The following is a 57,671-nucleotide window of genomic DNA, read 5'->3' on the forward strand; positions in this document are numbered from 1 at the left end:
GCTCGCGTTCGTGCTGGCGCCGATCGTGGTGCCGCGCATGATCCTGGCGGTGGGCGTGTTCTATTTCTTCGCGAAGATCGGTCTGGTGGGTTCGTCGCTGGGACTGGTGCTGGCGCACACGGTGGTGGCGGTGCCGTATGTCGTAATCACGATGATGGCGGTCCTGCGCAACTACGACACGCGTCTCGATCTGGCTGCGCAAAGCATGGGCGCACGCACGTTCACGACCCTCAGACGCGTAACGTTCCCGATCCTGAGCGCGGGCATGCTGTCCTCGTTCCTGTTCGCGTTCGCGACCTCGTTCGATGAGTTGACCATCGCGCTGTTCTCCTCGGGCGGATTGAGCACGACGTTGCCCAAGCAGTTCTGGGACGAGACCACGATGCAGATCTCGCCGGTCATCGCTGCTGTGTCCACGCTGCTGTTCGTATTCATCTCGATTCTGATCTCGCTGGCGGACCGTCTGCGGCGCAGGAGTCTTGCGTAGACCTACGGCCATGCATCTGAACGTAAGGGACCGCGCCACCGCTGCAGCCGGCGCAAATGCCGAGGACGCGGAAGTCTGGCGCTGGTTCTCGCTGCTCATGCAGGACCGGCGCGTGCGCTGGTGCCAGGCGGATGACCGGTGGTTCGTCAGCGTCGACAACCGCCACGTGGCGACCGAATCGTCCTTCGACGAAGCCATCCGACGCGCGAAAGAACGCGTCGAACAGCAAGGCGCCCTGAAGCGGCGTCTTCGCTGAACTCGACGTTCACCAAAAACGAACGCGTCGACTCGATTAAAACCCGCATCCTCAAGACCTCGTTGCCTCTTCCGGCACGAGGTCCTTTTTCATTTGCCCGCAGTTTTTTCTTGCCGAGTCGCAGCGACTTCGCGTAAACCCGCTTTGCAACACCTTTTTGACAGTCCTATATTAAATGTCACCATTAACTATCTCAATGCGATAAGACATGAGCGAAGACGTCGTGTTCTCGAACCACGGCCGCGTGGCGGTCATTACGCTGAATCGTCCTGAACGCCTGAATGCGTGGACCACGCCGATGCGCAACAAGATCATCGAGGCGCTGGACCGCTACAACGCCGACGACGCAGTCGCGGCGATCATCATGACGGGGGCGGGCAATCGCGCGTTCTCGGCGGGACAGGATCTGTCGGAAGCGCATGACTTCGACGGCGAACGCGCGGTCGCATGGGTCAAGGAATGGCAGATCTATTACGCGGCGTTGCGCAACCTCTCCAAGCCGCTGGTGATGGCGCTCAACGGCACGGCGGCGGGCTCCGCGTTCCAGGTCGCGCTGCTCGGCGACATCCGCGTGGGCCATCCGGGCGTGCGCATGGGTCAGCCGGAAATCAACGCGGGCATCGCCAGCACGACCGGCCCGTGGATCATGAACTCGATGCTCGGCATGTCGCGCACCATCGAGCTGACGCTGACCGGACGTCTGATGGACGCGGACGAATGCCATCGCATCGGGTTGATTCATCACCTCGTCGATGAAAGCAAGGTCTTCGAAAAGGCGCTTGAGATTGCAACCGATCTGGCCGCGAAGCCGTCCGTCGCCATGCGCCTGGACAAGCAGCGCTTCCGCGAGATGACCGAGCCGGGCTTCGTGGATTGCATCGAGGCGGGCATGCGCATTCAGCGCGAAGCGTACGACTCCGGTGAACCCGCACGCATGATGGAAGCGTTTTTCAAAAAGCGCGCGAAGTAAGCACTCTTCATCCACCTACCCGGTGCGGGAGACCTGAATCATGACCCAAGACTTCAACCCGGCGCGACGCCGGATTCTTCACGGCGCGGGCGCGCTGGCCGTCGCCGGCGCAATGCCATTGGTGGCGCGTGCGCAGAGCAAGCAGATCGTCGTCTCGGACCCGGGCGGTCCTTACACGACGGCGTATCGCGAGGCCTTCTACGATCCCTTCGAGAAAGCGACGGGCATCAAGGTGGTAAGCGTGGCGCGCGAATCGCAACCGGTCGCGCAGTTCGCGGCGATGGTGCAGACGAAGAACTACGTGTGGGACGTGACCACGCTGACGCTGTCCGCCGACATTCCCTACCTCGAATCGAAAGGCTTGCTCGAACCCATCGGCCTGAAGGCGGGCGACTATCCCGACATCATGCCGGAGGCGATCACGCCGAACTGGCTGGGCGTGGACGTGTATTCGACGGTGCTCGCCTATCGCACGGACAAGTTCAAGGACAACGGGCCGAAGTCGTGGGCCGACTTCTGGGACGTGAAGAAGTTTCCGGGCCGTCGCTGCCTGCGCCGCAGTCCGCTCGACACGCTCGAACAGGCGCTGCTCGCCGATGGCGTGCCGCTCGACAAGCTCTATCCGCTCGACGTGGACCGCGCGTTCAAGAGCCTCGACAAGATCAAGCCGCACATCAACATCTGGTGGACCTCGGGCGCACAGGCGATGCAAGCCATTCAGAGCGGCGACGTCGACATGATCTCGACCTGGAACGGCCGTGCGCAGGCAGCGAAGGACGGTGGCGCGCCGGTGCAGATCGTGTGGAACCAGGGCTTGTATTCGATCGAAGGCTGGGGCATTCCGAAGGGCACGCCGCGCGCGGACGCCGCGAAGCAGTTCGTCAAGTTCTGCGCCGACGCGAAACGTCAGGCGCTGCTCACGCGCACGCTGGCCTACGGTCCGACCAACAAGAAGTCGTTCGAGAGCATCACGAAGGAGCGCGCCACGCTGCTGCCGACGGCCCCGGACAACATCAAGGACATGAAGCTGCCGAGTCCGCAATGGTGGGAAGAGAATCGCCAGAAGGTCACCGAGCGCTTCAATTCGTGGATCATCGCCTGAGGACGACATCATGAGCTCGAAACTCGAGGCGATCGGCATCGCCAAGCGCTATGGCGATGCGGTTGCGCTGGAACCGACGGATCTCGCCGTGCAGACGGGCGAATTCCTGACGCTGCTCGGTCCCTCGGGTTCGGGCAAGACCACGTTGTTGCAGATGATCTCCGGGCTGGTTGCGCCGAGCGCGGGGCGCATCGAGATCGATGGCCGCGACGTCACGCATGTGGAGCCGGGCAAGCGCGGCATTGGCATGGTGTTCCAGAGCTATGCGCTGTTTCCGCACATGAGCGTGTGGGACAACGTGGCCTATGGCCTGCGCATGCGTCGCAAGTCGCGCGATGAAGTGCGTGCAGCGGTGGACGATGCCCTCGCGATGGTGCGCATGAGCGAGTACGCGAAGCGCTTCCCGAAGGAACTCTCGGGCGGGCAGCAGCAGCGCATCGCGCTGGCACGCTGCTTCGCTTACCGGCCCTCGGTGATTCTGCTCGACGAGCCGCTCGGCGCGCTCGACAAGAAGCTGCGCGAGCATATGCAGTCCGAGATCCGTCGCTTGCACAAGGAACTGGGCGCGACCTTTGTCTATGTCACGCACGACCAGGACGAAGCATTGACCCTGTCCGACCGTATCTGCCTGATGAACCAGGCGCGCATCGAACAGGTGGGCACGCCGGCGGATCTCTACGACCGGCCCGCCACGCGTTTCGCGGCCGGCTTCATCGGTCATTCGAACCTGCTCGAAGGCGAACTCGATGCCACCCGTGGCGCCAGCGGCGAACCCATCCTGCTGGCGGCGGGCGGGCGCATTCCGTTGCCGCTGGGCGCATCGATCGCGCCTGCCGCGCGTCATACGTTGCTGGTGCGGCCCGAGGCGCCGCGTCTCGTTGAACCACAGGGCGGCTACGTTGACGGCACCATTGCCGATGTCGTGTTCTTCGGCAGCGACACGCGCGTGCAGCTCTCAATGAACGACGGCAGCGAACTCACCGTGCGTTGCGAGCGCAGCCTGTCGCCGCGTATCGGCGACAAGGTGGGGCTGACGTGGGACCCGTATCGCACCACCTTGCTGCACGCCTGAGGAATCGTCATGACGCTTGCACTACACGCCCAGCGCGAGCATGAAGGCGCGCGCCGCGGCTGGTCCGTCGCGCTGGCGCGTTGCGCCCGCTTCCTGCCGGTCGTGCCTACGCTGCTGTTCCTGCTGGTGTTCTTCATCGTGCCGGTGGGCGAGATCCTGCAAGGCGGTCTCGTCAGCGCCGACGGCCAGTTCGGCTTCGCGCAGTTCGAGCGTATCGCGCGCACGCCAGTCTATGCAAAGGTGCTGTGGATCACCTTCGCGATCTCGTTCCTGACTGCCGCGCTTTCCATCCTGCTCGGCTATCCCGTTGCATACATGCTGAGCCGCCTGTCCGAACGCGTGCGCGAACGCTGGCTACTGTGGATCATGCTGCCGTTCTGGACGAGCTATCTCGTCAAGACCTATGCGTGGATGCTGCTGCTTTCGAAGACCGGCGTGCTGTCGACCATCGCGCTTGCGCTTGGACTCGTGCGTGAAACCACGGGGACGATTCCATCGCTGACGGGCGTACTCATCGGCATGGTGCATTCGATGCTCCCGCTCGCCGTGATGACGATGCTGCCGGTGATGCGCGGCATCGACGACCGTCTTGCGCAAGCGGCCGAAACGCTCGGCGCGGAACGCAGCACCAGTTTCTTCACGGTGTTCCTGCCGCTGTCTTCGCCGGGCGTGGCGGCAGCGGGCCTGCTGGTGTTCATCTCCAGTCTCGGCTTCTTCATCGTGCCCGCGCTGCTCGGCTCGCCGAAGGAAACGATGATCGCGCAACTCGTGATCTCCTCGGTCCTCGAACTGTTCGACATGCGCTTCGCAGGCGCGCTGTCCACGGTGTTGCTCATCTGCTCCATCTTCATCTTCTTCGTCTACGACCGCATGGTGGGCCTGACCTCGCTGACCGGCGAGACCAGCGAGAAGACGCGCGGTTCGCGTGCGGCGGGCCTCAGGCTGGCGCTGCTGATGACGGCGGGCCGCGTCTGCGCGCCGTTCATGATGCGACGCCGTGCGCATGCCGAGCCGGTGGCGCGCGCCGCCAGTCCGCTCGGGCTGTACACGTGCATCATCATGGCGCTGCTGGTCCTGCCGGTACTCTCGGTGATTCCGTACGCGTTTACGAAGAGCGACTACATCGGCTTTCCGCCGAAGCTCTTCAGCTTGAAGTGGTTCGGCGCCTTCATGGACTCGCTGGTGTGGCAGAGCGCGGTGATCCGGTCCTTCGAAGTGGGCTTCGGCACGGCGGTGCTCTCGCTGCTGCTCGGCTTCGGCGCGACGCTTGCCATGACGCGCATGCCGCGTCGCGCCAGCAAGCCCTTGTTCGCGCTGCTGGTGGCGCCGCTGATCGTGCCGCGTATCGTCGTGGCGGTCGGGCTGCTGTATCTGTTCGGCCGCTTCGGCCTGACGGGCACGAATCTGGGCCTCGTCATCGGTCACACGGTGCTGGCGATTCCCTATGTGGTCGTCACGCTCGCTGCGGGCTTCCAGCGTTTCGACTGGCGTCTGGACGATGCCGCGCGCGTCATGGGCGCTTCGCCGCTGCGGCGCATCACGTCGATTGTCCTGCCCCTGCTGATGGCCAGCGTGACGGCAGCGTTCCTGTTTGCGTTCCTCGTCTCCTTCGACGATCTGACCATCGCCATCTTCGTGAGCGGCGGCATCAACTCGACCCTGCCGAAACAAATGTGGGACGACATCCAGCTGGCGATCACGCCGACGCTCGCCGCCGCATCCACCACGCTCATCATCCTGATCGCGCTCGTCGTCGCGGTTTCCTCCTGGCTCAAGCGCCGTGCGCGCTGAACCCCGGGCTCTCAAATCGGTTGAACCATGCATCGCTACCCGGAATACTTTGCCCATCGCCACGCGGAAGATGAACTCGACTGCGTTCCCCTGCTCGCGGCAGGACTGCGCCGCGACCCCGCGCGCATCGTCGCGGACTTCGACGGTCACGCCATCACCTGCGGCGACGTCGCGCGTCGCGTCGCGCAATTGCAGCGCTGGTTCGCACAGGAAGGCCTCGTGCCCGGCGACCGCGTCGCCGTCATGCTGGGCAACAGCGCGGAACACGTTCACCTCATCCATGCGCTGGTGCTGAGCGGCCTGGTATGGGTGCCGGTGAACACGAAGCTGCGCGCGGCGGGCCTCGAATACCTGTTGCGCCACGCCGAGCCGAAGCGCTTCATCATCGAAGACGAATTCGATGCAGTGACGGCCAACATCGATTGCGGCGAGTCGCAGCGCGTGCGTCTGCCCGCCTTCGATCCGCGCGATGACGCGACTGCCTTCACGACGCCGGCCATCGGCATTCACGATCCGCTGTGCGTCATCTATACGTCGGGCACGACGGGCGCGCCGAAGGGCGTCGTCTTCACGCAGCGGATGATGCGTATTGCGAGCGAGGCGGCATTGCGCGTCGCGGACGTCCGCGAGGGCGACCGGCTGTTCCTGTGGGAGCCGCTGTGCCATATCGGCGGCGCGCAGATGCTGCTGCTGCCGTTCCTCGAAGCGGTCACGCTGCATGCGGTGCCGCGCTTCTCGGCTTCGCAGTTCTGGTCGCAGGTGGAACGCGCGGGCGCGACGCAACTGCATTATCTCGGCGGCGTGCTCGACATCCTGATGCAACTGCCGCTCGATGCCCAGCCCGATTCGCATACGCTACGTGTCGCCTGGGGCGCGGGCGTGAGCGCCGCGGCGTGGGAACCGATTGAGGACCGCCTCAAGGTGCGGCTGCGCGAGTGCTACGGCATGACGGAGTGTTCGAGTTTCGCCACCGCCAATGCCACGGGCAAGCCGGGCTCGATCGGCCGCGCGTTGCCGTGGATCGAGATCGAACTGCTGGATGAACACGCGCAGCCGGTGAAAGAAGGCGAAGCGGGCGAGATCGTGTTGTCGAGCAAGGTGGAGGGCGCGTTCCTGCCGACCTATCTCAAGAATCCCGAAGCGACGGCTTCCGCGTTGCGCAACGGCAAGCTGCATACCGGCGACCGCGCGCGCCGCGACGCCGACGGCGATCTCTACTTCATCGGCCGGCAGACGGACAGCATGCGGGTGCGTGGCGAGAATGTGTCGGCATGGGAGATCGAACGGATCTTCGCGGCGCATCCGGCCGTGCGCCTGAGTGCCGCGATTGGCGTGGCGTCGCCGATCGGCGAGCAGGACATCCTGCTCAACGTGCAGTTCAAGGATGCGCCGGTGGAGTGGGAAAGCATGCACGCGTGGGCGCGAGAGCGTCTGGCGAGCTTCCAGTTGCCGCGCTATTACCGGGCGGTGGAAGGCTTCGAACTGACGGCGAGCGAGCGGATCAAGAAGCATCTTCTGCCGCACAGTACCAACGATGCATGGGACCGGCTCGAGAAGGCGCAGGCGTGATGACGCCATGAATATCGCCTAAAGATAGCGTGTTAGGGCTATGCGATAATTCGCCCACAATCGAAAACGATGAGCCACGTGATGATCGAAGAGCCCAAAGTGCCGCGCAAGCGCAAGAGCCCCGCAGCGAAGGCGCGCGGCGAGGCGGCGGATCCGAGCGCGTCTTCGCTGTATGTGCAGTCGGTCGAGAAGGCGATGAAAGTGCTCACCGCTTTCGACGGCAGCAAGCGCCAGCTCTCGCTCTCCGAAATCGCCGCGCTGACCGGCTTCGACATGAGCGCAACGCAGCGCTTTGCCTATACGCTCGCGGCGCTCGGCTATCTTTTCAAGGACCCCGACAGCCGCAAGTACGAACTGTCGCCGCGGCTGCTGGACTTCACGTATCACTATCTGACGTCGAACGACCTGGTCAGCCGCGCCACGCCTTATCTCCAGCAACTCGGCTCGGAGACCGAAGAGGCGACCAATCTCACCGTGCTCGACGATACCGACATCGTCTTCGTCCTGCGTATCGTGAGCCGCAACGTGTTCAACGCGCATGTGATCGTCGGCTCGCGTCTGCCGGCCTACTGCACGGCGCCCGGACTCGCGATTCTCGCTACGCTGGCCGACGGCGAACTTGACGATATCCTCGCGCGCACAAACCTTGTTCCCTATACGGGATCGACCGTCTATCAGCCGCGCAAGATCAAGGAGCGGATCGCGCAGATCCGCAAGCAAGGCTATGCGCATACGGAAGACGAGTACTTCGTCAGCGATATCTCCACGGCAGCGGCCATCACGAATGCGCATGGACGCGGCATCGGCGCGGTGAACATCGCGGTGGCCCGTTCGCGCTGGCACGCGGACCGCGACGAAAAGCGCTTCGCCGATCTCGTGATCTCCACCGCGTCGGCCATCTCGGCGCGGCGGCGGATCGAATAAGCGGGCGGGTCAAGCAGCACGCTCGCGCAATGGAGAAGCTGCATCGCTGAACCCGCCGATGCGCTGCGCGAGCAACGCAACGGCGCCGTCGAGCGAGGCGGCCATGCCTGTCGCCGCTGGCGTGCCTCTCATGTTTGTACGCGTGCAGCCCGCGCGAATCGCCTCCAGACGTTCGAGAATGCTTTCGATGCCGCCTTGATCCTGCATGGCTTGATGTTGCCGCAGCAAGGTGCGTACGTTGTGAACGCAGCACGACAGCGCGCCGGCAACGAGGTCATCATGGGTTGCCCACACAAACACGCGACGCGGCCGCAATGCCAGCCGGAATGCTTGCCAATGGCTGTCCAGTGAACGCACCGCCGCATCGGCTTGTGCGTTATCCGCGCTGCGTACGCCGGCGATCATCGCGTCGATGACTTCGACGAAGCGCGCCTCGATGTGCCGGCTCGTTTCGAGCGGCTTGATCGTGAACGCGGCCACCAGCGACGCAAGACAGCCGATCGCCACTTCGCCGATACGCAGTTCGACAAGCGGTTGCACCGCATGACCGAGCATGCCGTACACGAGACTCACCAGCACGGTGATGCAGAACACGCCCGGCCCATAGGCGCTCAGGATGAAATACGCCCAGCCGAAGACGCACAGCAGCATCGCGCAGGCAATCGCGACCGGCTCGCTGTGCAGCGAAGTCACGAGCAGCGCGCCCACGATTGCGCCGGCCAGCGTCCCAACAATCCGTTGCATCGCGCGATGCACGGCATCGCCGCGCGAACGTGTGCCGAGCAACACGACGAAGGTGGTGATGACGGCCCAGAACCATCGTTCGGACGAGAGCCAATGACCGGCGAACAGCGCCATCGACGCTGCTGCCGCCATGCGCGCGGCGGGCCACCATGAAAGGCTTGCAAGTCCTCTTTGTTGCGAAGCGCTGGCAGCGCGAACACGCTTCGTTGCCCATTGCCTCGACTCCACCATCCGTTCCAGCGCCGCAATGGCGCTGCGTAACCGCGCTTCGCGATCCACCCGTGCGGGTTCATCGAACACATATTGATTCGCGGCCACTTCCAGCGCGATGAGCGCGTCACGAACATCGTCCGAATGGGCGGGTTCGAGCAGTGCGACGCGGTCTTCCAACGAGATCGCGGCTTCGTTCAGCGCAGTGAGCGCCGTATGCAAGGAGGCCGCGCGGGGCGCATTGCCGGGCAGCCTTCGCGCGCGCACGGTCACCGTCCGCACTGCGAGCCGCAGCGCCGCGTCATGACGCGGCGGAATGATCCAGCGCGCGACGAACACGGCATCGGCGAGCGCGGGCCACGCGGACAGTGCGCTCGCCAGCGCGAAGGAAGCCAGCGCGACGACATAGAGCAATAGCAGGGATGCCAGCCAGCCTCGCAGCGTGCCGTCGCGCAGAAACAAAGGCGCGACCATCACGAAGAGGATGCCGAGCCCCGCGACGGTCGGCGGCGCATCGAGCCGCGCGGCCAGTGGAAGGCAGATTGCCGCGGTGAGAAACGTAGCGAGCATCGCGCGCAGCGCCGTGACGAAGCGCGCGAGTCCGGGGTCCGCGACGAGCAGGCGATCGGCCGCTCGCGTGAAAAGCATTGCAATCATCGGGCGACATCCAGGCGGTGACGGACGCGGCTTGTGGCCGGAGTCCATCGAGGGAAGTTGCCGTGCACGCCATTCACGCGGGATCGCCGGCGAATGGAAGGTACGGGTTTTCCCGGATCTTAGCGTGTCAAAAAACCCATGGCGATGAAGTCCATGCGCGCCCCTTCAATTGGCCTTCAGTGCCCGGACAGGGTTAACGCCCGGATTTAACGAGCTATTACCTCGGTCTGCGCATCGGTCGCTAAATTCACGATGAACGCTGCAGCGCGGCGGCTCGCAGCGATGTTCAGCAAAGGAGGATCGATGGCCAAACTGATTCATACCATGATTCGCGTGAAGGACCTGGACCGGTCGCTCGGGTTCTACGCGTCCGCGCTCGGCCTGACGCCGAGTCACCGGCTCGATTTCGATGACTTCTCGCTCGTCTATCTGCGCAACGACGAAACCGATGCCGAGATCGAATTGACCTGGAACAAGGGACGCGATATTCCCTATACCCATGGAGACGGCTATGGACATTTCGCGGTCGTCGTCGATGACGTTCATGCCGAGCGTGAACGCCTGGTCGGCCTCGGCATGACGCCCAAGGACGTAAAGGAATTCAAGGACGGCACGGGCGAACTGATTGCGCGCTTCTTCTTCATCGAAGACCCGGATGGGTACAAGATCGAAGTGCTGGAGAAGCATGGACATTACCGCTAGCGCGTCCCGCAGCACCCGACCGTCACGCAGATGACGCACCGGCAATCCGAAAGCAAGACCCGCACGACCATAAGCTGTTGCAGCACCCCACAAGGAGACAGACATGCGAGACACGATCATCCCGATCGTCGCGCCACGGCGCGCGCACGACGACGGACATCCACACGGACACGCCGGGCTTGACGCCGCTCCACCCCGGATCGCGCTGACGCGGCGCGAGTTTCTGCGCGGCACCGGCGTGCTGGTGGGCACGATCGCCGCCTCGTCCATCTTTGCGAGCCTCGCGCCGAGCCGCGTCTGGGCCCTCGAAATGCAAGGGCTCAGTACGCATCAGGGCGAAGTGCTGCTGCAGGTTACCCGGCAAATCTATCCGCATGCCACGCTTGATGACGCCGTGTATGCGCTCGTCGTGAAAGACCTCGACGCGAAGGCGAAAGCCGATCCCGCCGTGCGCCAGCAACTCGCCGACGGCGTCGCGCAACTCGACGCCCAAGCCGGTTCTGACTGGACCAGGCGCGGCCCCGCCGACAAGGCGCACGACATCGCCGCGCTGGCCGGCACGCCGTTCTTCAACACGGTGCGCAGCACGGCGGTGGTGTCCCTATACAGCAACGCGATGGCTTACCAGCACTTCGGCTATGGCGCGGCACAAGGCGATGGCGGTTATCTCAATCAGGGCTTCAACAACCTTTCATGGCTGCCCGATCCGCCCGCGGCCGACAGCGGCCCGATCCCGAAAGACGGCTGACCCAGTCGGTTTGCATTCGGTCGATGGGATAACGGAGACAGACATGTACACAGAGAACAAGGTGCAGTTCAAGCATAACGACGACCACGTCGTGGTGGTCATCGGCTCGGGCGCTGGCGGCGGCACGCTGGCGAACGAACTCGCGCAGAAGGGTATCGACGTGGTGGTGCTGGAGGCGGGCGCGCTGCACACGCAAGGCGACTTCTCCACTGAAGAATGGAACGCGTTCAAGCAGCTCTCGTGGCTCGACAACCGCACGACCTCCGGCTCGTGGCGCGTCGCGAAGGACTTCCCGAACCTGCCCGCGTGGATCTGCAAGACGGTCGGCGGCACGACGGTTCACTGGGCGGGCGCGAGCCTGCGCATCCAGCCTTATGAGTTCAAGGCGAAGACCACGTATGGCGACATGAAGGACGCCAACCTGCTCGACTGGCCGGTGACGCGCGCGGACCTCGATCCGTACTACAGCCGCGCCGAAAAGAAGATGGGCGTGACGCGCACCAATGGCTTGCCCGGCCTGCCCGGCAACAACAACTTCAAGGTGATGTCCGCCGGGGCCATGAAGGTCGGCTACAAGGAATGCAACACCGGTCACATGGCGATCAACAGCACCGTGCGCGACGACCGCACGCACTGCTTCCAGCGCGGCTTCTGTTTCCAGGGATGCCGCATGGGCGCGAAGTGGTCGACGCTGTACACCGAAATTCCGCATGCGCAGTTGACCGGCCATATGGAGTTGCGGCCGCAAGCGCATGTGGTGAAGATCGAGCACGATTCACGCGGCAAGGTATCGGGCGTCGTGTACTACGACAAGGACGGCAAGATCCAGCGGCAGAAGGCGCGTGCCGTGGCAGTAGCGGGCAATGCGATAGAAACGCCGCGCCTGTTGCTGAACTCGCAGTCGAGCAAGTTCCCGGATGGCCTCGCGAACGGCTCCGGTCAGGTGGGCCGGAACTACATGCGGCACACTACCGGCTCGGTGTACGGCGTGTTCGACGACAAGGTCGAGATGTACAAGGGCACGACGATGGCGGGCATCATCGAGGACGAGGCGAAGTTCGACCCGAAGCGCGGCTTCGCGGGCGGCTATCACATGGAGACGATCTCGCTCGGTCTGCCGTTCTATGCGGCGTTTCTCGATCCGGGCGCATGGGGGCCGAACTTCACGGAGGCCATGGACCGCTATCAGTACACGGCGGGCATGTGGATCGTCGGCGAGGACATGCCGCGCGAGTCGAACCGCATCACGCTCAACAACGACGTGAAGGACCAGTACGGCATGCCGGTGCCGAACGTCCACTTCGACGACCATCCGAACGACGAAGCCATGCGCGAGCACGCGTTCAAGCAGGGCAGTGCCGTGTACGAAGCGGCGGGCGCGAAGGCGACGTATATCGTGCCGCCGTATCCTTCGACGCACAATCTCGGCACCGCGCGCATGAGCGCGAAGGCCGACGACGGCGTCTGCAACGCGCACGGCCAGGCCCACGAGGTGTCGAACCTGTTCATCTCCGATGGCAGCCAGTTCACGACGGGCGCGGCGGAAAACCCGACGCTCACCATCGTCACGCTGGCGATCCGTCAGGCCGACTTCATTGCGGGCCAGATGAAGCAGCGCAGGGTTTGACGCCATTGCCGGCGTGAGGGTGGAGGGGTAGCTTGAGCCATGGCCGTCGTGCGAGCGCGCGGCGGCCGCTTATTGGGGGATGACGTCATGTGCAGGGTGTATATCAACGCCGATCCGATCCTCTATGAATCGCGCACGCGCTCATTGCGCATTCATGGCGTGATTACCACGGTGAGGCTCGAAAACCTGTTCTGGGATGTGCTGCAGGAAATCGCCGGGCGCGAGAACCTGACGACCAGCCAGTTTGCCGTCAAGCTCTACGATGAACTGATCGCGCTGCGCGGCGAGGTGCCGACCAACTTCGCATCGTTCCTGCGGGTGTGCTGTCTGCGTTATCTGTCGATGCGCGAGGCGAAGCAGCCCCTGGAAAGCGAGGCGGCGTCAGTGGCGCTGAGGGTGTTGAAGACGGGGTGAGGACGATAGGCCGGTATCGCGTGACACCGGCCCTCACCTGATTTACCCCAACGCGATACGCGCTTCATCGAGAGGCCGCAGCTTGCCCGGATGCGCGACGCGGCACAGCGCTTCCACAAAGAAGAAATCACCGAACATGGTCGCGCCATCGACGCCAATGTTATGCGGCTTCGAATAGCACGAGTTATGCAATAGCCCGTGCTCCCCTTCCTTCGTGAACTCGTCGCGGCACAGCGCTTCCAGCATCGCGACGCCATGACGCTGCCACTTCGCGGCGGTCTGCGCATCGGGATGCAGACGCGCCAGCTCCAGCAGCGCCGACGCCACGATTGCGGCAGCTGCCGTGTCCTTGATCTCGGCGTCGCGGCCGGTAGCGTCGAAGTCCCAGGGCGGCACCTGACGTCCTTCGAGGCGGCGCAGATAGTATTCGGCGAGCCGTTCCGCGAGATCGAGATACGTGCGCTTGCCGGTCTCGCGTGCCGAGTTCACATAGCCATAGATCGCCCATGCCTGGCCGCGGCTCCACGCGGATTCATCGAACGCGCCCTGGAAGGTGTAGCCGCGCACGCGCGCGCCGCTTGCCACGTCGTATTCGACTGCGTGATACGTCGAGTCGTCGTCGCGCACGAAGGCGCGCGCGGTCATCTCGGCGTGGGCGTCGGCGGCGTGGCGGTAGCTACCGTCGTCGGCGTGATTCGCGGCCCAATAGAGCAGCGAGAGATTCGCCATCGTGTCGATGGCGGATGCGCTGCGGCCGCGCGGATCGGAGAGCGGTCCCCATGACGCGAGATAGGCGCCGTCGCGCGTCGTGACGAGCCGCGCGCGCAGCTTGTCGGCCGCTTCCAGTGCGATGTTCGCAAACCATTCGTCACCGGTGATGTGATGCGCCGGCACGGCACTGCTGTCGAAGATGAAGCCGATGTCATGCGTGTTCGGATCCTCCGCGCGCTGTTCGACCAGCCGCATGCGGGCACGCGCCCACTCCATGAAGCGCGTCTCGCCGGTATGCAGATACGAGGTCAGCAACAGCCCGATCCAGAAGCCGCAGAACCAGTTGCCGTGGCTCCAGGCGTCGCCGTCATAACCGGCCGACAGCGAGGCGGGCAGCCGCACCCATTGACCATCGGGACCGGTGACTTGCGGAAATTCGACGCCGAAGGTCAGCTCGTCGGCGGCGACCTTTCGCGCGGTCTTATCGAGCGTTTCGCGGAACAGCCTGATCTGTTCGTCGGAAAGCGCCAGCGGGTTGTTTGCGTTCGACACGGTGTCTCCTTGAGTTCGTCATGCGCAGGACGATTCTAAGAAGCGCCCGCGTGGCGGCGTTAGGATGAAACGCGTGAACAGTTGGACATTCCCACGTTGTGCGTGGTCCTTCGCATCAGATGTGCAGCTTCTCGAGACTGCGCCGATAGTCGATCGGCGAACGGCCCGTGTGCTTGCGAAAGCAGCGGCTGAAATAGGCGGGATCGTCGAAGGACAGCATGGCCGCGATCTCGGCAATGTTCACCTCCGAGTGCAGCAGCAGACGCTTCGCCTCCAGCATCACGCGTTCGCGTATCAGCTTGGGCGCCGTGCTGCCGAGTGCCTGACGCGTCGCTTCGTTGAGCGCGCGTTCCGTCACGTTGAGCAGGCGCGCATAGTCTGCCGCTTCATTGACCGAGCGAAAGTGCTTCTCAAGCAGGCTTTTGAAACGGCGCGACAGCAGCACGCTGCGCGAGGCGGCGGCGTCGCGCATCGCGGCGGCGTCGCACATGCGCGCCACCTTGATGAGAAACACATGCAGCCAGGCCCAGATCGCATCCGTGTAACCGATCTGCTCGTCCTGATACTCCTGGCGGATGCCTTCCATCACACGGCTCAGGTCGCGCACCTGGGCATCGCTCAGATGAAGACACGCGTCAAGCTGTTCGAAGTTATAGACCGGCACTTCGGTTTCGGTGTGACGGTTCTGCACCCGGAACGCAAAGAACTCGGATGAGAAACTGATGCAGTAACCCAGCGTGTCGGCGGACAGATCGAGATCGTGAATCTGTCCCGGCGTCATGAAGTAGAGCGTGTTCGGGCGGACGTCGTAACGCACCGAGTCGATCACATGCGAGCCGCTGCCCGCAAGAACCCACATCACATGATAGAAGTCATGCCGATGCGGATACACCAGCGTCGATTTCAGCGCTTCGATGGGTGCGAGATGAAAGTCCGGCGTCTTCACGTGGGCGCCGTATTCGTAGTCCTCGATCCGGATGACCGGGACATGACAACAACAAGCGGTATCCAACTGTCTCCTCCGGTTGGCGGCGCTTGTGGTGCGCGCCTGCCAGCAAGCCCGGCACGTCCGGGTCCCTGGGCGAGTTTAGCCGCGCAGGGTCCCGCACGTTACTGGCATTTACACCATGCGGCGCGCGGACTCATGCCGCGACGTGGCGCGCCATCATCTCCTCGTCGAAACGCAGTTCCTTCAGGGCCGACAGCCCGCTCAACACCACGCGCCCCTGCTGATTGCGCACAGTGGTATCCATGACGAGAATGCGCTTGGCGGGCTTCTTTTCGACGACGCAAACGTTGATCGTCACCGTATCGCCGATATACACCGGCCCAAGGAACCGCAGTTCCTGCCCGACATACGCGAAGCCCGGACCGGTGAGCTGCGTGTGCGCCGCCGAGACCAGCGCGGCCGTCAGCAGCCCGTGGACCACCCGGCGTCCGAAGGGCGAGCAGCCGGCGAAGGCATCGCTCATGTGCAGCGGGTTCAGGTCGCCCGAGAGATGGCCGAAGGCGTTCACTTCGGCTTCGGTGACCGTATGCTCGACCACCTGTGTACGGCCAATTTCGGCATCGTCGAAGCGCAGCAGCGCCGGCCAGTTGTTCGGTTGTGCGCTCATGCTTCTCTCCTCGATGTCAATGCAATGCCGCCTTCGACATAAGCGTCGATCTCTTGCGGCGTGTAGCCCAGTTCCGCAAGCACCTCGCGGGTATGTTGTCCCTGCTTCGGCGGATGTCGGCGCAGCGCCGGCGCCGCGCCGTCGTAGCGCACCGGATGCGCCAGCACGCGGACCGGTCCTGCTTCCTCATGGTCGAAAGACAGGATCATCTGGTTGTGCGCGACTTGCGCGTCGTGCTCGACCTGTTCGTAGTCGTTGACCGGCGCGAACCAGATGTCGTGTTTCTCGAAGGTCTGCATCCATTCGGCCGTGGTGCGGGTCTTCAAGGTGTCGTACACGAGGCGATTGATCTCCTCGCGCCGAATCACGTTGTCTTTCGGATGCTTGAACTCTGCAAGCGCGGGACACGACAGCGCACCCGCAAGCTTCTGCGTCGGCGTGAGCGACATGGCGATGTAGCCATCGCTCGTTTGATACACCCCATACGGCGCAGGATGGAACCGGCTGCCGGTGGGCGGATGCGTGCGCGCCCAGAGCGGCCCTTTGTTCATGTAGTACGTGAACGGTTCGATCTGAAGATCGAGCGCGGCGTTGAGCAGATTGCTCTCGACGCGCGTGCCCACACCCGTGCGCTCGCGCGCCTGCAACGCAGCCACGACGCCAAACGCGGCCAACGCGGCGGCGTGCTGATCGACGATGGCGGAGCCGACCGGCGTAGGCGGCGATTCGGCATCGCCCGACAGCATGGTGAGGCCGCTCATCGCCTGCAACAGCAGATCCTGGCCCGGCCGCTTCAGATAGGGGCCGGACGAACCATAGCCGGTGCAGGAGCAGTAGACCAGACGCGGGTTCACTTCATGCACCTGCGCATAACCGAAGCCCATCTTGTCGAGCACGCCGGGCCGGTAGTTCTCGATCAGCACGTCGGCTTCGCGAATCAGCTTCCACACGATCTCGCGCGCGGCTTCCTCGCGCAGATCGAGCGAGATGCTGCGCTGATTGCGGTTGCCGAGCAGAAAGAACACGCTCACGCCTTCGACGAACGCATCCGCGCCGGTCCAGCTCCGTTCGAACGCGCCGCCGGGCGGCTCGATCTTGATGACGTCCGCGCCGACATCGGCGAGCATCTGCACGGCGGCCGGGCCTTGCAGAAAGTGCGTGAAGCTCAATACCTTGATGCCTTCCAGCATAAACACTCCCCTCGGTTTCGCGCGCGTTCAGGCAAGCAAGGTGCGCGCGATGATCATGCGTTGGATTTCCGATGTGCCTTCCACGATCTCGAGCACCTTGGCATCGCCGAACGCGCGGGCGACCGGAAACTCCGCCATCACGCCGTAGCCACCGTGGATCTGCAACGCCTGGTGCGCGGCCTGCATCGCGCGTTCGCTGGCGAAGAGCTTGGCTTGCGACGCCTGCGTGTCGAACGGCGCGCCCGCATCCTTGAGCGCGGCGGCGTCGTAGAGCATGAGACGGGCGGCATGCGCGTCGGTGGCCATGTCGGCGATCTTGAATTGCAGACCCTGAAACTCGGCGATGGCGCGTCCGAATGCACGGCGCTCCTTCATATAGGCGATGGAGCGGTCGAGCGAACCTTGGAGGATGCCCAGCGCGAGTGCCCCGATGAGGATGCGGCCTGTGCTGATCTGTGCGAGAGTCTGGCGCAGGCCCGCGCCGCGTTCGCCGAGCAGATGATCGGCGGGAATGGCGCAGCGCTCGAAGAACAATTCGTGCGTGATCGACGCGCGCCAGCCGATCTTGCGCAACTTGCGTCCACGGTGATAACCCGGCGTCTCCTGGGGCACGATGAAGCTGGAGATTTCCTTGCGGCCATCGGGACGGGTGCCGGTCACGGCGGCAATCACCGTGGGTCCGCCGATCTCCGTGCCGGAATTGCTGATGAAGGTCTTGGCGCCGTCGATGATCCAGTGTTCGCCATCGAAGACCGCGCGCGTGCTGATGTTCGCCGCATCCGATCCCGCATCCGGCTCCGAGAGCCCGATGGAGCCGATCTGCGCGCCATCGAGAATGGGCTGCAAAAAGCGGGCTTTCTGTTCGGGCGTGCCATAGTTGTTGAGCAGGCTGGCGACCGTCGAGTTGGCCATCAGCGCGTTGGCGACCGCGCAATCCACGCGCGCGAGTTCTTCCAGCACGATCACGAACGACAGCCAGTCGCCGCCGCCGCCGCCGAATGCTTCAGGATAGGGCAGGCCGGTAAAGCCGAGTTCGCCGGCCTGACGCCAGAGCGCGTAGGGAAAAGCCTCCTGTTCCCAGAGCGTCTCCGATTGCGGCGCGATTTCCTTCTCGGCGAAGCGTCGTACCGCTTCGCGGATCATCGCGTGCTGCTCGCCGAGCCAGTGAGGTTGCTTGAGCGTGTTTGTCATGACGTCACCGTTGCGGCGGACTTGCGCGCCATGAAGTGCCGCAAGCCTGCGCGCGCGCCTTCGCTCGCAAAGTTGACCGCATAGTGCGCGGCTTCGAAATCCAGTCCTGCCGAAAGCGGCAATTCGCCAGCGCGGTTCAATGCGCGCTTGGCCATCTCGACCGCGAAGGGATCGAAGGCCGCGAGCGTGGTGGCGAGTTGCTGCACTTCGTCGAACAGCGCTTCGGGAGCGGCGAGCGCATGAATGAAGCCGAACGCCTCGCACGCTTGCGCCGAAAAGCGCTTGCCGCTCATGACGAAACGCTTGGCGCACGCCAGCCCCATCTTCGCGACGGCGAGCTGCGTGCCGCCCCAGCCGGGCATTGTGTTCAGCGTGATCTCCGGGAACGCGAAGCTCGCATTTGTTGAAGCCACGATGAAGTCGCACGCCAGCGCCAGCTCGAAGCCGCCGCCGAGCGCATACCCGTTGACCATCGCGATGGTCGGCTTGGCGGACTCGTGCAGGCGCAGCATGGCGCGCTGGCCGGCCAGCATGTCGCGATACGCGGCCGGGCTGTCCATCTCAACAAGCCGTTCGATGTCGTTGCCCGCCGCGAAGGCTTTCGCCCCGCTGCCGGTGATGGCGATCACGCGGGTGGCTTCGTCGGCGAGGGCGTCGTCGAGTTCGGCATCGAGCGACGCGAGCATCTCGGGCGTGAAGGCATTGAGCTTGTCAGGGCGATTGAGCGTCAGGACACGCAGTGCGCCATGCTGCGCTGCAAGAACGGGAGGCGGAGCTTTGTGCATGGCGTTACAGCACTTTCAGATAGGTCTTTCCCGAGGCGACCACCACGCCGTCCTGACGCGTGACGTCGGCGGTGAAGATGCACACGTTGCGCTCCTCGTCCTTCTCTTCGAGCGTGAGGCGCGCGGTCACCGTGTCGCCGATGAACACCGGCGCATTGAAGGTGATGTCATAGCGATACGACACCGCGCCCGGGCTGGGCGCTTTCTGGGCCATGAGGCCCATCACGGTGGAGAGAAAGCCCACCGACAGACAACCCTGCGCGATCCGCTTCTCAAAGCGCGTGCCCTTCGCGTATTCCTCGTTCAGATGCACGGCATAGAAATCGCCGACGATGCCGGCAAAGCCATAGATGTCGTACTCGGAGACGGTCTTGGCGAAGTCGGCGGTGTCGCCGATCGCATAGCAATCCATATGGGGGCGTTTGGCCATGTCGATGGGTCTTCTTGAATGGTTGGCTGAACGCGGCGTCGTGCGTTGCGTTACGGTGCCGTCAGCGTGGAAGTCACTTTAAAGAGGCGCCTCATTCAACGGGTAGGACGGTTCACGCGATCTTTTGGACTTTTTTGCAGCACGCCGCGCGAACGGCCGGGGGACCGTTAAAAAGTCCAAGAAATCCGAAGACTGGTCCTAACGCACCCTTGCGGCGATCACAAATACTTGCGTCAACCCGCCAGCCTGTTCGCACTTTGGGAAATCCAAGGGCGATGCGAGGCACACGCAAGGCGGTGCCCATATCGAGCAAGGAGACAACATGAGTTCGCTTTTCAAGGCGCAGGGCATGCTGCGCGCAGCGATGAGCGCGGCGTGTGCCGCACTGTGCGTGGCGGCATCGTCCGGTGCGATGGCGCAGGACAAGGTCGTGATGAAGCTCGGTCATACGCTGGCCCCCGACAATCACTATCAGCTCACGGCGCAGGTGTTCGCGAAGGAAGTCGCGGCGCGCACGCATGGTCATGTGGAAGTCCAGTTGTTTCCGCAATCGCAGCTGGGCGGCGAAGTGCAGATGACGCAGGCCTTGCGCACCGGCACGCAGGATCTGATGATCTCGGCGCAGGCGCCGATCGACAACACGATCAAGCAATGGCAGATCTTCGACATGCCGTATCTCTTCTCCAGCATGGACGAAGCGAACAACGTGCTGCAAGGACCGGTCGGTCGCAAGTACCTGGACATGATGAAGCCGGTGAACATGGTCGGTCTCACGTGGCTTGCGGTGGGCGAGCGCAATCTCTTCACGACCAAGCGGCCCGTGACGTCGCTTGCGGACATGAAGGACCTCAAGGTGCGGGTGATGCAGAGCCCGGGGTATATCGCCGGTTACAAGGCGCTGGGCGCGAATCCGACGCCGCTTGCGTATAACCAGTTGTTTCTCGCACTGTCGCAAGGGCTCGTGGATGGCGCGGATACCTCGCCGGAGCAGTTCGTGCAGGACAAGTTCTCCGATGTCGCCAAGCACTTTTACGTGACGCATGTGAACTATCTGCCGGTGGTGCTGGCAATGAGCAAGGCATCGTGGGACAAGCTTTCGCCCGCTGATCAGAAGGCGTTCCAGGAATCGGCGAAAGTGGCCGCCGACTTCGACCTGAAGGAATACAAGCGCGAATACGATGCCGCCATTGCCACGATGAAGGCCAAGGGCATCCAGGTGACGGTCGTCGATACGGCGCCGTGGCAGCAAGCCACCAAGGCCGCGCGCGAGGAACTGGTCGCGAAGATTCCGGACGGCCCCGCGCTCTATCAGGAAATCAACGCGGCCAAGCAGGCTTCGGCGGTTGCATCGAAATGAAGGATGCGAACGGCGGCCGTGGTTCCAACCCGGCATCGGAGGTGACACCCATGGAGAAGCTCGCGCGCGGCCTGATGTGGATCGACGACATCGTGCTGAAGATCAATCTGTTCGTCTGTAGCTGCCTGCTGCTCGGGGCGGTGATCGTGGCCGGTCTCGGCGTGATCTTCCGCTTCGTGCTGCACGATTCCCTGTCATGGTCGGATGAGGTCTCGGCTTATCTGTTCGTGTGGCTCACGTGTCTGGGCGCGGCGGCCGGTGTGAAGCTGCGCGCGCATCCGGAAGTGCGCGTGCTGGCCGACCGCGTTCCGGCCGTCGTTGCGCCTTTGCTCAAGGACTTCACGGATTGCGCGATCCTCGCGCTCGGCGCGGTGTTCGTGCTGTACGGCACCGACATGCTCGAACTGATGGGCACCGAAACCGCCACGTCCATTCCGATTTCAATGGTCTATCCGTATCTCTCGATTCCGCTGTGCGGTGCGTTGCTCGCGTTTCATTCGCTCGTGCGCATCGTGGTTTCGCATCTGGCGCCGCAGGCGCAGTCCGATGCGACGCTGGTCGAGGGCGTGTCCGATCATCTCTAGACCTCGAGGATAACCATCATGTGGGCAATCGCTTTTGGAGCAGGGCTGCTCGGGCTGGGCGTGCCGGTGGCCATCTGCATCGGCATCGCGGCGACGATCGCGCTTTCGGTGAATGGAACGCCGTTGCTGGTGATACCGCAGCAATTGTTTTCCAACCTCAATAACGTCGGGCTGCTGGCTATTCCGTTCTTCATGCTCACGGGCGCGATCATGGATTCGGGCGGCGTGTCGAAGCGCATCATCGAGTTCTCGCAGGCGCTCGTGGGGTTCATGCGCGGCGGCATCGGACAGGTGACCATTGTCGCCAGCATGTTCTTCGCGGATCTGTCCGGATCGGCTACCGCGGATACGGCGGCTATTGGTTCGGTGATGATTCCGGGGATGGTGAAGAAGGGCTATAACCGCGCGTTCGCGGTGGCGTTGCAGTCGGCGGCGGGATCGCTCGGGCTGTTGTCGCCCGTGTCGATGAGCATGCTCGTCTATGCCTACACGGCGAATGTCTCGGTGGGCACGATGTTCATCGCGGGCATCATTCCGATGCTGCTCGTGGTCGCGTCGTTCATGATCGTCAATTACGTGACGGCAGTGAGGAATGACTACAGTGCGGTGGAGCCGTTCGATGCGCGCAAGCTCTGGACGACGTTCCGCGAGGCGTTCTGGGCGCTGCTCACGCCGGTCATCATTTTGGGCGGGATTCTTGGCGGGATCTTTACGCCCGTCGAAGCAGGCGTGGTGGCGGCGGTCTATGTGACGCTGGTGAGCGCTTTCGTGTTTCGCACGCTCAAGCTGTCGCACTTCAAGGACATCCTCGTAAGGACGTCAGTGAATACGACGCGGGTGTCGTTCCTGCTGGGGCTGGCGTTCGTGCTCGGACGCTATCTCATCGAGGCGCAGATTCCGCTGCATGTCGCGAACAGCTTTCTCGCGGTGACGACCAGTGCGATCGTGCTGCTTATCCTGATCAATCTGTTCCTGATCGCGGCGCATACGGTGCTGGAGACGATATCGAGTATTGCTGTGGTGATCCCGGTGTTTCTGCCGCTCGTCGTGCAGATGCATATCGATCCGATCGTGTTCGGCGTCATCGTGCTGATCAACTCGGCTATCGGCATCAACCTGCCGCCGATCGGCTTCTGTCTGTTCACGGCGGCTTCGATTGGCGGCGTGTCGGTCGAGAAGGCGACCAAGGCTATCCTGCCCTTTATTCTTGCGCTGGTCATCGACTTGCTGTTGATCATCTTCTTTCCGCATATTCCGCAGTTCCTGCCGCATCTGGTGGGGGCGAAGTAAGCGGGAAATGGCGGCGCGGGGCATGGGCATGTCCCGCTGCTCGCTGTCTTCAGGCGGCGAACGCACCTTCAAGTTGCGCGCCGTTCGACTCGACATATCTACGCGCCCAAAGCACGGCTTCATACTCCGCAGCCAGACTGGTCTCCATGATTGACGGGCTGATCTTCACCACTCTGGGGACCATGCCTCCGGCTCTGTGGTCTCTCTTTCGAGAAAAGCGCACGATACATCGCCATCCGTAGTCATCATCCCGGGTGGCGATGCATTCGACAAAGTAGTCGCCAGCCTTATACATTGTCTCGTCCTCAACGCGTCATGACCTTGCGCGCGTTTCAATCAATCCACATTTGGCGGCCGTTGGATACCTTAGCAGGAAGAAGGCGATCCCGAAGCGGCAGGCGACGTCCGCATGGCGTGCCCGGCTATCGGGGCCAGCGATTGAGGCGCCCTGACTTCCACGACTATCGCAACGTCCGGAATGCACCGCTTGATGACTGCTGCAAAGGCCGGTTCTGGCATGGGTGAACTGCTAAGCTAGATTGTCGGAAAGCGGATTAAAGCGCCTATAGGCGTGGCTGTTTCGAACCACGCCGTCGGCTCCGGTGCGTACGCCCAATACGTGAGGACTGGCTGACATGGTCGACGGCTTCGATAGGGACGCAGAGCCGGATGCAGGTCCCGAACAGATCAGGCTTTGCGACACCGATAGCGCCAAGGGTATTTTCGAGTCGCTGCCGGTGCCGTTGCTGATCTTGCTTCCGGATAAAGACTTCACGGTAGCAGCGGCGAGCGAAGGCTATCTCAGCGAAACGCGGAGTCACCGCGACGACGTCGTCGGTCAATCGATTCTGGATGTCTACCCGCACAGTGCGTTTCCCTTCAACTCGGCAGAGACGGCAGATCTTCATGCGGCCTTGACCTCGATGGCGACATGGAAGTCAGCCAGCGACAAGGCTGATCAACGCTTCAAGATCTCAGCGCGAGAAGGTGAAGCAGCCTCGAGATGGCGAGCCGTACAAAGGCCGGTCTTGACCGACGAAGGTAAACTTCTCTGTATCGTGCACTGGCTCGAGAAATTATCCAGCGCGCAACGGCTCTCTCTCGACGCGGCCCGCGAGCCGAACTACAGACGCATCGTTGACTCACTTCCGCAATGCATATGGACTGCCCGTCCGGACGGATACATCAACTACTACAATGCGCGGTTCCGCGAGTTCATGGGAGCAGAGCCGGAAGCGGCGAAAGACGGACTGTGGATCAACTTCGTTCATCCCGACGACGTAAGCCGTGCCAAGCGCGAGTGGCAGGAAAGCCTGCAAAGAGGCACGCCACACGAGTCGACCTTCCGAGTGCGCTACCACACCGGTGACTACCAATGGACGCTTGTCCGCGCGATGCCGGTTCGGCAAGGGGCCGACATCGTCGAGTGGGTGGGCAGCAACACCGACATCGACGCACGCATGCTCGCCGAGGTGGAAGCGCACGTGTCGAACCGACGCAAGGATGAGTTCCTTGCCATGCTTGCACACGAACTGCGCAATCCGCTCGTGCCGATCAGGGCCGGCGCGGAGATGATGGCCCGACTCGGCAAGGACGATGAACGCCTCTCCCACGTCGGCGACATGATCCGTCGCCAGGTGGCGCATGTCTCGACACTCATCGACGACTTGCTGGAAGCCTCGCGCGTCAACCAGAACCGCGTTTCGCTCGAAACCGATGTCGTCGATTTGAAACGAGTCGTGCATGAGTCATCCGAGCAGGTGCGCCCGCTTGTCGAAGCGCACAAGCATCAATTGACCGTCCATCTGCCGATGGAGCCCGTCTGCGTGTGCGGCGATCACAATCGTCTCGTCCAGGTATTCAGCAATCTGCTCACGAACGCCGGGAAATACACGCCGGATGGCGGAAGCATCTCGGTCTCGGCAGTGCGGGAGAACGGCAAGGCAGTGCTCAAGGTCAAGGACAATGGCAACGGCATGGAGCCGGATCTGCTGAGACGCGCATTCGATCTCTTCGAGCAGGGTACGCGAAGCGCCGCGCGCACCGAAGGCGGGTTGGGACTGGGGCTCGCGCTGGTGAAGGGACTCGTCGAGCGCCAGCATGGCACGGTGACGGCGGCGAGCGAAGGGCAGGGCAAGGGCAGCGAAATCACCGTGCGGCTTCCGCTCGTCGCTGCCCGGGCCGACCGGATGACACCCTCCGCGCCGCCTGAGCCGACGCACGACGTCCATCGACATCGCATTCTGCTGGTTGAGGACAATGTCGACGTTGCAGATTCGGTCGGCATGGTGCTGGAGATTCTCGGGCACGACGTCTCCATCGAGCACAACTCTCACGGTGCGATCGAGCGTGCCAGACGGGAGTCGTTTGACCGCTGCGTGCTCGGACTGCCTGATATGGATGGCTATCATCTCGCGCGCGAACTGCGCGCGCTTCCGGGCACGCGGAACGCCGTGTTCATCGCGCACACCGGTTATGGGCAGCAGGACGATAAAAGACTGTCGGCCGAGGCAGGCTTCAAACATCATCTTGTCAAGCCGGCAGCGATTCCCGACCTCGAACGCGTGCTCGCGGATGAGGCGGTCACCTAGCGCGTGCTGCGTGTCGCTGCGCTCGTGGTCAACCAATGAGCACGAGCGAGCTTCACTCAGGCCGTCGAGGATGATTGAGGAAGAATCGAATCATCTCGGCACTGGCGTCAGGACCGGACGGATCCGTGTAGCTGCCGCTCGACGAGCCCCCGGCCCAGGCATGCGGCGCCCCGTGAATCACCCATAGTTCGGCATCGGCCCCCGTTGGTGACGTCATGATCCGGACCGTGTGTTTTCTCGCGCGGCTGTCATTGCGCGACGCTCCATCGGTGATGACTTCGCTTGCCGAGAAATCGCGTACCAGTTCGTTGGCGTTGGCGAGATGCACGGTTCCATCGGCATCGCCGTGAAAGACAATCAGCGGCCGTGGATGACTGTCCGCTCGTGCGCTTCTGCGTGCATTGGACCGGGGCTGTCCACCGCGCATCGCCGCCAAGGCCGACGGCAAGTCGTGCGCGCAACCCACCGGCAGACCCGAGTGAACGCCCGCTGCCGCGTACAGGTCAGGATAGGTCTGCGCGAGCACCGCCGCCATCGCGCCACCGGCAGACAGGCCTGCCACAAAGACCCGTGTCGGGTCGATGCTGTGATTCGCCATGATCTCGCGCGTGATGCCCGCAATCAGTGACGGCTCTCCCTGATCGCGCTGCTGATCGGAGGGCTTGAACCAGTTCCAGCATTTCGATGCGTTCGCGCTTTGCGGCTGAACCGGATAAGCGACGATGAAGCCATGCGTGTCGGCAAGCGCGTTCATCCGGGTGCCGGCTGCGAAGTCGTCGGCATCCTGGGTGCAGCCGTGCAGCATGATGACCAGCGGTAAGGGTTCGCTGCGAGGTAATACGGGCACGTAGATTTTGTAATCACGTTGACCGGCGGCGCTGACATAACGCCGCGTGCTGAGCTGCCCTTGCTGTTCGGTTTGCTCGTTGCCGGCGCGGCGCCGGGGCTGCAAGAGGTCGGCGAAACCCGTCGTGTCAGCCTTGTCACGAGCGTCTGTCACGTCGGTCTTTGCGCCATGCATGGCGCGCTTGACGACCTCCGCGGCCGCCGCGGGATCATTGCGGCGAAAGAGGGCAAAGGCCTCTTTCATCGAGTCCAGAAATCCGTCGTTGAGTTTCATTTTTTCTTCCATAAGCGGGAAACACGAGAGCATCAGCGGATGCGATCCGACAATGCCGCCTTGACCGCAGGTGACGCATGAAGCGCGCCGCGAACCAGGATGGAGTCGATCGCGGCCAGCGCGAGTTCAGGCGAGACATCGGAGGCGATGCTCGCGAGGCCCAGCACCTGAATCCTCAATCGCTGATTGGCAGCGCACGCTGCTTCGAGGTCTTGCCTCGAAAAATGCTGCAGACCCAGGACGAGTTCACGGCGCGTCACGGTGTCCTTCACGGCCGGGGCGTGGACAGCGAGCTGGTTGCGGATGGCCGTGCGGATCAGATCCGTACGGTTCGAATAAAAGCCTTCTTCGACCAGCAGATCGATCTGTCCCAGGTCGACCGGGCCGAGATTGATCGTGATTTTTTCGGTTTCGCTGCCGCGCGAGCGTTCCAGCGTCTCTTTGGTCATCTTGAAAAGTTCTCCGGTTTCCATCCATGTGGATGGTATTGGGCTGGTTTCAAGAGGGCCTACGGAGAATTTTGAGGTGCAAGGCGACTGTCATCAGTCCGCCAAGATTCCGGCAATATTTACCTTATCTCCCCGTAATATTAAATAATTCCAGAAAACATTCTTCAGGACCTGAATTACCCGCCGTTAAGAAACTGGCCTAGCGTTCCAAGCCGGTGCACGGCGTCGCAAGGCGGTCACGAATCCCCGAGTTCTCCCTTTGCGACGCCGTTGCAAGCCAGGCCCAGACATCTCGCATCTCGTGTTGTACCGCTGAGCTTTGAATCGACGCGTTGTACCGGTCAGGAGCCATCGTCCCGAAGGTCTTTGAAGAAGGCCTGCGGTTCATGTCCGTCTCCTTGCCTTCGATGACCGCCTCGATCCCCCACGACATCCTCGCCGTCCCCGCAACGGGCGACACGCCGCCCGTCGCCGCCGTGCCCGTGCGCCTCGTCTCCACCAACGGCACACCCAAGCCGCCGTTTCCGCTGCCCGCCCCCACGCCGACTCAGGACGCGGGCCAGGGCGTGCGCTTCGACTTCAACGACGGCTGTCGCGTGACGCTGCCGGAAGGCGAATGGCATGTGGTCCTGCGCGACACGGAAACCGGCAACGTGCTGTTCGAGACGGACATCGGCGCGGGTGCGGTGACGAGCGGCAAGAAATATTTCGTGCCCTTCGAACTGGAAGTGCAGAAGCGCGGCAAGGAGGCGGACGCGGCCATCCTGCATCGCTACGACGCGAAGGACCGTGAGGTGCTGATCCAGTTTCCGGTCGGCACACTCGGCGACCTGATGGGCTGGTTTCCCTACGCGGTCAAGTTCCAGCGCAAGCACGGCTGCCGCCTGACCTGCGCGATGTCCGCGCTGATCGCGCCGCTGTTTCGCCGCGCCTACCCTGAAATCGAATTCATCACGCCGGAAGAAGTGGATACGGCGCGCTACTACGCGACCTACAACATCGGCCTGTTCTTCGACGACGAAGCGCACACGCATCAGCCGGTCGACTTCCGGCATGTCGGCTTGCATCGCACGGCGGGTCACATCCTCGGTGTCGATCCCGAAGAGATGCGCCCCGAGATGGTCCTCGCCGACGATTCGCGGCCGATTGAAGAGCGTTATGTCTGCATCGCGGTGCAAAGCTCGACCCAGTGCAAGTACTGGAATCACCCGACCGGCTGGCGCGAGATCGTCACGTTCCTGAAGGAAGCGGGTTATCGCGTGATCTGCATCGACCAGAAGGCGACGCACGGCTCGGGACTCGTCTGGAACCACATCCCGCACGGCGCGGAGGACCAGACCGGCGACCGGTCGCTGGAAGAGCGCGCACGCTGGCTGAAGCATGCGGACTTCTTCGTCGGCTTGTCGAGCGGACTGGCGTGGCTCGCGTGGGCCTGCGGCATTCCGGTCGCGATGATTAGCGGCTTCACCCACGAGAACAACGAATTTGCCACGCCTTTCCGCGTGATCAATTACCACGCCTGCAACGGCTGCTGGAACGACGTACGCCAACGCTTCGACCACCAGGATTTCTTCTGGTGTCCGCGCCACAAGGACACGCCGCGCCAGTTCGAATGCACGCGCCTCATCACACCCGAACAGGTCCGACGCACGCTGCGCCGCATCCCGGGCTTCGGCGCGGGCCTCGAGCCTGTCGCGCTGCAAGCCTGATCGCGTCCACCGGTCACGCCCAAGCACACATCGATTTTTTGTCGCGCGCCCCGCTCACGTGGGCGCGCGTCACGCACATACCAATACGAATAAATGAAGCCGCTTACTTATCGCCGTAAATTCTGCCTGCACATGTTCGGCAACCGTGGACAGCGCGCCTCGCGCCTGCTCGCGGGTCTCTTCTCGCTGCTGGGCTTGCAGGCGCTCGTCGCCGCGCCGGCCCACGCCGTGCCCGTCACGCCGCAACCGACCGATTACACGGCGACCGTTTCCAGCGGCTCGACGGTCTCCGGCGAGTCGGTGACATCCGGTTTGCAGACGGTTGCCGCGGGTGGCCGCACGTCGAGCGTGACGGTCAGCGACGGCGGCGAGCAACACCTCGCCTCGGGCGGCACGTCGATGCAGACGACGGTCAACGCAGCCGGCTTGCAGAGCGTCGCGGGCACGGCCACGTCGACGACCATCAACGCCGATGGCACGCAGAACGTGACGGGCGGCACGGCGAGTGCATCGACCGTGTACGGCACGCAGAACGTGAGCGCGGGTGTCGCCAGCGGATCGACGATCCAGAGCGGCGGCACGCAAAACGTGCTGAGCGGCGGTGTCGCGTCGAGTACCTCGGTGCTCAACGGCGGCACGCAGGACGTCAAATCCGGTGGCACGGCCAGGAGCGTGACGGTATCCGCGGGCGGCAGCGCCGTGTTCGAAGCAGGCGCGACGGCGAGCGGCATCGTGTTGTCGTCGGGTTCGGTGATCTCGGCGACGACTTCTGGCTCGATCACCGGCACCGACGCCGGCAACCGCGCCTTCAACGTGACGGGCGGTAACGCCAACGGTTTCGTGCTCAACTCCGGCAGCCAGCTCGACGTGCTCGCCATGCAGCATTCCACGGGTACCGTGGTCAGCGCGGGCGGCGTGGAGAACGTGTCCTCCGGCGGCTTCAGCACGGCCACGAGCGTCCAGGGCGGCACGCAGAACGTCAGCGGCGGCGTGGCAACCTCGTCGCTCATTACGAGCGGCGGCACGCAGAACGTCGATGGCGGCCTCGCCACCAGCACGACCATCACGAGCGGCGGCACGCAAACCATCATCGATGGCGGTTACGCCAACATCGCGACCGTCACCTCGGGCGGCACTCAGGTCGTGTCGGCAGGCGGCAGCGCGATTGCGGCGACCATCGGCTATGGCGGCAACCAGATCGTCGCGGGCGGCGCGGCCGACGGCACCATCGTCAACTCCGGCGGCGGCGTGACGGTGTCGGCGGGCGGCATGTTGTCGGGCGCGCAGATCAACAGCGGCGCGAGCGCGAGCGTGCTCGCGGGCGGCAGCGCAAACGGTTCGATGCTGAGCGGCACCGTCTCCTACTTTGCAACACAGTCCGTGGCAGGCGTCGAGAGCGGCACGACGGTCGGCTTTGCGGCGCAGGACACGGTGCTCTCGGGCGGCGTCGCCGATGCCACGCTGGTCAGCGGCACCTACGCCACGCAGACCGTCAACTCGGGCGGCGCGACCCACAATGCGGTGGTTTCCGACGGCGGCCGGATCGACGTGAACTCGGGCGCCAGCGCGACATCGGGCACCATCAACGCAGGCGGCACATTCGAAGTGGAATCGGGCGCCACGGCCGTAGGCATCGTGCAGAACTCGGGCGGCGGCCTGGTCGCGACGACGTCCTCGACCGTGCTCTCCGGCACCAACACGCGCACGGACGGCACGGGCTTCTCGATCGCCGACAACCTCGCGACGCACACGCAGATCACCGACACGGGTCATCTCACCGTGCTGGCGGGCGGTTCGGCACACGACACCGTGTACTCGGCGGGCGGCATCTTCCAGGTCGATGCGACCGGCAAGGCCGATACGGTCGTGCAGGGCGCAGGCGGCCAGATCGTCACGAATACGTCGGCGACCATCACGGGTGCGCAGACGGCGGACGGCCGGGCGTTCTACGTGCAGAGCAACGTTGCTTCGGGCGTGATGCTCGATGGCAGCGCGGCCAAGCTCACGGTCAACGAAGGCGGCTTCGCGAACGACACGCTGCTTTCGGCCGGCACGTTGCAGGTGGATGCGGGCGGCTCGGCGAATCTCGTGAACCAGAGCGCGGGCGCGGGCCTCATCACCAACACCTCGGCGACGATCTCGAACGGATCGAACACGCACGGCAACTTCAGCGTGGCGAACAACGTCGCGACGAATCTGGTGATCGAGTACACCGGCGATCTCACCGTGCTCGGGGACGGTTCCGCCGTCTCGACGACGGTCGGCTCGGGCGGTCGCGTGACGGTCAACAGCGGCGGCATCGCCACCTCCACGACGGTCGCGAACAACGGCACCTTCGCCGTAGATGCGGGTGGCAACGCGCAAACCGTGACGATGGACCCGGGCGGCGCGCTCATCACCAACACCTCGGCGACGATCACCGACGCGCACAACTCGATCGGCGAGTTCGTCGTCAGCAACAACTACGCATCGAACGTGATCGCCGAGAACGGCGGCCAGTTCACCGTGCTCTCCGGCGGTCTCGCGAGCGCGACGACCGTCAACAGCGGCGGCAGCCTGACCGTCTCGGGCGGCACGGCGCAGGGCGCGACGATCAACAGTTGGGGTAACGCTGTCGTGAGCGGCGGCACGCTCAACAATGCGACCGTCAACACCTCGGCCATGCTCACGACGTCGGGCGGCATCACCAACGACACGATCGTCACGGCGGGCGGCGACGTCTACGTGCGCGGCGGCGTCACCAACAACACGCAGTTGCAGAGCGGCGCATACGAGAGCGTGAACGGCGGCCAGTCGGTGGGCACGACTGTCGGCGCGGGCGCGACGCAGGAAGTGTGGGGCGGCCAGACGAGCGGCACGGTGCTTCAAGGCGGCGCGCAGACGATCTACGGCGGCACGACCTTCGACACGCAGTTCAACAACGGCACGCTGACCGTGTCGGGCGGTACGGCAAGCGGCACGGTGGCGGCGAATGGCACGGTCGTCAACGTGGTCGGCGGCGCGACGGCAGGCACGCAACTTCAAGCAGGCGCGAGTCAGGTCGTCACGAGCGGCCGTGCGAGCGGCACGGTCATCTCCGCGGGCGCGACCCAGACCATCGCCATCTCGGGCTATGCGTCGGGCACGCAGATCCAGGGCGGCGTCGAAGACGTGAGCGGATCGAGCGTGGCGGCGACGGTGTCGGCGGGCGGCAGTCAGGCGGTTCATGGCAGCGGCGCCCGCACGACGTCGGCGACGGTGCTGACAGGCGGCACGATCACGCTGACCAACAGCGCATCGGCGAATGGCGCGCAGGTGGACGGCGGCGCGCTGAACGTGTCGGCGGGCACTTCGGCGACGCGCACCGAAGTCTCGGCAGGCGGCACGCTTGCCGTGCTGAGCGGCGGCTCGGCGAGCTACAGCACAGTCGGCGTGAGTGGCACGCAAACCATCGCGAGCGGCGGCGTGACTTCGCAGGACACGATTTCCGGCGGCACCCAGACGATCTCGGGCGGCGGCACGGCGAACGGCGCGACCGTTCTCGCGGGCGGCACGCAAACCGTTGCGACGAACGCGATCGCCAGCGGCACCATCGTTTCTTCGGGCGGTACGCAGAACGTGAGCGGCGGCGTCGCGCAAGGCACCTCGGTCGCGGGCGGCACGCAGGTGCTTTCCAGCGGCGGCACGGCCACCAGCACGACGATCACTTCCGGCACGCAGCAAGTCGGCGTGGGCGGCGTGGCGAACAGCACGATCGTCGCGGGCGGGCAGCAGCAAGTGATGTCGGGCGGACGCGCGAGCGCCGGCACGGTTGGGAGCGGCGGCACGGTGGCGGTCGATGCGGGCGGCGCGGTCGGCGGCCTGACGATGAATTCGGGCGGCGCGCTCACGTTGAGCGCGGGCGGTTCGGCGCTCAATGTCATTCAACAGGGCGGCGCGATCCTCACCGCCGATACCGCTGGACTGCTCTCGGGCACCGGTCCGAGCGGTTCGTCGTTCCGCATCAGCGGGAATGTCGCGTCGGGCCTGCTCGTCGAGAACGGTGGCAGCTTCACGGTGCTCGCAAGCGGTCAGTCGCTCGACACGCATGTCGGCAGCGCGGGCCTCGAAACCGTCGCGTCCGGCGGCGTCGCGTCCGGCACGCGGGTGTCCGGCGGCACGCAGGTCGTGAACGGCACCGCGAACGCCACGCAAGTCGGCTCGGCGGGCCAGGTCTCGGTCGGTTCCGGCGGACAGGCGCTCGATACGCAAATCGGCGCGGGCGGCGCGGTGACGGTGGCATCGGCGGGTGTGGTGAGCGGCAGCGTGATCAGCGCGGGCGGTTCGCAAGTCGTGAGCGTGGGCGGCCGCGCAAGCGGCACGACGATTGGCGCGGGCGGTGTCGAAACCGTGGCGTCGGGCGGGCTGTCGACGCAAGCGACCGTGACGAGCGGCGGCACGCAAAGCGTCGCATCCGGCGGCACGGCGAGCGGCACGGCGGTGTCGGGCGGCGGCGTGCAACTGGTGCAATCGGGCGGCGTGGCCTCGGCGACGTCGATTCTTTCCGGCGGCGTGCAGAACCTCGCGGCCGGCGGCAGCGCGGTATCGACGCTGGTGCAAGGCGGCGGCCTGCAAACCGTGCAGACCGGCGCGACCGCGCTGGCCACGACGGTCGCGAGCGGCGGCGTGCAGGACGTGGCGTCCGGCGGCACGGCCACCGGCACCGTCGTCAGCGCGGGCGGCGTGCAGCGCGTGTCGTCGGGCGGCAATGCCGGCTCGGTGACGCTCGGCAGCGGCGGCAACCAGTACGTGAGCTCGGGCGGCGCGGCCAACGGCGTCTCGGTGACGGACGGCGGCACGCAAACCGTGCTCGCGGGCGGCAACGTCAGCGGCACGAACATTTCGAGCGGCGGCACGCAGGCCGTGTCGTCGGGCGGCAGCTCGACGCAGGCCGTGGTGTCGAACGGCGGCCTGCAGACGGTCGCCTCGGGCGGCACGGCCAGCGGCACCGTGGTTCACAGCGGCGGCGCGTTGACCGTATCGAGCGGCGGCGCGGCGGGCAGCGTGGTGGTCGAAGGCGGCGGCAAAGCCACTGTCAACAGCGCGGGCAGCGCGACGCTCAGCCAGGCCTCGGGCGCGGCGCTCGTCACCAACACCTCGGCGACGCTCAGCGGCAGCAATGCAAGCGGCGCGTTCCAGGTCGCGGGCAATGTCGGATCGAACGTGCTGGTCGAGAACGGCGGCGTGTTCGACGTGTTGGCGGGCGGTGTCGCGAGCGGCACGCAAGTGGGCTCGGGCGGCACGGAGCATGTGTCGTCGGGCGGCGCTTCGATGCGCTCGGTCATCGTCGGCGGCATGCAGCGCGTGTCCTCGGGCGGCTCGGCGACCGGTGCGAGCATCGGTGCGGCCGGCGTGCAGCAAGTCGCGTCGGGCGCCAACGCGCTCGACACGACGATCGCCGCAGGCGGCAGCCAGACGGTCGCGGGCGTGGCCAGCAACACGACCATCTCGGGCGGCACGCAGACGGTGACGTCAGGCGGCGCGGCCCTGGGCGCGACCGTGTCGAACGGCGGCGCGCAGAACGTGAGTTCGGGCGGCGTCGCGATCGTGACGACGCTGACTTCCGGCGGCACGCAGACCTTGAGCGCGGGCGGCTCCGCGCGCTGGACGACCGTCGAAGGCGGCACGCAGAACATCCTTGCGGGCGGCGTGGCGACCGACACGACCGTCAATGCAGGCGGCCTGCAATACGTCGATGGCGCGATCGAAGGCTATGCCTACAACACCGTAGTCAACAGCGGCGGTGTGCAGCAGGTGGCATTCGGCGGCTATGCGGGCGGCGCGACGATCAACAGCGGCGCGTTGCAGGACGTGCAGGCGGACGGCATCGCGAGCGGCACGACGGTGAACGGCGGCACGCAGGTGGTCAGCTCGGGCGGCACGGCGCAGGACACCACGCTGAATGCGGGCGGTGTGCAGCGTGTGAACGCGGGCGCGCTCGTCAGCAGCACGCTGGTGAACAGCGGCGGCACGCTGACCGGCGACGGCGACGTGGCCGGCGTACACGTGACGGCCGGCGGCCTGGTGCAGAACCTTGCGAGCGCGAGCCTCGGCATCGTCGATGACGGCGGCACCGTGCAGGTCGATACGGTCACGGCGGCGAACGTTGCAGTGAACAGCGGCGGCACGCTGAAGGGCGGCGGCACGCTGACCGGCAATGCGTCGATCAACGCGGGCGGCACGCTCGCCGCGACGACGCCGGGCCAGACGCTGCATGTGAACGGCAACCTCGCGCTGAACGACGGTTCGGTGTTCGCGGTCGGCGCGAACGCGGCGGGCCAGACGGGCAGCGTCGCGGTGACGGGCGATGTCAGCATTGCGCAGAGCGGCGCGAACGGCGGCGCGACGGTCGTCGTGAATGCCGTGCCGGATGCGTGGAAGGCCAACACGAAGTACACGATCCTGACTTACACGGGCGCGCTCAACGGTTCGTTCGCGGGCGTCTCGATGGACTACGCGTACCTCGTGCCGACGCTCAGCTACGCGCCGCAGGAAGTGGATCTGACCTTGAAGATCGCGTCGATCTTCTATCAGACGGGCGAGTTCGCGGGCTTCGGCATGGTCGGCCAGAACCGCAACCAGTTGCAGGTGGCGAGCGCGTTGAACCGGATTCTCGCTGCGGGTGGCAATGCGGTGACCGACAAGCTGCTGTTCGCGACGAAGGCGGGCGCGCAGTCGGCGCTTTCGCAGATGACCGGCGATGAAGCCACCGGCCTGTTGCGCATCGCGCGGCAGAGCACGGAGGCGTTCGGCAACACGGCGGGCGAGCGTCTGACGCAGGCGGGGCTGGAGCGTCCGTCGAACGATGTATGGGCGACGGTGCGTTACGGCCAGTCGCACGCATCGGGCGATGCAGCGCTCGGCAGCCATGCGCTGGATGCGCGCACGAGTTCGCTCGCGATTGGCTTCGACCGCGAAGTGCTGCGTGATGTGCGCGCGGGCGTGGCCGTCGATGCCGATTACAGCGACCTGGGCTTCAACACGCCGGGTTCGAGCGGTCATGCGAACGGCTGGCAGGCGCTGATCTACGGCGCATGGCAACCGGCGGCGCAGCCGTTCTTTGCGCGCGGCATGGCGGGTATCGGGCGCTGGAGCAATTCGGTGAACCGCGTGGTCGCGCTGGATGGCATGTCGGGCACGCCGCAGGGCAGCGTCGAGGCGCGTTCGACGACGGCTTATGCGGAAGGCGGTCTGAACCTGCATCTGCGTGACGACATGATGTTGCAGCCGTACCTCGGCATGCGTGTGGGCCGTTATAGCCAGGATGGTTTTGGCGAAGGCAAGGGCAATGACTTCGATCTCGTCTATCAGGGCAGCAGCCAGGCCGCGACGACGGGCATCGCGGGCGTGCGTTACTTGCTGAAGCAGAAGCGGGCGAGCGGCTCGAGCAACACGTGGGAAGTGGATGTCAACGTGCAGCAGCGTTTTGGCAGTCTCGACCAGCAGCTCAATGCCGCGTTCGCGACGGCGCCGGGATCGGTGTATCAGGTGTCGGGTACGCCGCTGGCACGCACCGTCGGGCATGTGGCGACGGGCGGCTCTTGGGAAATCGGCAAGCATGCTTCGGTGTTTGCGCGTGCTGCCGTGGATTTCGGCAAGCATGAGCAGGACTACAGCGGTGTGGCGGGGGTGAACTGGAAGTGGTAAGCGGGGCGGCGCGCGCGCCGCTTTGTGAAGTGTGTTGATTCGATGAGAGCCCGCCTTTTTGGCGGGCTCTTTCGTTATGGGCGGTGGCTGCGCCCTTCAACTCTCACTGTCATACCCAAACTCCCGAAGCTCTTGCGAACAGCGGCAAGCAGCGGCGATCTTCGCGGCCCATTGCACGGCGGCTTCGCGCGACGGCAGTTCCAGCACGCAGAAACCGCCGTCGAACTCGTTTGTCTGCGGGTAGGTCCCGTTCGTGACCGCGCCGTCAGCCGCGACCATCAGCGGAGCGACGTCCGCATTGATCCCGCCGCCAAACACATACACCCCGGCGCTTTTCGCGTCCCTGATGACCGAGCGCGCCGCTTCACCGACTGCCGGCCTATCTTCATCGGTAATGTTCATCGCCGATGCGGGGAAGGAGATAAGGTACTTCGTCATCATTGACTCCAGCAGTTGTGAACACCACCGCCCCTCAAGGCAAATTCTCCCGCAGCACGATACTGAACATCACCGGCTTGACCCCATCCAGTGCATCCTGCGCTTGCCGCACATTGTCGAAGATCCTGAGGCAATTCCCCACCATGGCTTGCGGCGTCTGCGTAATCAGCGCGTCCATCGTCCCATCGATCAAAAGCGCCCGGGTATCCGGCGTCAGCCCGTGCCCGACAAACAAGATCTTCTGCTCGGTCTTCGCTTCGACGATCGCCCGCGCCACCCCATCCGACCCGCCGCCACTGTTATAAACCCCCGCCAGATCCGGATGCTGCTGCAACAGATTTCGCGTCTGCAAGTAATTGCGTTCGCTATCGTCATGACCTTCCCGCAAGCCGATCACACGCAACGAGGGAAACGTCGACTCGATCAAATGCAGGAACCCGATCTCCCTCTCTTCATGCCCCCGATAGTTGAGACTCCCGGCCAGCATCGCAATCTTTCCCGCAGGCCGCGGCCCCATAAAGCGCCCGAGCAACAAACCCGCGGTGCGCCCGGCTGACCGGTTATCGATCCCGACATAAGCGAGCCTGCGCGAATTCGACAGATCCGAAATCAAGGTGATAGCCGGGACGCCCTCATCGGCGAGCGCATTGACCGCATCGCGCACCACCGGATGCTCCAGCGCCATGAACACGATGCCATCCGCCTTGCGTCCGTATTGCAACAGCCGCGCCGCCAATTCATCCGGATTGAAGCTCTCGACATAATGCACGCGGCACTTCATGCCTTGCGCGGTCCACTGGTTCTGCGCGAACTCGATGTAATCCCCGAGCATTCGCAGATAGCGGTTCGTTCCGGAAGGCAGCAGGAACGCGATCCGCATCGGCTTACCCGTCGCGACGCTCTCCGGGGCTTCAATCGAATACCCCAACCGCGCGGCGGCCTGCATCACCCTCGCGGCCGTATTCGCCCGCACGCCGGGCCGCCCGTTCAACACGCGATCGACGGTCGCGCTGGACACACCGGCAGCCTGCGCAATGTCGGCCACGCGGGCGCGTGGCGGAAACAACGGCGTAACCGCACTCAATCCAAGCTCCTCAAGAAAACCTCGAAACCATCAGAAACCATCAAGTTATGCGTTTGACGACACCACGCCTCACCCGTAGTCTTCGTTCACCAACGGTGCGAAGCTAACGCCAGACAGCGAAGCCCGGCGATCAGTACAAACCCGTGTTATGACGGTTTCTGATGGACCCGGAAATCGCATCAAATAAAAGCAAGGAGACGAGCATGATCGATTCACGCCGACGCACGCTGCTGCGCGCAGCCGCCGCAGGTGCATTGGGTTTCCCCGCCATCACGCGCGCTGCGTCCGCCGAATACGTCTTCAAATACGGCAATAACCTGCCGATGACCCATCCGCTGAACATCCGCGCGAAGGAAGCGGCGGATCAGGTGAAGGAAGCGTCGAAGGGCCGCATGGAGATCCGCATCTTTCCGAACAATCAGCTCGGCGGCGACACCGACATGCTCGCGCAAGTGCGCAGCGGCGGCATCGAAATGTTCACGCCATCGGCGCTCGTCGTTTCGACGCTCGTGCCCGTGGCCGCCATCAACGCCACGGGCTTTGCCTTCGCCGACTACAACCAGGTGTGGAGCGCAATGGACGGCAAGCTCGGCGCCTTCGTGCGGGCGTCGATGCAAAAGGCCGGACTCGAATCGTTCGACAAGATGTGGGACAACGGCTTTCGCGAGACGACCTCCAGCGCGCGCCCCATCGCCAGCGCCGCCGACATGCGCGGCCTCAAGATCCGCGTGCCGGTGAGCCCGCTGTCCGTCGACATGTTCAAGGGCCTCGGCGCCGCGCCCACGAGCCTGCAGTTCAGCGAGGTGTATTCGTCGCTGCAGACGCGCATCGTCGATGCACAGGAAAACCCGCTGCCCATCGTCCAGGTCGCGAAGCTCTATGAAGTGCAGAAGTACTGCTCGCTCACCAATCACATGTGGGACGGCTACTGGTTCGTGCTGAACCAGCGCGCATGGGCGCGTTTGCCGAAGGATCTGCAAGGCATCGTCGCGGATGCGTTCAATCAGGCCGCCATCCGGCAACGCGAAGACGTCCGCAAGCTCAACGACGCCGCCGTGGCCGATCTTCAGTCAAAGGGCCTCGCGATCAACCGCCCCGCACCGGACACGTTCCGCGCCGCCTTGCGCCAGGCGAACTTCTACGGTCAATGGAAGGGCAAGTTCGGCAACGAGGCGTGGAGTCTGCTCGAAGGTTATACGGGCAAGCTGGCCTGATACCGAACCCGATCATGCCGCCCGTTTCGGAGACATCTCTATGGCGAACCCGGCCTTGAGTTCCACGCAAGGACATCTCGAACCCGTTGGCGCGCGCCGTCTGCTGCGCGCCTGCGACCGCGCGTTGATCGCACTCGTCGAGGGCGCTTGCGCGCTGTTGCTGACGGCTGAAATCATCGTGCTGCTGGCGGGCGTGATCAGCCGCTACGTGATGCACGCGCCGCTCGTCTGGTCCGATGAACTCGCCGGCATGATGTTCCTGTGGCTGTCCATGCTTGGCGCCGTGCTCGCGTTGCGGCGCGGCGAGCACATGCGCATGACGGCGCTCGTCAGCCGGCTTTCGCCGGCACGTCGTGCGTTCGTCGATACGCTCGCCATCGTGCTCTCGCTCGGCTGTCTCGGTCTGGTGCTCGTGCCTGCATACGGCTACGCGTCCGGGGAAATGGCGATCGTCACGCCCGCGCTCGAAATCAGCGGGGCGTGGCGTGCGCTGGCCTTGCCGGTCGGCGCGGCGCTGATGTTGCTGGTCGGTTTCATCCGGCTCGCCAGCGTGGCTCGCTTGCGCCATGTGCTTCTCGCGATCTTGATGACCGCTGTCGTCGCCGGTGTGTTCGTGTGGCTCGCGCCGTGGTTCGAGAGCATCGGCAAGGCGAACCTGATTGTGTTCTTCGTGGGCGTCGTGGCGATCGGCATCTTCTCTGGCGTGCCGATCTGTTTCTCGTTCGCGCTGGCCACCTTCGGCTATCTCGGCCTCACGACCTTCACGCCGCTGGAAGTCATCGTCGGGCGCATGGACGAAGGCATGTCGCATCTCGTGTTGCTCGCCGTGCCGCTGTTCGTGTTCCTCGGCCTGATGATCGAGATGACCGGCATGGCCCGCGCGATGATCCACTTCCTCGCGAGCCTCGTCGGTCACGTGCGCGGCGGGCTGTCGTATGTGCTGATCGGCACGATGTATCTCGTCTCCGGCATCTCCGGTTCGAAGGTCGCCGACATGGCCGCCATCGCGCCCGTGCTGTTCCCCGAAATGAAGGCGCGCGGCGCCAAGGAAGGCGATCTCGTGGCCCTGCTCTCGACGGCCGGCGCGCAAACCGAGACCGTGCCGCCGAGCATCGTGCTGATCACCATCGGCTCGGTGACGGGGCTCTCCATTTCCGCGCTGTTCACGGCGGGGCTGCTGCCCGCCGCTGTGCTCGCCGCGATGCTGTGCTTCGTCGTGTGGCTGCGTTATCGCAAGGAGAACGTGAGCCATGTTCCGCGTCTTGGCCGCAAGCAGATCGGCCGGCTCTTCGTGATCGCGCTGCCCGCGCTTGCGTTACCGTTCGTGATTCGCGCCGCGGTCGTGGAAGGCATCGCGACCGCGACGGAAGTCTCCACCATCGGCATTGTCTATTCGATGATCGTCGGCCTGCTCGTGTACCGGCGTTTCGAGTGGTCGCGTCTCGGCCGCATGCTGGTGGAAGCGGCAACCCTCTCCGGCGCGATCATCTTCATCATTGGCTGCGCGACGGCCATGGCCTGGGCGCTCACGCAATCCGGCTTCTCGCAAGATCTCGCGCAACTGATGACCGCGCTGCCCGGCGGCGCGTATGCGTTCCTCGGCATCTCGATCATCGTGTTCATCCTGCTCGGCAGCGTGCTGGAAGGCATCCCTGCCATCGTGCTGTTCGGCCCGCTGCTGTTTCCCATCGCGCGCATGGCAGGCGTCAACGAGATTCACTATGCGATCGTCGTGATCCTTTCGATGGGCGTCGGCCTGTTTTCGCCGCCGTTCGGCGTCGGCTATTACTCGGCGTGCGCGGTTGCGAAGGTCGATCCCGACAAGGGCATCCGCCCGATCGCAGGCTATATGGCCGCGCTGGTCATCGGGCTGATCGTGATCGCTGCGGTGCCCTGGATCTCCACCGGTTTTCTCTGAAGCACCAAGTTGCATTGACAACTATTGGCGGCGCTGGCGCGCATGGCGCGCCGGCGGGGGCGTTCGCGCGCCATGACCGCCGCACCATCAAAAAGGAAACAACGCAATGAGCCGATTCTTTGGCGAGATCCGCCAGGCCGGGTACGTCGTGCGCGACATCGAGGCCGCCATGGATTACTGGAGCCGCGTGCTCGGCGTCGGGCCCTGGTTCTATAACGAACGCGTGCCTATCGAGGATTATCGTTATCGCGGGCAGTCGTATGAGGTGCATAACTCGGTTGCGCTCGCGAACTCGGGCAGCCTGCAAGTCGAGTTGATCCAGACACGCAACGACGCACCGTCGATGTATCGCGACTTCCTCGCGGCGGGTCACACCGGCCTGCAACACAATGCCTACTGGACCACCGATTTCGACGCCGATCTCGACCGCCTCACGCAGCAAGGCTTCGAAGTGGCGATGAGCGGCAAGGTGGGCGAGAACGGCCGCTTCGTCTACTTCGATACCGAAACCCATCCGGGCACGGTGATCGAGTTGTCGGAGATCGCGGGGCCGAAGGGCAAGCTGTTCGATCTGATCCGTCAGGCCTCGCTCGACTGGGACGGCAAACAGGCCGTGCGCCCGTTTCCTGCGCTGAGCAGCCTATGAACGCGGATGAATTCATCGAGGCCGATTACCTCGTCGAGACGCCACTCGATCCCGCGAAGGTCGCGGACATCATGGCGGGCGAACAGTCGAGCGGCACCTTCGTGCGCGTGGCGGGCGAGAGCGACGCATTGCGCGCGCGCAGCCGCGCGGTGGTCGCGAGCATCCGTGAAGAGGAGCCGCTTGCGCTTCCTTCGCTGCGCAGTGCGTGGCTGGAGCGTCAGCGGATCGGCGGGCCTTACAGAAGGGCGCACGTCACGCTGCGGTTTCCGGTGGCGAACATCGGCGTGAATCTGCCGACGCTCGCGGCGACCGTCGCCGGCAATCTCTACGATCTCGGCGAAACCACGGGCCTGCGCCTGCTCGACGTGCGCGTGCCGGCCGGATACCGCACGCAGTTCCCGCAGCCGCCGCATGGCGTCGCGGGCACGCGCAAGCTGACCGGCGTGGCAAGCGGACCGATGATCGGCACCATCATCAAGCCGAACGTCGGTCTTTCGGCGGACGAGACCGCGCAACTCGTGCGCAGTCTGTGCGAAGCGGGCGTCGATTTCATCAAGGACGACGAGATCGGCGCCAATCCGCTGCATGCGCCGATCGAAGCACGCGTGCGCGCGGTGATGGCGGAAGTGCGCGCCTACCGCGAGAAGAGCGGCAGGAACGTGATGATCGCGTTCAACATCACCGACGAAGTCGATGCGATGCGCCGTCATGCGGATCTCGTCGAACGCGAGGGCGGATCGTGCGTGATGGCGAGCATCAACTGGTGCGGCTTCTCTGCGATCGAGACCTTGCGGCGCGCCACCCCGCTCGCGCTGCACGCGCACCGCAATGGCTACGGAATGATGTCGCGCGATCCTGCGCTCGGCATGTCCTTCGCCGCGTATCAGACGCTGTGGCGTCTCGCGGGCGTCGATCATATGCATGTGCATGGGCTCGCGGGCAAGTTCGCGCAAACCGATGCGGAAGTCATCGCCTCGGCGCGCGCGTGTGCCCAACCTTTGGCCCAAGGCCTCGACGATGCCGTGCTGCCCGCATTCTCATCGGGACAATGGGCGGGCACGGCGCCCGTCACGTTCGACGCGATGCACAGCGACGATCTGCTTTTCATGTCGGGCGGCGGAATGCTCGGGCATCCGGGCGGTGTTGCGGCCGGCGTGGCGAGTGTACGGCAGGCATGGGACGCGGTGCGGCAGGGCATATCGCTGGACGACTATGCGCGGCATGCGCCGGAACTCGCTGCGGCGCTCGCCTTCTTCGGCAGCCGCGCATGAACTTCGCGCCCTATGGCTTCTATGGCGACGATTTCACCGGCGCCACGGATACGCTCGCCACGCTGCATCGCGCCGGGCTGCGCGCGATGCTGTTCGTCGAGCCGCCGACGCCCGAACGTCTCGCGAAGCTTGGGCCGCTGGATGCCATCGGTCTCGCGGGTGCGGCCCGAACGCTTGCGCCGTCGCCGCTACGCGCGCAATTGCGGCAAGTCGCCGAGATCTTCTCGGCGCTTGGCGTGCGCGTCATGCACTACAAGGTCTGTTCGACCTTCGACAGCGCGCCTGAATCCGGCAACATCGCGGTCGCGATGACCTGTCTGCGCGAGCGCTTCACGAATCCTTTCGTGCCGGTCGTTGGCGGGCAGCCGAATCTCGGGCGCTATTGCGCGTTCAGCACGCTCTTCGGGGCGGCGGGCGGCGCGGAGGTGCATCGCATCGATCGTCATCCGGCCATGAGCCGTCATCCGGTCACGCCAATGCACGAAGCGGATCTGCGCCTGCATTTCGAGCGGCTGGGCATGCGCATCGGTGCAATCGACTGGCGCGCTTACTCGCTGCCCGATGCGGCGCTGAAAGATTCCATCAACAGGTATGCCGGCACGCCGGTGCTCTTCGACGTGCTCGACGACATGCATCTGCGCCGCATTGGTACGGAGATGCATGAGCGGGCGGCGCGTGAACCATTGCTGGCAGTGGGCGCGAGCAGCGTCGCGCAGGCGTGGACGCTTGCTTCGGCTTCAGATCGCGACGGGGAAACGGTGGCTGCGTTCGGTCCGGCTCAATCGTCCGTGTTCGTTCTCGCAGGCAGTCTCTCGCCGATGACGGCAGCACAGATCGATGCCGCGCGTTCGTTTCATCGCATCGAACTGGATCCGCGCGAGATGGGCTCGGCATCGTATCGAAGCGAACGTTGCGGGCGCATCGTCGAAGCGCTGCACGAGGGCATGCACGTGTTGGCCTTTACCTGTCGCACGCCGCACCACGAACACGCCGAGGGTCAACCGCTCGCCGAATCCTGCGCGGCGCTACTGCGCGCAGTGATTGAACGCGCCGCGCCCCGGCGCATCGGCATTGCGGGCGGCGATACGTCGAGCCTCGGCGTTCATGCATTGAAACCGTGGGGCCTGTCGTGTCTGGCGATATTGGCCTCAGGCGTCACGGTATGCCGCGTTCATTCCGATGACCCTGCGACGCATGGCATCGAGCTGATGTTGAAGGGCGGACAGATGGGCGGCGCGGAACTCTTCGAGGATTTCATCGCGGGCATCGTGCGCTGAGGCGCCCTGCAATTCATATCAGAAGAGGTAATAAACCCAGCAAAACAGTAAATAGACTAGTAATAATGTCGCTCCTATAGTTTTTCTGCCGACACACATGGCACACGCGTCACAGAGAAACTTTTGGAGATTGAAGACATGAATGCAGGATTGAACGAGATGCTGGCGCAAGCCTTCGCGGAAGCCACCGAGCTCTATCAACAGCGCGGCTTTCAACGGCGCGTGGGATTCGGCAGAAAGCCCGCGCTGGTCAACGTCGATCTCGCGAACGCATGGACCCGCCCGGGCAATCCATTCACGTGCGAAAACATCGATGAGCAGATCATTCCGGGCGTGCAGCGCCTCCTCGCTGCATGCCGCGCGAACGGTCATCCGGTGATCCACGTCACCACGTGCTACCAGGTCACCGACCGCAACAACCCGCATACCGACATGGGGCTGTGGCACAACAAGATTCCCGTCGACGTCGTCTCGCAAGCAGACGAAAACCTCTGGGCCATCGACTCGCGCATCGCGCCCATCGAAGGCGAACAGGTGCTGGTTAAGAAGCGCGCAAGCTCATTTCACGGCACCTATCTCGCCGGCTTCCTGCGTGCCGCAGGCGTCGACACGATTCTCGTCACCGGCGTCACCGCGTCGGCGTGCGTGCGCACCACGCTGTGCGATGGCCTCGCCGAAGGTTTCCGCACGATCGCGGTGCGCGAGTGCATCGGCGACCGCGTGCCGGGCGCGGTCGAATGGAATCTGTTCGACATCGACGCGAAGTTCGCGGATGTCGAGTCCGTGGACCGCTGCGTGGACTATCTGCATTCGGTGAAGGGCTGAGCATCGCGCGGACGCGGACCGCTTCGCCGGCCGCGTCCGCGTGCGAACGCTCGGTTTGACGCGACTCACACTGGAGAACGGGCAATGAACGAAAGTGCTTTACCGGGCGCAGTCCTGGCCGACGATACCGCGCCGCATTCCTCTGCCTTGGTGAACGCCACGTATCGGCGCATCACATGGCGGCTGATTCCGTTTCTTTTCATCTGCTATGTGGCGGCCTATCTGGACCGCATCAACATCGGCTTTGCGCAGATCCAGATGCGGACCGATCTCGGTTTCAGCGACGCGGTGTATGGACTCGGCGCGGGCATCTTCTTCGCGGGATACTTCCTGTTTGAAGTGCCCAGCAATCTCATACTCGAACGCATTGGCGCGCGCAAGACGCTGATCCGGATCATGCTGCTGTGGGGCCTGACATCCGCCGGCATGATGTTCGTGAAGTCGCCCACGGCGTTCTATGTGATGCGTTTCATGCTCGGCGTCTTCGAAGCGGGCTTCTTTCCCGGCATGATCTATTACCTGACCTTCTGGTATCCGGCCGAGCGTCGTGGACGCGTGATGGCGCTGTTCCTGACCGCTGTCGCGATGGCGGGCGTGCTCGGCGGTCCGGTATCGGGCTGGGCCTTGAACCGGCTCGACGGCCTGCACGGTCTGCAAGGCTGGCAATGGCTGTTTCTGGTGGAAGGCCTGCCGTCGTGCCTGCTCGGCATTGCAGCGTTCTTCTACCTCGATGACAAGCCCCGCGACGCACGCTGGCTGAGCGACACCGAAAAGGCGCTCGTGCAACATCAACTCGACGGTGAACGCGACACATCGTCGATGTTCGAGCGGCACGGCTTCGGCGGCGCGCTGAAGAATGCGCGCATCTATGCGCTCGCCTTCGTGTGGTTCACGTTCATCTGCGGCGTCTATGCGATCAGTTTCTGGCTGCCTTCGTTGATTCGCGGCGCGGGCGTGGCCGATGCCTGGTCGATCGGCCTGTTGTCGGCGATTCCCTATGGCATTGCGGCCGTCACGATGGTGCTGGTGAGCCGGAGTTCGGATCGCACCCGCGAGCGCCGCTGGCACACGGCCGGCTGTGCGTTGATTGGCGCGGCGGCGTTGTCGGCCATCAGCGGCACGGGCGCGGACCTCACGCTCGCGCTGGCCTGCATCAGCGTGGCGACGGCCAGCATCTTCACGTTGCAGCCGCTCTTCTGGGCGATCGCCACGGACTTCCTCGCAGGCACGCGCGCGGCGGCGGGCACCATCGCGTTCATTAACAGCCTCGGGCTGCTCGGCGGCTTTGCGAGCCCGAGCATGCTCGGTTTCGTCAAGAACATGACGGGGAGTCTCAACAACGGCTTGTACGTTGTATCGGCCTTGCTCGTGATCGGCGCGCTGATTACGCTGCGTTCGGCGGGCCGACCGGTAAGATAGGGCGCTCGTTCAGCGCACAGGGAGGCCTGACGCAGCATGCGTATCGATGTTCATCACATCCGGGCCTTTCTCGCGGTCGCGGACGCGCTTCAGTTCAGCGTCGCCGCCGAACGGCTGCACATGACCCAGCCTGCGCTGAGCCGCATCATCAAGGCGCTGGAGGAATCCGTGGGCGCGGCGCTGCTTGCGCGCACCACGCGGCGCGTCGAGCTCACCAATGCGGGCCGCGTGTTCGCCGAGCACTGCCAGCTGGCGCTCACGCATATCGATCAGGCCGTGACGCTGGCGCGCCGCGCCGAGGCGGGCAACATCGGACATCTGCGGATCGCGTACATGGACTTCGCGATCAACGGCACCTTGCCCGCGATCATCGAGGCGTTCGGCAAGAAGTTTCCATCGATCAGCATCGATCTCGTCCACATGCCGAGCACCTTGCAGAAGGAAGCGATGCTCGATTCGACCATCGACGTAGGCTTCATGATCGGGCCGTTCGCGGCGCCCGGCGTGGCGACCCGGGTGTTCGGCCGGGAGCCGATGGTCGCGCTGCTGCCGGCGGCGCATCCGCTGAATGGCAAGAAGACACTGCGGCTCGCCGATCTCGCGCATGAGCGTTTCGTGCTCGGCACGCCGCATTCGTGGGAGGCCTTCCGCCACCACTTCTTTTCCATCTGTCATCGCGCGGGCTTCGCGCCTGCCATCGCGCAGGAGGCATCGACGAGCGATGGCATCATCGGCCTGGTCGCGGCGAATACCGGCGTGAGCGTCTATCCCGAATGCATCCGCAATGTTCAGCGCAGCGGCCTGCGTGTGCGGCCGCTCGCGGACAAGGATACGGAGATCGACATGGTCGTGTGCTGGCGCGCCGATACGCGCAACCCGTCGGTGGATACCTTCGTCAGCGAACTGCCGGCCGCGACGCCGCCGCGAGCCGCGCGCGCACGCATAAGCCGCTAGCGCGCCACCGCGGAGCGCATGCCTTCTTGCCGCCGCACGATCCAGTTGAACAGCGGCGTGGCCATCAGCGTGCTGAGCACGGCCATCAACACGAGAATGGAGAACAGGCCCGGCAGGATCACGCCGGCCGCCAGCCCGATGTTGATGATGATGAGTTCCATCAGGCCGCGCGCGTTCATCAATGCGCCGATGGCCATGGCATCGCCGGAAGGCTCGCCGTTCAGACGCGCCGCCGCCCAGCACGCCATGCCCTTGCCGCCGAACGAGGCCAGCAGGACGGCTACCGCAGCAAGCATGATGGCGGGGTCCATCAGCATGTCGAGCCGCGTGTTGAGGCCTGAATAGGTGAAGAACATCGGCAGCAGGAACACGACGACGAACGGTTCGAGCATGTCGCGCAGTTTCTCCGTCAGCGGGCCGCGCGGCAGCGCGACACCCAGCAGGAAGCCGCCGAACACAGCATGAATGCCGATGGCGTCCATGGCGAACGCACACAGCGAGAACAGCACGAGCACGATGGCGAGCACGCTGGAAGGCAAGGGCGCGTCCGGATCGAGGCCGGCGGCGAGACGGCGCAGCAGCTTGTTGCCGGCGAAGATCATGAACAGCGCGAAGCAGACGCCGCCGCCAATGGCGGCATACGCGCCCATCCACGAGCCGCCGAAGCTTGCGAGCACAATAGCGAGGATGCACCATGCGGCGGCGTCGTCGCATGCGCCGGCGGTGAGCGCCAGCGTGCCAAGCGAGGTGCCGGCGAGTCCGCGTTCATGGATGATGCGCGCGAGCATCGGGAAAGCAGTGATGGCGATGGCCGCGCCCAGAAACAAAGAGGCTTCGAACAGACGCGCCTTGACGGCGAACAGGCCGGGGATCGTGAGCAGCCAGGGCGCGAGCGCGAAGGCCAGCGCGAAGGGCACGACGATGCCGGCAAGCGACACGCTCAATGCACTCCTGGCGCGGGCGCGGAAGTGATCGGCGCGAAACCCGGTGCCGACGAGAAACATATAGAGCCCGACACCGAGTTGTGCCGCCACATAGAGCATGCCCATGGTGGCCTTCGGAAACAGCGCCTGCTGCCAGTGCGGCAACAGCAGCCCGAACAGCGAAGGCCCGAGCAGCACGCCCGCGATCATCTCGCCGACGACCTGCGGCTGTCCGGCGCGCCCCGCGAGTCGTCCCACCAACTGGCTGGCGGCGACGATCACGGCGGCCTGCGCGAAGAAGTACACGGATAGCTGGGAGATCGGCATTGATGGATCAGGTGGTGGTGATTGAACGACCGAAGTCTGATGGTGCCGCGGACAGTCTGTCAATGTTCGGCTGGCCGCGAGGGATCGAGCACGAGGAGTGAATTACCGAATGCTATTACCAATAGAGCAATAATTTCCGGTTGATCGCGAAATATTTATTCATAACAATCGGCGCGGCATAACGCTGACTTCTGAGCGGAGATCATCAGGAACATGGGCCGCTCGACTTCCTCCGCGAGCGCAGGCATTGAACGAACCTGTTCTTCCGAAGGCCCCCATTCAATCATCCGGCTCAGCGTAAGACCGCTGTCGATCAGCATGTTGACCAGCGTGCCCATCGTCCGATGCTGCTTGATGACCCCTTCGGCGAGCCAGTGCGTGACACGGCGTCCTTCGTTTTGATAGCCGTCGAGCGGCCAGAAGCTGCGGCCTTCAGCGTCCTTGCAGAAGCGCTGCCGGCGCGGCGCCATCAATACAGGATGCTCGATCGAAAAGACAAAACGCGCCCCCGGCAGCAGCGCGTGATGCACGGACGTCAGCAAGCCCCGCAGATTCTCGATGTAATGAAGCGCGAGCGAACTGTAGATCAGATCGAAGGCGCGCTCGGGCAAGGCGATGGATTCCAGGTCTGCGCGCCGGTAAGTGATTCCCGGATGCGCTTTCCACCCGGCCGCGCGTTGCAGCATTCTCTCCGACACATCGACCCCCAGCACGTCCGCCGCCCCGTGTTCCGCGGCCCAGCGGCAAAACCAGCCGTAGCCGCAGCCAAGATCGAGCACCTTCAGCGCCTGGACATCGGGCAGAAGCCCGCGCAAGGCAGGCCATTCGGGCGCGCCGTCCAGTCCATGAATGGAGCGTTGCAGGCGGCTATAGCCCGCAAAGAGCGTTTCATCGTCGTAGATGTTCTGCGACATGCATCGGTCCGGTTCGCCGTTCGCCTTGAAGGGTGGGTCTCTGCGATTTTGAAGCGTCTCTGGCACGATCTGCCTGACGCTGCTAGATTACCCCTGCTGCCGAATCGTTGATCTCGTGAGACTTCGATGACCGATAAAGACGCATCCCCACGCTCCCCAGTGCCTTCGCTGATTCTCATCGCGGCCATCGTGGCCGTGCTGGTCGCGGCCTTCGCGTACACGGCGGGCTGGCTCTCGCCCAAACGCCTCACGCCCGCGAAGATCGTCGGCAGCCTTGCGCCTCCCGGCGGCGCGGTGCCCGGCTTCAGGCGCAACCACGCGAAAGGCATCTGTTTCACCGGCGACTTCGAATCCAACGGCTCGGGCGCGACGCTCTCCAAAGCGAAGATGTTCGCGCCGGGCACCTACGCCGTTACCGGCCGCTTCAATCTCGCGACGCCCGACCCGAAAGCCTCCGATGCAATGGCGCGCGTGCGCGGTCTCGGCTTGCGCATCGTCACGCCGGACGGCAGCGAATGGCGTTCCGCGATGATCGATGCACCCGTGTTTCCGGTCGCCACGCCGCAAGCCTTCTACGCGCTGCAACTTGCACTTGCGAACAAAAACGATCCTCAATCGATGCAGAAGTTCTCCGCCGCGCATCCCGAGATCGCGGCGTTCGGCGCGTGGGCGGGTTCCGCGCCCTGGACGCCCTCGTATGCGGAGGAACGCTTCAACAGCCTCAACAGCTTCGTGTTCTCGAATGCGGATGGCCAGGATCAGGTCGTGCGCTGGTCCTTCATTCCAGCGGCCAAGGTCGAGAACATCAGCGCGGAACAGCTCAAGGAAAAGGGCGCCAATTTCCTCGATGCCGAGATCACCCAGCGCGTGCAAAGCGCGCCGCAACGCTGGGCTCTGGTCGTGACCGTTGCGAAGCCCGGCGATCCCACTGCGGACCCGAGCAAGGCGTGGCCCGAGGATCGCCACACGGTGGAGGTGGGCACGCTCGTCGTGAAAGCGATCGAACCCGAACCCGACGGCGCGTGCCGCGATCTCAACTTCGATCCCACCGTGCTGCCCGCGGGCATGCGCGTGTCCGACGATCCATTCCCCGCCGCGCGCTCGGCTGCGTACTCGGTGTCGTTCAACCGGCGCACCGCCGAGGACAAGGACTATCCGCACACGCCCGCCGAAGGAGCCCGGCAATGAACGCGATCAACGAGCGGTTCTCGCCGCTGCAACGCGCCTTGCACTGGGTCATGGCGATCTGCATTCTCGCGATGCTGTTCATCGGCGTCGGCATGGTGTCCACCGTGAAGCCCGAGTATCTGACGCTTGTGTCCATTCACAAGCCGCTCGGCGTCGCGATACTCATCCTCGCGCTGATCCGCCTGGTGGTGCGCATCATGCGCGGCGCGCCGCCCTTGCCCGCCGACATGCCCATGCCGATGAAGCTCGCGGCCCAGCTTTCGCACTATGTGTTCTATGCGCTGATGATCGCCTTGCCGCTGCTGGGCTATGGCATGTTGTCGGCGGCGGACTATCCGGTTGTCGTGGCGGGCATGCGCATTCCGTCGCTGCTGCCGCATAGCAATTCACTGCACACGCTGCTGTGGAACGCGCATCGCTTCCTGGCCTTGTGCTTCTTTGCGTTGATCGTCGTGCATCTGGCGGCCGCGCTGTTCCATGCGCTCGTGCGGCGCGACGGCGTCTTCCACGCGATGGCGCCATGGAAGTGAGCCGCGCCGCGCATCACGGCTTCTGCTGCTTGACCACTTCCGCCAGCGCACGCACGCCGGGCTCGATCAGTTCCGCGCGGATCGCCGAGAAGCCCATGCGAAAGCAACGCTGACCATCGGCGAGATCGGCGAAGAACACGTTGCCCGGTTCGATCAACACGCCCAGCGCCAGCGCGTCTTTTGCGAGGCGCGTGGCATCGAGCCAGGGCGGACCTTCAACCCAGCACGACGCGCCGCCCGTTATCTTCGACGCCCGCAATTCGGGCAGATGCGTGGCGAGCGCGCGCATCAGCACTTCGGCGCGCTCCTTGTACACCGGAGCGAGCTTGCGCAGCAGGGTGTCGTGATGACCCAGGGCGAGGAACGTGGCGAACGCGCGCTGAATGTAGGCGGCGGGATGCCGGATCATCAGCCGGCGCAGTGCGCGCAATTCGCGGATCAAGGCGCGCGGCGCGACGATATAACCGAGACGCAAACCCGGCGCAAAGGTCTTCGACAGCGAGCCGATATACACCACGCGTTCCGCGGTATCGAGACTCTTCAGTGCCGGATGCGGCGTGCCGGAAAAGGTGTTCTCGCTTTCGTAATCGTCTTCGATGATGATGAAATCATGCCGCACCGAAAGATCCAGCAACGCACGCCGCCGTTCGATCGGCATGGTCGCGGTGGTGGGGCACTGGTGGCTCGGCGTGACGCACACATAGTCGCATGACGCCATCAACTCTTCGTCGTCGATGACGGCGCCGTCGTCATCCACCGCCAGCGGCACGATCTGCGCGTTGCGATGCTGGAAGATGTTGCGCGCATCCGGATAACCGGGGTTCTCCATGCCCACCTTGGTCTGCGGACCGCACATCAGGTCGGCGATCAGATACAGCGCCTGCTGACAGCCGTTGGTCACGACGATCTCATCCGGCATCGCGAAGACGCCGCGCCTCGGCAGCACACGCGTGCGGATCTGCTCGACGAGCGTTTCATCGTCGCGCTCGATGAGATCCGGCGCCCAGTTGCGTATCTCCAGCACCGAGAGGCCATGCATGCAGCTCTCGCGCCAGTCGCTGGTGGGGAAGAGCTCGGTATCGAATTGCCCGTAAATGAAGGGATATTCGTAGCTCTGCCAGTTCGACGGCTTGACGATGTTGCGTTGATTGGAAGGCGCATGCCGGATGCGCGCGCTCCAGTCCGGATGACCGTGCTCGGTTTGCAGGGCCGGAGTGGCGCGCGTGCCTGTGGCGGTGAAGCCGCGTTGCAGTTCTTCCGTCGCGGGATTGACGAAGTGTCCGCTGCGTTCGCGCGAGACGAGATAGCCTTCCTCGATCAACTGCTGATAAGCGAGCACAACGGTATTGCGCGACACATTCAGTTGGTCCGCCAGCTCGCGGCTCGAAGGCAAGGCGCTGTCGGGCGCGATGTGTCCGCTCAGGATCGCATTGACGATCATCTGGCGGATCTGGTTTTGCAGGCTCATTCCCGAGACCCGTGAACGCTCGAAGAGCTGCGCCCAAAGCGTGGCGGTTGGGCGGGTGGGCATTGCCTGTCTCCTGCGAAGTCATGGTGATGCAGCGATCTTACGTGCGCCTTGCACGCTTGGCCAGCAGATGGAAAAAACCGCCGCGCGGGTAGACCGGCGCGGCGGCGTTCGAGATGCCCGATGAAGCGCGTTCAGGTCGCGGAGAACGCCAGCGAACGGCGCTGCCGCATGCCGACCCACGCGGCCGACAACGCGCTGACGATACCCGCGGCGAGGCAATAGCACGCGATCATCCACGGGTCGCCGCCATTGCGTTGCAGAAGCCATGTCGCGATGATCGGGCTGATGCCGCTCGCGAAGATGCCCGAGAACTGATAGACGAAGGAGATGCCGGAGTAGCGCACGTTGGCGTCGAATAGTTCCGAGAAGAGCGCGGCTTCGGGGCCGTAGATGGATGCATACACGACGCCCAACGGAATCACCACGGCCAGCCACGCGATCATTACGTTGCCGCCGCTGTTCTTCATCAGCCAGAAGCCGAGGAACGCGGACAGGCCGGTGGCGAGCGAGCCCCAGAAGTAGATGCGCGCGCGGCCCACGCGGTCCGAAAGCCGTCCGAACAGCGGTATCGTGAAGATCATCACGAAGGCGGCGACCATCACGCCGAGCAGGGCGTCCGTGCGTTGAAGATGCAGCGTGCCGGTGAGATACGAGATCGAGAAGACGCCGAACACGTTGAAGAACACGCCGTCGATGAAACGCGCGCCCATGCCGGCAAGCGTGTTGCCCGGATACTTCGTGAGCACTTCGAGAATCGGCATGCGCGCTTCGCCACCGGTCTTCTGGATGCGCGCGAACTCCGGCGTTTCCATCACGTTCAGGCGGATATACATGCCGATCAAAACGAGCGCGAACGACAGGAAGAACGCAAGACGCCAGCCCCATGCGAGGAACTGCGCATCGGTGAGCGTGAGCGAGAGCAGCGCGACCACACCGGATGAAATGCACAGGCCGAGCGCGAGACCGATCTGCGGAATGCTCGCATAGAAGCCGCGCTTGTTCTCGGGGGCATACTCGAAGGCCATCAGCACCGCGCCGCCCCATTCGCCGCCGAGCCCGATGCCTTGCAGCACGCGCAGGAGCAGCAGCAACGTGGGCGCCCAGATGCCGATCTGCGCGTAGGTGGGCACCATGCCGATCAGCACGGTCGCGACGCCCATGATCGTCAGCGTCATCACCAGCATGCTCTTTCTGCCGATGCGGTCGCCGAAATGCCCGAAGATCACGCCACCCAGCGGACGGCTCAGGAAGCCGACCGCGAAGGTGCCATAGGCCAGCATCGTCGAGATGAGCGGATCGCCGGTCGGGAAGTACAGCTTGTTGAAAACGATGCCGGCGACGACACCGTATAGAAAGAAGTCGTACCACTCGATCGTCGCGCCAATGAGACTGGCGACGACGACTTTCCTCATCTGCTTGCCATCGGTTCGGGGCAGTGCATTCATGGTTGTCTCCGTATGTCTGCGTGTGTTCGAGACTTGTGTTCAGTCTCTCTGTCCTGCATGGGCCATCGGCGTCTCGATGACGCCGCCGGGTGCTTCCTCCACGTGCGTCACGCGCTGATAACGCTGATCTTCGAGAATCATGTCGGCCGCCTTCTCGGCGATCATGATGACGGGCGCATTCGTGTTGCCCGATACGAGCTCCGGCATGATCGACGCATCCACCACGCGCAGGCGGCCGATGCCGCGCACCTTCAGGCGTTCGTCGACCACCGCCTGCGCATCGCTGCCCATCTTGCAGGTGCCGGCCGGGTGATAGATGGACTGGCTGAACTTGCGCGCGACTTCGAGCAGGTCGGCATCAGACTGATAGGCCGCGCCAGGAATGAACTCCGACACGATGTGTTTGGCGAGTGAAGGCGCAGCGGCGATCCGGCGCGCCACCTTGATGCCGCCGATGACCACGGGATGATCGCGTTCGTCGGAAAGGTAGTTGGCGTGAATGGCCGGGTATTGCAACGGATCGTTCGACCGGATCTCGACCCTGCCTCGGCTATGAGGCCGCAACTGACACACCGACGACGTGAATGCCGAGAACGGATGCGCGCCTTCGCCGGGTTTGTCGGCGGAGAGCGGCTGCATGTGGAACTGGATGTCGGGGCGCGTGAGTTCGGGCGACGTGCGCGTGAAGATCACGACCTGACTGGCCGCTAGCGTGAGCGGACCGGTGCGCGAGAACGCGTATTGCAGACCGATGAGCGCTTTCTTCAGCGGGTTGTTGACTTCGTCGTTGAGGGTGCGTTCACGGGTCTTGAAGACGAGCCGTACTTGCAGATGATCCTGCAGGTTCTGGCCGACACCCGGCAGCGCGTGACGTACCTGTACGCCCGCGCGGTCCAGTACGTCGGCGGGACCGACGCCGGAGTTCTGCAGGATCTGCGGCGTACCAATTGCCCCGGCGGCGAGGATCACCTCGACGCGCGCGCGTACCGTCTTCACCGCGCCCTCATGAAGATATTCGATGCCGACCGCTTCACGGTCTTTGAAGAGCACCTTGCGCGTTTGCGCCCGCGTCTGGACGATCAGGTTCCGCCGGTCGCGCACCGGCTTGAGAAAGCCTTTGGCCGTGCTCCAGCGCAAGCCTCTGTAGGCCGTCTGCTGGAAGTAGCCGACGCCTTCCTGAACGGCGCCGTTGTAGTCGTCGTTGAACGGGATGCCGGTTTCTTGCGCGGCCGCGATGAAGTGATCGGCGATAGGACGGCGCAAGCGCAGGTCCGAGACTTTCAGCGGGCCACCCACGCCGTGATATTCGTTCGCGCCGTGCTCCTGATCTTCTGATTTCCTGAAGTAGGGCAGGACGTCGCGATAGCTCCAGCCGGCGTTGCCGAGCTCCGCCCAGCGGTCGTAGTCCTCGCGCTGACCGCGCACGTACAGCAAGCCGTTCAGCGAACTGCATCCGCCGAGCACTTTCCCGCGCGGCCAGTCGATGCTGCGGCCCGCAACCGCGTCGTCCGGTTCGGTGCGATAGCACCAGTCCAGCTCGGGGTTGTGCATCGTCTTGAAGTAGCCGACGGGAATATGAATCCACGGGTTTGCATCCGGACCGCCGGCTTCGAGCAACAGCACGGTATTGGATGGATCGGCGCTGAGGCGATTGGCGAGGACGCAGCCCGCCGAGCCCGCTCCGACGATGACGTAATCGACTTCCTGCTGCATGAGACTTGTCTCCTGGAGTCTTCTTCTGGAACGAAGCGTTTCGTTTCTGTACGTTCAATGTGGAAGAAGCAGCGGGCGATGCCAAGAGAAAAGCGCGCGAGATCGCGAAAGTGAAACGGAAAGTGCCGAATCCGATTCAGAAACATGAGGCTCTTCGGGTTCTCCCGAAGCCGTTTTTTATTGCTCGGAATTCCGAAAAAAAGTGATGATGCGGCGCATCAGAAAGTAGCGGACAGCTCGCTTGCGGCTTCCCGTAGACGCGGCACGAAAGTGAGTGCGCGCGACAGGCTCATGCGCGACACGGGACCATGCACCGCGATCGCAGCAATGCTCTTGCCGCGCGAATCGAGCACCGGCACGGCCACGCAGGCGATGCCCAGCACGAATTCCTCGTTATCCACGGCGATGCCCTTGTGCGCGATGCGATCCAGCTCGGCTTCGAGCAGATTGGGTTCGTCGAGCGTGTTCGGCGTAAAGCGTTCCAGCCGCATCGCGCGGATGAGCGAGGCGCGTTCTTCGCGCGGCATCGTGGCGAGCAGCAGCTTGCCACTCGCGCTGCAATGCGCGGGCACATGCGAGCCGGGCTTGAGTTCGAGCCGCAGCGCCCAGGTGGATTCGCAGCGGTCGAGATAGAGCACTTCGGTGTCGTGCAGCATGCTCAGGTTGCAGGTCTCGCCGAGATCGGCGACGAGACGTTGCAGGATCGCGTGGCGCTGGCGGCGCGCGCCGCTGTGCATCATCACATCGACGCCCAGTTGTTCGAGCCGTGGCCCGACCACATAGGCGTTCTTCTGACCCGGCTCGCGCGCGACGAAGCCGCCCGCTTCGAGCGATTGCAACATGCGGTGCAGCGAAGCCTTGGGCTGGTCGAGCGCGTTCGCCAGGTCCGCCAGCGACAGCGCGCCGCGTGCGGCGACCAGATGTTCGAGCACGCTGAAGGCGCGCAGCGTCGGCGTCTCGGCGCGTGCGTGCGGAGCGGTGTCGTTGAGCGCGGCGTTGTCCGCCGCTTCAGTCAGGCCGGGCGTGGCGGTGTCGACTCGGGTATCCATGCGGCCTCACGTCGTCGTATGCCGCGCGGCCTGTGCCTGCACGCAGGTCACGGCAATCACGTGGTAGATGTCGTCGGCGCTGCAGCCGCGCGAGAGGTCGTTGGCGGGCTTTGCAAGCCCTTGCAGCAGCGGACCGATGGCCTTCGCGCCGCCAATGCGCTCAGCCAGCTTATAGCCGATGTTGCCCGCTTCGAGACTCGGGAAAATCAGCGTGTTCGCATGTCCCTCCACGCGCGAGTGATGCACCTTGCGCAGGGCAATCTCCGCGACGATGGCGGCGTCGAGCTGCACGTCGCCGTCGATGGCGAGGTCGGGGCGCGCTTCCTGCACGCGCCGGGTCGCCTCGATGACCTTGTCCACGGCCGCATGATGCGCGCTGCCGCTCGTGGAGAACGACAGCATCGCGACGCGCGGGTCTTCCATCAGCAGACTGCGGGCGCTGTCGGCGGCCGCCATGGCGATCTCGGCGAGCTGCTCCGCGTCCGGCTGCAC

47 protein-coding genes (1 of these 47 running past the window's edge) are annotated in these 57,671 nt (G+C 64.2%); 28 read left to right on the top strand and 19 right to left on the bottom strand.

What is annotated here, in order from left to right; genetic code table 11:
* The 8 genes from QCE63_RS14145 to QCE63_RS14180 form a co-directional block, all read left to right on the top strand.
* The coding region (locus QCE63_RS14145; protein ID WP_309833837.1) for an ABC transporter permease subunit at nt 1-487 on the top strand (487 nt) is incomplete at its 5' end.
* Nucleotides 488-497: 10 nt separating this feature from the next.
* Nucleotides 498-743 carry a hypothetical protein gene (locus tag QCE63_RS14150; protein WP_309833838.1) on the top strand — a complete coding sequence of 82 codons (246 nt, stop codon included), beginning with the start codon at nt 498-500 and terminating at the stop codon, nt 741-743.
* A gap of 208 nt (nt 744-951) precedes the next feature.
* Nucleotides 952-1,713, top strand: a complete 762-nt coding sequence (locus QCE63_RS14155; protein WP_309833839.1) for an enoyl-CoA hydratase/isomerase family protein — start codon at nt 952-954, stop codon at nt 1,711-1,713.
* A gap of 40 nt (nt 1,714-1,753) precedes the next feature.
* Nucleotides 1,754-2,815, top strand: a complete 1,062-nt coding sequence (locus tag QCE63_RS14160) for an ABC transporter substrate-binding protein (protein ID WP_309833841.1) — start codon at nt 1,754-1,756, stop codon at nt 2,813-2,815.
* Nucleotides 2,816-2,825: 10 nt separating this feature from the next.
* Entirely contained in the window at nt 2,826-3,887 is a 1,062-nt protein-coding gene (locus QCE63_RS14165) for an ABC transporter ATP-binding protein (RefSeq protein ID WP_309833842.1), read from the top strand.
* A 9-nt stretch (nt 3,888-3,896) separates the two neighbouring features.
* Entirely contained in the window at nt 3,897-5,678 is a 1,782-nt protein-coding gene (locus QCE63_RS14170) for an ABC transporter permease subunit (RefSeq protein ID WP_309833843.1), read from the top strand.
* 27 nt (nt 5,679-5,705) lie between these two features.
* Nucleotides 5,706-7,247 (top strand): AMP-binding protein, encoded by a 1,542-nt coding sequence (locus QCE63_RS14175; RefSeq protein WP_309833844.1) that lies wholly within the window; start codon nt 5,706-5,708, stop codon nt 7,245-7,247.
* 81 nt (nt 7,248-7,328) lie between these two features.
* A complete protein-coding gene (locus tag QCE63_RS14180) occupies nt 7,329-8,171 on the top strand; it encodes an IclR family transcriptional regulator (protein ID WP_309835456.1) in 843 nt (280 codons plus the stop codon).
* 9 nt (nt 8,172-8,180) lie between these two features.
* Here the strand turns inward: QCE63_RS14180 and QCE63_RS14185 are convergent, their stop codons facing one another.
* A complete protein-coding gene (locus QCE63_RS14185) occupies nt 8,181-9,782 on the bottom strand; it encodes an FUSC family protein (RefSeq protein ID WP_309833845.1) in 1,602 nt (533 codons plus the stop codon).
* Nucleotides 9,783-10,085: 303 nt separating this feature from the next.
* Here QCE63_RS14185 and QCE63_RS14190 point away from each other — a divergent pair, with 303 nt between their 5' ends.
* From QCE63_RS14190 to QCE63_RS14205, 4 genes are all read left to right on the top strand, one after another.
* A complete protein-coding gene (locus tag QCE63_RS14190; protein ID WP_309833846.1) occupies nt 10,086-10,484 on the top strand; it encodes a VOC family protein in 399 nt (132 codons plus the stop codon).
* 103 nt (nt 10,485-10,587) lie between these two features.
* Nucleotides 10,588-11,232, top strand: a complete 645-nt coding sequence (locus QCE63_RS14195; protein ID WP_309833847.1) for a twin-arginine translocation signal domain-containing protein — start codon at nt 10,588-10,590, stop codon at nt 11,230-11,232.
* Nucleotides 11,233-11,275: 43 nt separating this feature from the next.
* Nucleotides 11,276-12,859, top strand: coding sequence for a GMC family oxidoreductase (locus QCE63_RS14200; protein WP_309833848.1), 1,584 nt, complete (start codon nt 11,276-11,278; stop codon nt 12,857-12,859).
* Between the two features lie 87 nt (nt 12,860-12,946).
* Nucleotides 12,947-13,273 (top strand): ribbon-helix-helix domain-containing protein, encoded by a 327-nt coding sequence (locus QCE63_RS14205; RefSeq protein WP_309833850.1) that lies wholly within the window; start codon nt 12,947-12,949, stop codon nt 13,271-13,273.
* Between the two features lie 42 nt (nt 13,274-13,315).
* Here QCE63_RS14205 and QCE63_RS14210 read toward each other — a convergent pair whose 3' ends face one another.
* The 7 genes from QCE63_RS14210 to QCE63_RS14240 all read right to left on the bottom strand — a co-directional run bounded on the left by QCE63_RS14210 (nt 13,316) and on the right by QCE63_RS14240 (nt 19,748).
* Nucleotides 13,316-14,536, bottom strand: a complete 1,221-nt coding sequence (locus tag QCE63_RS14210) for a glycoside hydrolase family 88 protein (RefSeq protein ID WP_309833851.1) — start codon at nt 14,534-14,536, stop codon at nt 13,316-13,318.
* 115 nt (nt 14,537-14,651) lie between these two features.
* Nucleotides 14,652-15,548 (bottom strand): helix-turn-helix domain-containing protein, encoded by an 897-nt coding sequence (locus tag QCE63_RS14215; protein WP_309833852.1) that lies wholly within the window; start codon nt 15,546-15,548, stop codon nt 14,652-14,654.
* A gap of 130 nt (nt 15,549-15,678) precedes the next feature.
* Nucleotides 15,679-16,152 (bottom strand): MaoC family dehydratase, encoded by a 474-nt coding sequence (locus tag QCE63_RS14220; protein ID WP_309833853.1) that lies wholly within the window; start codon nt 16,150-16,152, stop codon nt 15,679-15,681.
* Nucleotides 16,149-17,342, bottom strand: a complete 1,194-nt coding sequence (locus QCE63_RS14225) for a CoA transferase (protein ID WP_309833854.1) — start codon at nt 17,340-17,342, stop codon at nt 16,149-16,151. Before QCE63_RS14225 ends, QCE63_RS14220 begins: the two co-directional genes overlap by 4 nt.
* Before the next feature lie 27 nt (nt 17,343-17,369).
* Entirely contained in the window at nt 17,370-18,533 is a 1,164-nt protein-coding gene (locus tag QCE63_RS14230; protein ID WP_309833855.1) for an acyl-CoA dehydrogenase family protein, read from the bottom strand.
* Nucleotides 18,530-19,318 carry an enoyl-CoA hydratase/isomerase family protein gene (locus QCE63_RS14235; protein ID WP_309833856.1) on the bottom strand — a complete coding sequence of 263 codons (789 nt, stop codon included), beginning with the start codon at nt 19,316-19,318 and terminating at the stop codon, nt 18,530-18,532. Before QCE63_RS14235 ends, QCE63_RS14230 begins: the two co-directional genes overlap by 4 nt.
* Nucleotides 19,319-19,322: 4 nt before the next feature.
* A complete protein-coding gene (locus tag QCE63_RS14240; RefSeq protein ID WP_309833857.1) occupies nt 19,323-19,748 on the bottom strand; it encodes a MaoC family dehydratase in 426 nt (141 codons plus the stop codon).
* Nucleotides 19,749-20,070: 322 nt separating this feature from the next.
* Here QCE63_RS14240 and QCE63_RS14245 point away from each other — a divergent pair, with 322 nt between their 5' ends.
* The 4 genes from QCE63_RS14245 to QCE63_RS14260 all read left to right on the top strand — a co-directional run bounded on the left by QCE63_RS14245 (nt 20,071) and on the right by QCE63_RS14260 (nt 25,570).
* A complete protein-coding gene (locus QCE63_RS14245; protein WP_309833858.1) occupies nt 20,071-21,105 on the top strand; it encodes a TRAP transporter substrate-binding protein in 1,035 nt (344 codons plus the stop codon).
* 50 nt (nt 21,106-21,155) lie between these two features.
* Nucleotides 21,156-21,689, top strand: coding sequence for a TRAP transporter small permease (locus QCE63_RS14250; RefSeq protein ID WP_309833859.1), 534 nt, complete (start codon nt 21,156-21,158; stop codon nt 21,687-21,689).
* An 18-nt stretch (nt 21,690-21,707) separates the two neighbouring features.
* Nucleotides 21,708-22,979: a TRAP transporter large permease gene (locus QCE63_RS14255; protein WP_309811861.1), complete on the top strand. Its 1,272-nt coding sequence runs from the start codon at nt 21,708-21,710 to the stop codon at nt 22,977-22,979.
* 635 nt (nt 22,980-23,614) lie between these two features.
* The gene (locus tag QCE63_RS14260; protein ID WP_309833860.1) at nt 23,615-25,570 is read left to right on the top strand and encodes an ATP-binding protein; all 1,956 of its coding nucleotides are present in this window, start codon (nt 23,615-23,617) and stop codon (nt 25,568-25,570) included.
* Between the two features lie 52 nt (nt 25,571-25,622).
* Here the strand turns inward: QCE63_RS14260 and QCE63_RS14265 are convergent, their stop codons facing one another.
* Complete coding sequence (locus QCE63_RS14265; protein ID WP_309833861.1) at nt 25,623-26,690, bottom strand: PHB depolymerase family esterase; 1,068 nt, start codon at nt 26,688-26,690, stop codon at nt 25,623-25,625.
* 32 nt (nt 26,691-26,722) lie between these two features.
* Complete coding sequence (locus QCE63_RS14270; protein WP_309833862.1) at nt 26,723-27,139, bottom strand: CopG family transcriptional regulator; 417 nt, start codon at nt 27,137-27,139, stop codon at nt 26,723-26,725.
* Between the two features lie 386 nt (nt 27,140-27,525).
* Here QCE63_RS14270 and QCE63_RS14275 point away from each other — a divergent pair, with 386 nt between their 5' ends.
* Together QCE63_RS14275 and QCE63_RS14280 are read left to right on the top strand one after the other, a co-directional pair.
* The gene (locus QCE63_RS14275) at nt 27,526-28,848 is read left to right on the top strand and encodes an autotransporter strand-loop-strand O-heptosyltransferase (protein WP_309833864.1); all 1,323 of its coding nucleotides are present in this window, start codon (nt 27,526-27,528) and stop codon (nt 28,846-28,848) included.
* A gap of 93 nt (nt 28,849-28,941) precedes the next feature.
* On the top strand, nt 28,942-36,513 hold the full coding sequence (locus QCE63_RS14280) for an AIDA repeat-containing protein (RefSeq protein ID WP_309833865.1): 7,572 nt from the start codon (nt 28,942-28,944) through the stop codon (nt 36,511-36,513).
* A 96-nt stretch (nt 36,514-36,609) separates the two neighbouring features.
* On the opposite strand, the gene QCE63_RS14285 is transcribed toward QCE63_RS14280, so the two are convergent.
* Together QCE63_RS14285 and QCE63_RS14290 are read right to left on the bottom strand one after the other, a co-directional pair.
* Entirely contained in the window at nt 36,610-36,951 is a 342-nt protein-coding gene (locus tag QCE63_RS14285; RefSeq protein ID WP_309835458.1) for a YciI family protein, read from the bottom strand.
* A 34-nt stretch (nt 36,952-36,985) separates the two neighbouring features.
* A complete protein-coding gene (locus QCE63_RS14290; RefSeq protein ID WP_309833866.1) occupies nt 36,986-38,035 on the bottom strand; it encodes a LacI family DNA-binding transcriptional regulator in 1,050 nt (349 codons plus the stop codon).
* Nucleotides 38,036-38,238: 203 nt separating this feature from the next.
* Between QCE63_RS14290 and QCE63_RS14295 the strand changes: the two genes are divergently transcribed.
* From QCE63_RS14295 to QCE63_RS14330, 8 genes are all read left to right on the top strand, one after another.
* Nucleotides 38,239-39,249, top strand: coding sequence for a TRAP transporter substrate-binding protein (locus QCE63_RS14295; RefSeq protein ID WP_309833868.1), 1,011 nt, complete (start codon nt 38,239-38,241; stop codon nt 39,247-39,249).
* Nucleotides 39,250-39,289: 40 nt separating this feature from the next.
* Entirely contained in the window at nt 39,290-41,167 is a 1,878-nt protein-coding gene (locus QCE63_RS14300) for a TRAP transporter large permease subunit (protein WP_309833869.1), read from the top strand.
* Between the two features lie 106 nt (nt 41,168-41,273).
* A complete protein-coding gene (locus tag QCE63_RS14305; protein ID WP_309833870.1) occupies nt 41,274-41,813 on the top strand; it encodes a VOC family protein in 540 nt (179 codons plus the stop codon).
* A complete protein-coding gene (locus tag QCE63_RS14310; RefSeq protein ID WP_309833872.1) occupies nt 41,810-43,084 on the top strand; it encodes a ribulose-bisphosphate carboxylase large subunit family protein in 1,275 nt (424 codons plus the stop codon). The genes QCE63_RS14305 and QCE63_RS14310 overlap by 4 nt, the downstream gene beginning before the upstream one ends.
* The gene (locus tag QCE63_RS14315; protein ID WP_309833874.1) at nt 43,081-44,361 is read left to right on the top strand and encodes a four-carbon acid sugar kinase family protein; all 1,281 of its coding nucleotides are present in this window, start codon (nt 43,081-43,083) and stop codon (nt 44,359-44,361) included. Before QCE63_RS14310 ends, QCE63_RS14315 begins: the two co-directional genes overlap by 4 nt.
* A gap of 138 nt (nt 44,362-44,499) precedes the next feature.
* Nucleotides 44,500-45,186 (top strand): isochorismatase family protein, encoded by a 687-nt coding sequence (locus tag QCE63_RS14320; RefSeq protein WP_309833876.1) that lies wholly within the window; start codon nt 44,500-44,502, stop codon nt 45,184-45,186.
* Between the two features lie 84 nt (nt 45,187-45,270).
* The gene (locus QCE63_RS14325; RefSeq protein WP_309833877.1) at nt 45,271-46,605 is read left to right on the top strand and encodes an MFS transporter; all 1,335 of its coding nucleotides are present in this window, start codon (nt 45,271-45,273) and stop codon (nt 46,603-46,605) included.
* A gap of 36 nt (nt 46,606-46,641) precedes the next feature.
* Complete coding sequence (locus QCE63_RS14330; protein ID WP_309833878.1) at nt 46,642-47,559, top strand: LysR family transcriptional regulator; 918 nt, start codon at nt 46,642-46,644, stop codon at nt 47,557-47,559.
* Here QCE63_RS14330 and QCE63_RS14335 read toward each other — a convergent pair.
* On the bottom strand, nt 47,556-48,809 hold the full coding sequence (locus QCE63_RS14335; protein WP_309833881.1) for a cation:proton antiporter: 1,254 nt from the start codon (nt 48,807-48,809) through the stop codon (nt 47,556-47,558). The two genes, QCE63_RS14330 and QCE63_RS14335, sit on opposite strands and share 4 nt — an antisense overlap.
* Nucleotides 48,810-48,964: 155 nt before the next feature.
* A complete protein-coding gene (locus QCE63_RS14340) occupies nt 48,965-49,723 on the bottom strand; it encodes a class I SAM-dependent methyltransferase (protein WP_309833882.1) in 759 nt (252 codons plus the stop codon).
* 126 nt (nt 49,724-49,849) lie between these two features.
* Between QCE63_RS14340 and QCE63_RS14345 the strand changes: the two genes are divergently transcribed.
* Together QCE63_RS14345 and QCE63_RS14350 are read left to right on the top strand one after the other, a co-directional pair.
* Nucleotides 49,850-50,911: a catalase family peroxidase gene (locus QCE63_RS14345; RefSeq protein WP_309833883.1), complete on the top strand. Its 1,062-nt coding sequence runs from the start codon at nt 49,850-49,852 to the stop codon at nt 50,909-50,911.
* A complete protein-coding gene (locus tag QCE63_RS14350; protein ID WP_309833884.1) occupies nt 50,908-51,441 on the top strand; it encodes a cytochrome b in 534 nt (177 codons plus the stop codon). Before QCE63_RS14345 ends, QCE63_RS14350 begins: the two co-directional genes overlap by 4 nt.
* 13 nt (nt 51,442-51,454) lie before the next feature.
* On the opposite strand, the gene QCE63_RS14355 is transcribed toward QCE63_RS14350, so the two are convergent.
* From QCE63_RS14355 to pta, 5 genes are all read right to left on the bottom strand, one after another.
* The gene (locus QCE63_RS14355) at nt 51,455-52,972 is read right to left on the bottom strand and encodes a PLP-dependent aminotransferase family protein (protein ID WP_309833887.1); all 1,518 of its coding nucleotides are present in this window, start codon (nt 52,970-52,972) and stop codon (nt 51,455-51,457) included.
* A gap of 131 nt (nt 52,973-53,103) precedes the next feature.
* The gene (locus QCE63_RS14360; RefSeq protein WP_309833888.1) at nt 53,104-54,417 is read right to left on the bottom strand and encodes an MFS transporter; all 1,314 of its coding nucleotides are present in this window, start codon (nt 54,415-54,417) and stop codon (nt 53,104-53,106) included.
* A 39-nt stretch (nt 54,418-54,456) separates the two neighbouring features.
* On the bottom strand, nt 54,457-56,130 hold the full coding sequence (locus tag QCE63_RS14365) for a choline dehydrogenase (RefSeq protein WP_309833889.1): 1,674 nt from the start codon (nt 56,128-56,130) through the stop codon (nt 54,457-54,459).
* Between the two features lie 218 nt (nt 56,131-56,348).
* Complete coding sequence (locus tag QCE63_RS14370) at nt 56,349-57,179, bottom strand: IclR family transcriptional regulator (protein ID WP_309833891.1); 831 nt, start codon at nt 57,177-57,179, stop codon at nt 56,349-56,351.
* Between the two features lie 6 nt (nt 57,180-57,185).
* Nucleotides 57,186-57,671, bottom strand: partial view of a phosphate acetyltransferase gene (gene pta, locus QCE63_RS14375; RefSeq protein WP_309833893.1) — the end only. The gene runs 528 nt beyond the window's last position; 486 of the gene's 1,014 nt are visible here — the last part of the coding sequence; its start codon lies beyond the right edge, outside the window — the gene reads right to left on this strand; it ends in the stop codon at nt 57,186-57,188.

Origin of the sequence: Caballeronia sp. LZ065 (assembly GCF_031450975.1) — a bacterium.
Lineage (GTDB): Bacteria > Pseudomonadota > Gammaproteobacteria > Burkholderiales > Burkholderiaceae > Caballeronia.

What these genes read in the sequence shown, in the direction of transcription:
- QCE63_RS14150 (WP_309833838.1), top strand. Translation starts at nt 498, where the DNA reads ATGCATCTGAACGTAAGGGACCGCGCCACCGCTGCAGCCGGCGCAAAT.
- QCE63_RS14155 (WP_309833839.1), top strand. Translation starts at nt 952, where the DNA reads ATGAGCGAAGACGTCGTGTTCTCGAACCACGGCCGCGTGGCGGTCATT.
- QCE63_RS14160 (WP_309833841.1), top strand. Translation starts at nt 1,754, where the DNA reads ATGACCCAAGACTTCAACCCGGCGCGACGCCGGATTCTTCACGGCGCG.
- QCE63_RS14165 (WP_309833842.1), top strand. Translation starts at nt 2,826, where the DNA reads ATGAGCTCGAAACTCGAGGCGATCGGCATCGCCAAGCGCTATGGCGAT.
- QCE63_RS14170 (WP_309833843.1), top strand. Translation starts at nt 3,897, where the DNA reads ATGACGCTTGCACTACACGCCCAGCGCGAGCATGAAGGCGCGCGCCGC.
- QCE63_RS14175 (WP_309833844.1), top strand. Translation starts at nt 5,706, where the DNA reads ATGCATCGCTACCCGGAATACTTTGCCCATCGCCACGCGGAAGATGAA.
- QCE63_RS14180 (WP_309835456.1), top strand. Translation starts at nt 7,329, where the DNA reads ATGATCGAAGAGCCCAAAGTGCCGCGCAAGCGCAAGAGCCCCGCAGCG.
- QCE63_RS14185 (WP_309833845.1), bottom strand. Translation starts at nt 9,782, where the DNA reads ATGATTGCAATGCTTTTCACGCGAGCGGCCGATCGCCTGCTCGTCGCG.
- QCE63_RS14190 (WP_309833846.1), top strand. Translation starts at nt 10,086, where the DNA reads ATGGCCAAACTGATTCATACCATGATTCGCGTGAAGGACCTGGACCGG.
- QCE63_RS14195 (WP_309833847.1), top strand. Translation starts at nt 10,588, where the DNA reads ATGCGAGACACGATCATCCCGATCGTCGCGCCACGGCGCGCGCACGAC.
- QCE63_RS14200 (WP_309833848.1), top strand. Translation starts at nt 11,276, where the DNA reads ATGTACACAGAGAACAAGGTGCAGTTCAAGCATAACGACGACCACGTC.
- QCE63_RS14205 (WP_309833850.1), top strand. Translation starts at nt 12,947, where the DNA reads ATGTGCAGGGTGTATATCAACGCCGATCCGATCCTCTATGAATCGCGC.
- QCE63_RS14220 (WP_309833853.1), bottom strand. Translation starts at nt 16,152, where the DNA reads ATGAGCGCACAACCGAACAACTGGCCGGCGCTGCTGCGCTTCGACGAT.
- QCE63_RS14225 (WP_309833854.1), bottom strand. Translation starts at nt 17,342, where the DNA reads ATGCTGGAAGGCATCAAGGTATTGAGCTTCACGCACTTTCTGCAAGGC.
- QCE63_RS14230 (WP_309833855.1), bottom strand. Translation starts at nt 18,533, where the DNA reads ATGACAAACACGCTCAAGCAACCTCACTGGCTCGGCGAGCAGCACGCG.
- QCE63_RS14235 (WP_309833856.1), bottom strand. Translation starts at nt 19,318, where the DNA reads ATGCACAAAGCTCCGCCTCCCGTTCTTGCAGCGCAGCATGGCGCACTG.
- QCE63_RS14240 (WP_309833857.1), bottom strand. Translation starts at nt 19,748, where the DNA reads ATGGCCAAACGCCCCCATATGGATTGCTATGCGATCGGCGACACCGCC.
- QCE63_RS14245 (WP_309833858.1), top strand. Translation starts at nt 20,071, where the DNA reads ATGAGTTCGCTTTTCAAGGCGCAGGGCATGCTGCGCGCAGCGATGAGC.
- QCE63_RS14250 (WP_309833859.1), top strand. Translation starts at nt 21,156, where the DNA reads ATGGAGAAGCTCGCGCGCGGCCTGATGTGGATCGACGACATCGTGCTG.
- QCE63_RS14255 (WP_309811861.1), top strand. Translation starts at nt 21,708, where the DNA reads ATGTGGGCAATCGCTTTTGGAGCAGGGCTGCTCGGGCTGGGCGTGCCG.
- QCE63_RS14260 (WP_309833860.1), top strand. Translation starts at nt 23,615, where the DNA reads ATGGTCGACGGCTTCGATAGGGACGCAGAGCCGGATGCAGGTCCCGAA.
- QCE63_RS14265 (WP_309833861.1), bottom strand. Translation starts at nt 26,690, where the DNA reads ATGAAACTCAACGACGGATTTCTGGACTCGATGAAAGAGGCCTTTGCC.
- QCE63_RS14270 (WP_309833862.1), bottom strand. Translation starts at nt 27,139, where the DNA reads ATGACCAAAGAGACGCTGGAACGCTCGCGCGGCAGCGAAACCGAAAAA.
- QCE63_RS14275 (WP_309833864.1), top strand. Translation starts at nt 27,526, where the DNA reads ATGTCCGTCTCCTTGCCTTCGATGACCGCCTCGATCCCCCACGACATC.
- QCE63_RS14280 (WP_309833865.1), top strand. Translation starts at nt 28,942, where the DNA reads ATGAAGCCGCTTACTTATCGCCGTAAATTCTGCCTGCACATGTTCGGC.
- QCE63_RS14285 (WP_309835458.1), bottom strand. Translation starts at nt 36,951, where the DNA reads ATGACGAAGTACCTTATCTCCTTCCCCGCATCGGCGATGAACATTACC.
- QCE63_RS14295 (WP_309833868.1), top strand. Translation starts at nt 38,239, where the DNA reads ATGATCGATTCACGCCGACGCACGCTGCTGCGCGCAGCCGCCGCAGGT.
- QCE63_RS14300 (WP_309833869.1), top strand. Translation starts at nt 39,290, where the DNA reads ATGGCGAACCCGGCCTTGAGTTCCACGCAAGGACATCTCGAACCCGTT.
- QCE63_RS14305 (WP_309833870.1), top strand. Translation starts at nt 41,274, where the DNA reads ATGAGCCGATTCTTTGGCGAGATCCGCCAGGCCGGGTACGTCGTGCGC.
- QCE63_RS14310 (WP_309833872.1), top strand. Translation starts at nt 41,810, where the DNA reads ATGAACGCGGATGAATTCATCGAGGCCGATTACCTCGTCGAGACGCCA.
- QCE63_RS14315 (WP_309833874.1), top strand. Translation starts at nt 43,081, where the DNA reads ATGAACTTCGCGCCCTATGGCTTCTATGGCGACGATTTCACCGGCGCC.
- QCE63_RS14320 (WP_309833876.1), top strand. Translation starts at nt 44,500, where the DNA reads ATGAATGCAGGATTGAACGAGATGCTGGCGCAAGCCTTCGCGGAAGCC.
- QCE63_RS14325 (WP_309833877.1), top strand. Translation starts at nt 45,271, where the DNA reads ATGAACGAAAGTGCTTTACCGGGCGCAGTCCTGGCCGACGATACCGCG.
- QCE63_RS14330 (WP_309833878.1), top strand. Translation starts at nt 46,642, where the DNA reads ATGCGTATCGATGTTCATCACATCCGGGCCTTTCTCGCGGTCGCGGAC.
- QCE63_RS14335 (WP_309833881.1), bottom strand. Translation starts at nt 48,809, where the DNA reads ATGCCGATCTCCCAGCTATCCGTGTACTTCTTCGCGCAGGCCGCCGTG.
- QCE63_RS14340 (WP_309833882.1), bottom strand. Translation starts at nt 49,723, where the DNA reads ATGTCGCAGAACATCTACGACGATGAAACGCTCTTTGCGGGCTATAGC.
- QCE63_RS14345 (WP_309833883.1), top strand. Translation starts at nt 49,850, where the DNA reads ATGACCGATAAAGACGCATCCCCACGCTCCCCAGTGCCTTCGCTGATT.
- QCE63_RS14350 (WP_309833884.1), top strand. Translation starts at nt 50,908, where the DNA reads ATGAACGCGATCAACGAGCGGTTCTCGCCGCTGCAACGCGCCTTGCAC.
- QCE63_RS14355 (WP_309833887.1), bottom strand. Translation starts at nt 52,972, where the DNA reads ATGCCCACCCGCCCAACCGCCACGCTTTGGGCGCAGCTCTTCGAGCGT.
- QCE63_RS14360 (WP_309833888.1), bottom strand. Translation starts at nt 54,417, where the DNA reads ATGAATGCACTGCCCCGAACCGATGGCAAGCAGATGAGGAAAGTCGTC.
- QCE63_RS14365 (WP_309833889.1), bottom strand. Translation starts at nt 56,130, where the DNA reads ATGCAGCAGGAAGTCGATTACGTCATCGTCGGAGCGGGCTCGGCGGGC.
- QCE63_RS14370 (WP_309833891.1), bottom strand. Translation starts at nt 57,179, where the DNA reads ATGGATACCCGAGTCGACACCGCCACGCCCGGCCTGACTGAAGCGGCG.